General features: G+C 34.1%; 53 protein-coding genes (2 of these 53 cut by a window edge). 18 read left to right on the top strand and 35 right to left on the bottom strand.

Annotated features, from left to right (window positions below):
• Positions 1-185, bottom strand: the 5' portion of a protein-coding gene (locus tag DR980_RS06995) for a Gfo/Idh/MocA family protein (protein WP_113634514.1). The gene continues 781 nt to the left of window position 1, outside the view; 185 of the gene's 966 nt are visible here — the first part of the coding sequence; the start codon lies at positions 183-185; the stop codon falls past the left edge of the window.
• A 144-nt stretch (positions 186-329) separates the two neighbouring features.
• Between DR980_RS06995 and DR980_RS06990 the strand changes: the two genes are divergently transcribed.
• Positions 330-971: a protein-L-isoaspartate(D-aspartate) O-methyltransferase gene (locus tag DR980_RS06990; protein ID WP_113634513.1), complete on the top strand. Its 642-nt coding sequence runs from the start codon at positions 330-332 to the stop codon at positions 969-971.
• A 39-nt stretch (positions 972-1,010) separates the two neighbouring features.
• On the opposite strand, the gene DR980_RS06985 is transcribed toward DR980_RS06990, so the two are convergent.
• The 3 genes from DR980_RS06985 to DR980_RS06975 form a co-directional block, all read right to left on the bottom strand.
• Positions 1,011-2,060: a Fic family protein gene (locus DR980_RS06985; protein WP_113634512.1), complete on the bottom strand. Its 1,050-nt coding sequence runs from the start codon at positions 2,058-2,060 to the stop codon at positions 1,011-1,013.
• Positions 2,061-2,140: 80 nt separating this feature from the next.
• On the bottom strand, positions 2,141-2,593 hold the full coding sequence (smpB, locus tag DR980_RS06980) for an SsrA-binding protein SmpB (RefSeq protein ID WP_113634511.1): 453 nt from the start codon (positions 2,591-2,593) through the stop codon (positions 2,141-2,143).
• A gap of 40 nt (positions 2,594-2,633) precedes the next feature.
• A complete protein-coding gene (locus tag DR980_RS06975) occupies positions 2,634-3,119 on the bottom strand; it encodes a histidine phosphatase family protein (RefSeq protein ID WP_113634510.1) in 486 nt (161 codons plus the stop codon).
• A gap of 49 nt (positions 3,120-3,168) precedes the next feature.
• Between DR980_RS06975 and DR980_RS06970 the strand changes: the two genes are divergently transcribed.
• The gene (locus tag DR980_RS06970) at positions 3,169-3,405 is read left to right on the top strand and encodes a VF530 family protein (RefSeq protein WP_113634509.1); all 237 of its coding nucleotides are present in this window, start codon (positions 3,169-3,171) and stop codon (positions 3,403-3,405) included.
• On the opposite strand, the gene DR980_RS06965 is transcribed toward DR980_RS06970, so the two are convergent.
• The 3 genes from DR980_RS06965 to DR980_RS06955 all read right to left on the bottom strand — a co-directional run bounded on the left by DR980_RS06965 (position 3,402) and on the right by DR980_RS06955 (position 5,511).
• The gene (locus DR980_RS06965; RefSeq protein ID WP_113634508.1) at positions 3,402-3,953 is read right to left on the bottom strand and encodes a DUF3575 domain-containing protein; all 552 of its coding nucleotides are present in this window, start codon (positions 3,951-3,953) and stop codon (positions 3,402-3,404) included. The two genes, DR980_RS06970 and DR980_RS06965, sit on opposite strands and share 4 nt — an antisense overlap.
• Positions 3,954-4,092: 139 nt before the next feature.
• Positions 4,093-4,644 (bottom strand): GNAT family N-acetyltransferase, encoded by a 552-nt coding sequence (locus DR980_RS06960; RefSeq protein WP_113634507.1) that lies wholly within the window; start codon positions 4,642-4,644, stop codon positions 4,093-4,095.
• Positions 4,645-4,659: 15 nt separating this feature from the next.
• Entirely contained in the window at positions 4,660-5,511 is an 852-nt protein-coding gene (locus DR980_RS06955) for an aldose 1-epimerase family protein (RefSeq protein ID WP_113634506.1), read from the bottom strand.
• A 173-nt stretch (positions 5,512-5,684) separates the two neighbouring features.
• Between DR980_RS06955 and DR980_RS06950 the strand changes: the two genes are divergently transcribed.
• Positions 5,685-7,952 carry a M1 family metallopeptidase gene (locus tag DR980_RS06950; RefSeq protein WP_113634505.1) on the top strand — a complete coding sequence of 756 codons (2,268 nt, stop codon included), beginning with the start codon at positions 5,685-5,687 and terminating at the stop codon, positions 7,950-7,952.
• Positions 7,953-8,038: 86 nt separating this feature from the next.
• Here the strand turns inward: DR980_RS06950 and DR980_RS06945 are convergent, their stop codons facing one another.
• Positions 8,039-9,079: an agmatine deiminase family protein gene (locus DR980_RS06945; RefSeq protein WP_113634504.1), complete on the bottom strand. Its 1,041-nt coding sequence runs from the start codon at positions 9,077-9,079 to the stop codon at positions 8,039-8,041.
• 185 nt (positions 9,080-9,264) lie between these two features.
• On the opposite strand from DR980_RS06945, the gene DR980_RS06940 reads away from it, so the two are divergent.
• Positions 9,265-10,791, top strand: coding sequence for a choice-of-anchor I family protein (locus tag DR980_RS06940; protein WP_113634503.1), 1,527 nt, complete (start codon positions 9,265-9,267; stop codon positions 10,789-10,791).
• Positions 10,792-10,870: 79 nt separating this feature from the next.
• Here DR980_RS06940 and DR980_RS06935 read toward each other — a convergent pair whose 3' ends face one another.
• On the bottom strand, positions 10,871-11,758 hold the full coding sequence (locus tag DR980_RS06935) for a carbon-nitrogen hydrolase (RefSeq protein WP_113634502.1): 888 nt from the start codon (positions 11,756-11,758) through the stop codon (positions 10,871-10,873).
• Between the two features lie 384 nt (positions 11,759-12,142).
• Here DR980_RS06935 and DR980_RS06930 point away from each other — a divergent pair, with 384 nt between their 5' ends.
• The 3 genes from DR980_RS06930 to DR980_RS06920 all read left to right on the top strand — a co-directional run bounded on the left by DR980_RS06930 (position 12,143) and on the right by DR980_RS06920 (position 18,064).
• Positions 12,143-16,528 (top strand): PKD domain-containing protein, encoded by a 4,386-nt coding sequence (locus DR980_RS06930; RefSeq protein WP_113634501.1) that lies wholly within the window; start codon positions 12,143-12,145, stop codon positions 16,526-16,528.
• 16 nt (positions 16,529-16,544) lie between these two features.
• The gene (locus tag DR980_RS06925; protein ID WP_113634500.1) at positions 16,545-17,546 is read left to right on the top strand and encodes a PorP/SprF family type IX secretion system membrane protein; all 1,002 of its coding nucleotides are present in this window, start codon (positions 16,545-16,547) and stop codon (positions 17,544-17,546) included.
• A 236-nt stretch (positions 17,547-17,782) separates the two neighbouring features.
• A complete protein-coding gene (locus tag DR980_RS06920) occupies positions 17,783-18,064 on the top strand; it encodes a hypothetical protein (RefSeq protein ID WP_113634499.1) in 282 nt (93 codons plus the stop codon).
• A gap of 347 nt (positions 18,065-18,411) precedes the next feature.
• On the opposite strand, the gene DR980_RS16410 is transcribed toward DR980_RS06920, so the two are convergent.
• The 5 genes from DR980_RS16410 to DR980_RS06895 form a co-directional block, all read right to left on the bottom strand.
• The gene (locus DR980_RS16410) at positions 18,412-18,555 is read right to left on the bottom strand and encodes a hypothetical protein (RefSeq protein WP_208630795.1); all 144 of its coding nucleotides are present in this window, start codon (positions 18,553-18,555) and stop codon (positions 18,412-18,414) included.
• Between the two features lie 155 nt (positions 18,556-18,710).
• On the bottom strand, positions 18,711-19,262 hold the full coding sequence (locus DR980_RS06910) for a MepB family protein (protein WP_113634498.1): 552 nt from the start codon (positions 19,260-19,262) through the stop codon (positions 18,711-18,713).
• A gap of 167 nt (positions 19,263-19,429) precedes the next feature.
• Positions 19,430-20,212: a DUF2971 domain-containing protein gene (locus DR980_RS06905; RefSeq protein ID WP_113634497.1), complete on the bottom strand. Its 783-nt coding sequence runs from the start codon at positions 20,210-20,212 to the stop codon at positions 19,430-19,432.
• A 198-nt stretch (positions 20,213-20,410) separates the two neighbouring features.
• The gene (locus tag DR980_RS06900; protein ID WP_113634496.1) at positions 20,411-21,016 is read right to left on the bottom strand and encodes a hypothetical protein; all 606 of its coding nucleotides are present in this window, start codon (positions 21,014-21,016) and stop codon (positions 20,411-20,413) included.
• Positions 21,017-21,461: 445 nt separating this feature from the next.
• Positions 21,462-22,331, bottom strand: a complete 870-nt coding sequence (locus DR980_RS06895) for a DUF808 domain-containing protein (RefSeq protein WP_113634495.1) — start codon at positions 22,329-22,331, stop codon at positions 21,462-21,464.
• A gap of 200 nt (positions 22,332-22,531) precedes the next feature.
• Here DR980_RS06895 and DR980_RS06890 point away from each other — a divergent pair, with 200 nt between their 5' ends.
• Entirely contained in the window at positions 22,532-22,999 is a 468-nt protein-coding gene (locus tag DR980_RS06890) for an OsmC family protein (RefSeq protein WP_113634494.1), read from the top strand.
• A 132-nt stretch (positions 23,000-23,131) separates the two neighbouring features.
• Here the strand turns inward: DR980_RS06890 and clpB are convergent, their stop codons facing one another.
• Positions 23,132-25,735, bottom strand: coding sequence for an ATP-dependent chaperone ClpB (gene clpB / locus DR980_RS06885; protein WP_113634624.1), 2,604 nt, complete (start codon positions 25,733-25,735; stop codon positions 23,132-23,134).
• Positions 25,736-25,880: 145 nt separating this feature from the next.
• Here clpB and ytxJ point away from each other — a divergent pair, with 145 nt between their 5' ends.
• A complete protein-coding gene (ytxJ, locus tag DR980_RS06880) occupies positions 25,881-26,270 on the top strand; it encodes a bacillithiol system redox-active protein YtxJ (RefSeq protein WP_113634493.1) in 390 nt (129 codons plus the stop codon).
• 88 nt (positions 26,271-26,358) lie between these two features.
• Here the strand turns inward: ytxJ and argH are convergent, their stop codons facing one another.
• The 12 genes from argH to fahA all read right to left on the bottom strand — a co-directional run bounded on the left by argH (position 26,359) and on the right by fahA (position 39,958).
• Positions 26,359-27,639 carry an argininosuccinate lyase gene (gene argH / locus DR980_RS06875; RefSeq protein WP_113634492.1) on the bottom strand — a complete coding sequence of 427 codons (1,281 nt, stop codon included), beginning with the start codon at positions 27,637-27,639 and terminating at the stop codon, positions 26,359-26,361.
• Positions 27,640-27,770: 131 nt separating this feature from the next.
• Positions 27,771-28,841 (bottom strand): M20 family metallo-hydrolase, encoded by a 1,071-nt coding sequence (locus DR980_RS06870; RefSeq protein WP_113634491.1) that lies wholly within the window; start codon positions 28,839-28,841, stop codon positions 27,771-27,773.
• On the bottom strand, positions 28,838-29,623 hold the full coding sequence (gene argB / locus DR980_RS06865) for an acetylglutamate kinase (protein WP_113634490.1): 786 nt from the start codon (positions 29,621-29,623) through the stop codon (positions 28,838-28,840). The genes DR980_RS06870 and argB overlap by 4 nt, the downstream gene beginning before the upstream one ends.
• Positions 29,613-30,560: an N-acetylornithine carbamoyltransferase gene (locus DR980_RS06860; protein ID WP_113634489.1), complete on the bottom strand. Its 948-nt coding sequence runs from the start codon at positions 30,558-30,560 to the stop codon at positions 29,613-29,615. The genes argB and DR980_RS06860 overlap by 11 nt, the downstream gene beginning before the upstream one ends.
• A 73-nt stretch (positions 30,561-30,633) precedes the next feature.
• Positions 30,634-31,395 carry a glutamate 5-kinase gene (proB, locus tag DR980_RS06855; protein WP_113634488.1) on the bottom strand — a complete coding sequence of 254 codons (762 nt, stop codon included), beginning with the start codon at positions 31,393-31,395 and terminating at the stop codon, positions 30,634-30,636.
• Positions 31,396-31,538: 143 nt separating this feature from the next.
• Positions 31,539-32,735, bottom strand: coding sequence for a glutamate-5-semialdehyde dehydrogenase (locus DR980_RS06850; RefSeq protein ID WP_113634487.1), 1,197 nt, complete (start codon positions 32,733-32,735; stop codon positions 31,539-31,541).
• A gap of 87 nt (positions 32,736-32,822) precedes the next feature.
• On the bottom strand, positions 32,823-33,959 hold the full coding sequence (locus DR980_RS06845; protein ID WP_113634486.1) for an aspartate aminotransferase family protein: 1,137 nt from the start codon (positions 33,957-33,959) through the stop codon (positions 32,823-32,825).
• Positions 33,960-34,076: 117 nt separating this feature from the next.
• Positions 34,077-35,054, bottom strand: coding sequence for an N-acetyl-gamma-glutamyl-phosphate reductase (argC, locus tag DR980_RS06840; protein ID WP_113634485.1), 978 nt, complete (start codon positions 35,052-35,054; stop codon positions 34,077-34,079).
• Complete coding sequence (locus tag DR980_RS06835; protein ID WP_091170702.1) at positions 35,047-36,240, bottom strand: argininosuccinate synthase; 1,194 nt, start codon at positions 36,238-36,240, stop codon at positions 35,047-35,049. The genes argC and DR980_RS06835 overlap by 8 nt, the downstream gene beginning before the upstream one ends.
• A 4-nt stretch (positions 36,241-36,244) precedes the next feature.
• Positions 36,245-36,862 carry a GNAT family N-acetyltransferase gene (locus DR980_RS06830; RefSeq protein WP_113634484.1) on the bottom strand — a complete coding sequence of 206 codons (618 nt, stop codon included), beginning with the start codon at positions 36,860-36,862 and terminating at the stop codon, positions 36,245-36,247.
• Positions 36,863-37,336: 474 nt separating this feature from the next.
• A complete protein-coding gene (locus DR980_RS06825) occupies positions 37,337-38,521 on the bottom strand; it encodes a hypothetical protein (protein ID WP_113634483.1) in 1,185 nt (394 codons plus the stop codon).
• A 153-nt stretch (positions 38,522-38,674) separates the two neighbouring features.
• Positions 38,675-39,958, bottom strand: coding sequence for a fumarylacetoacetase (gene fahA, locus DR980_RS06820; RefSeq protein WP_113634482.1), 1,284 nt, complete (start codon positions 39,956-39,958; stop codon positions 38,675-38,677).
• A gap of 108 nt (positions 39,959-40,066) precedes the next feature.
• Between fahA and glyA the strand changes: the two genes are divergently transcribed.
• From glyA to DR980_RS06785, 7 genes are all read left to right on the top strand, one after another.
• Positions 40,067-41,341 carry a serine hydroxymethyltransferase gene (glyA, locus tag DR980_RS06815; protein ID WP_113634481.1) on the top strand — a complete coding sequence of 425 codons (1,275 nt, stop codon included), beginning with the start codon at positions 40,067-40,069 and terminating at the stop codon, positions 41,339-41,341.
• A 159-nt stretch (positions 41,342-41,500) separates the two neighbouring features.
• A complete protein-coding gene (miaE, locus tag DR980_RS06810) occupies positions 41,501-42,094 on the top strand; it encodes a tRNA-(ms[2]io[6]A)-hydroxylase (RefSeq protein WP_091170678.1) in 594 nt (197 codons plus the stop codon).
• Between the two features lie 172 nt (positions 42,095-42,266).
• A complete protein-coding gene (locus DR980_RS06805; RefSeq protein WP_113634480.1) occupies positions 42,267-42,830 on the top strand; it encodes a helix-turn-helix domain-containing protein in 564 nt (187 codons plus the stop codon).
• A gap of 24 nt (positions 42,831-42,854) precedes the next feature.
• Positions 42,855-43,307, top strand: coding sequence for a response regulator (locus DR980_RS06800; RefSeq protein ID WP_113634479.1), 453 nt, complete (start codon positions 42,855-42,857; stop codon positions 43,305-43,307).
• Between the two features lie 372 nt (positions 43,308-43,679).
• Positions 43,680-44,705, top strand: coding sequence for an efflux RND transporter periplasmic adaptor subunit (locus tag DR980_RS06795; protein WP_244199271.1), 1,026 nt, complete (start codon positions 43,680-43,682; stop codon positions 44,703-44,705).
• Positions 44,705-45,961 (top strand): ABC transporter permease, encoded by a 1,257-nt coding sequence (locus DR980_RS06790; protein ID WP_113634477.1) that lies wholly within the window; start codon positions 44,705-44,707, stop codon positions 45,959-45,961. The genes DR980_RS06795 and DR980_RS06790 overlap by 1 nt, the downstream gene beginning before the upstream one ends.
• 2 nt (positions 45,962-45,963) lie before the next feature.
• On the top strand, positions 45,964-46,644 hold the full coding sequence (locus DR980_RS06785) for an ABC transporter ATP-binding protein (RefSeq protein WP_113634476.1): 681 nt from the start codon (positions 45,964-45,966) through the stop codon (positions 46,642-46,644).
• Between the two features lie 4 nt (positions 46,645-46,648).
• Here DR980_RS06785 and DR980_RS06780 read toward each other — a convergent pair whose 3' ends face one another.
• The 4 genes from DR980_RS06780 to DR980_RS06765 all read right to left on the bottom strand — a co-directional run bounded on the left by DR980_RS06780 (position 46,649) and on the right by DR980_RS06765 (position 50,161).
• Positions 46,649-47,218 carry a pentapeptide repeat-containing protein gene (locus DR980_RS06780; protein ID WP_113634475.1) on the bottom strand — a complete coding sequence of 190 codons (570 nt, stop codon included), beginning with the start codon at positions 47,216-47,218 and terminating at the stop codon, positions 46,649-46,651.
• A gap of 100 nt (positions 47,219-47,318) precedes the next feature.
• A complete protein-coding gene (locus DR980_RS06775) occupies positions 47,319-47,753 on the bottom strand; it encodes a DUF6526 family protein (protein ID WP_113634623.1) in 435 nt (144 codons plus the stop codon).
• A gap of 111 nt (positions 47,754-47,864) precedes the next feature.
• Complete coding sequence (locus DR980_RS06770) at positions 47,865-49,622, bottom strand: adenylate/guanylate cyclase domain-containing protein (protein WP_244199270.1); 1,758 nt, start codon at positions 49,620-49,622, stop codon at positions 47,865-47,867.
• 95 nt (positions 49,623-49,717) lie between these two features.
• Positions 49,718-50,161: a hypothetical protein gene (locus tag DR980_RS06765; RefSeq protein WP_113634473.1), complete on the bottom strand. Its 444-nt coding sequence runs from the start codon at positions 50,159-50,161 to the stop codon at positions 49,718-49,720.
• Between the two features lie 376 nt (positions 50,162-50,537).
• Between DR980_RS06765 and DR980_RS06760 the strand changes: the two genes are divergently transcribed.
• Positions 50,538-51,419: a YitT family protein gene (locus DR980_RS06760; protein WP_113634472.1), complete on the top strand. Its 882-nt coding sequence runs from the start codon at positions 50,538-50,540 to the stop codon at positions 51,417-51,419.
• 143 nt (positions 51,420-51,562) lie between these two features.
• Positions 51,563-52,606, top strand: coding sequence for an NAD(P)-dependent alcohol dehydrogenase (locus tag DR980_RS06755; protein WP_113634471.1), 1,044 nt, complete (start codon positions 51,563-51,565; stop codon positions 52,604-52,606).
• Positions 52,607-53,387: 781 nt separating this feature from the next.
• Here DR980_RS06755 and DR980_RS06745 read toward each other — a convergent pair.
• The 4 genes from DR980_RS06745 to DR980_RS06730 form a co-directional block, all read right to left on the bottom strand.
• Positions 53,388-54,116 (bottom strand): superoxide dismutase, encoded by a 729-nt coding sequence (locus tag DR980_RS06745; protein ID WP_113634469.1) that lies wholly within the window; start codon positions 54,114-54,116, stop codon positions 53,388-53,390.
• Between the two features lie 17 nt (positions 54,117-54,133).
• Entirely contained in the window at positions 54,134-55,303 is a 1,170-nt protein-coding gene (locus tag DR980_RS06740) for an efflux RND transporter periplasmic adaptor subunit (RefSeq protein ID WP_244199268.1), read from the bottom strand.
• A 60-nt stretch (positions 55,304-55,363) separates the two neighbouring features.
• Positions 55,364-57,208 carry a heavy metal translocating P-type ATPase gene (locus tag DR980_RS06735; protein ID WP_113634468.1) on the bottom strand — a complete coding sequence of 615 codons (1,845 nt, stop codon included), beginning with the start codon at positions 57,206-57,208 and terminating at the stop codon, positions 55,364-55,366.
• A gap of 103 nt (positions 57,209-57,311) precedes the next feature.
• Positions 57,312-57,671, bottom strand: partial view of a CusA/CzcA family heavy metal efflux RND transporter gene (locus tag DR980_RS06730; protein WP_113634467.1) — the final stretch only. The gene runs 3,981 nt beyond the window's last position; the window shows 360 of its 4,341 coding nt (coding positions 3,982-4,341); its start codon lies off the right edge, out of view; the stop codon is at positions 57,312-57,314.

Genomic DNA, 57,671 nt, shown 5'->3' with positions numbered 1-57,671 from the left:
TCGACGGCATGAATTAGCGTTGCAATTGTACTAAAATGTTTATAGCCAAATTCTTTTGAAACCTTTTCGGCATTCTCTTGATTTGGGTCATAAAAACCAACTAATTCATATTTATCAGATTGTTGTAATAAACGCAAATGTATTTTTCCTAGATGACCAGCACCTAATACTCCAATTTTCAGCATAACGATGTAATTTTTACAAAAATAGCAATAAAATGATTAATCTATTATTGATGTGGGACAATTATTCAGTTAATTTAAAATTTAAAATCCAACATTTGAATTCAGAAATTCTTTGCTATTTTTACCAAAATAAAATAATAAATTTTGAAAGACACAGCCAAACATCAAGGACTTCGGAATCAATTAGTAAGCGTATTAGAGCAAAAAGGGATTACAGATAAAAATGTTTTGGAGGCGATAAAAAAGATTCCAAGACATTTATTTTTGGATTCCAGTTTTGAAGATTATGCTTATCAAGACAAAGCATTTCCTATTGGTGCAGGTCAAACCATTTCTCAACCGTATACTGTGGCATTTCAGTCTCAATTATTAGAAGTTAAAAGAGAACACAAAATTTTAGAAATAGGAACTGGCTCAGGATATCAAACAGCTGTTTTGTGTACGATGGGTGCCAAAGTATTCAGTGTAGAAAGACAAAATGAATTGTTCAAAAAAACATCGGGTTTATTTCCAAAGTTAGGAATTCGTCCCAAACACATTTCTTTTGGAGACGGTTATAAAGGATTACCAGGTTACGCTCCTTTTGATAGTATTATTGTAACTGCTGGAGCTCCATTTATTCCTCAGCCTTTGATGGCACAACTAAAAATAGGAGGAAGGCTGGTTATTCCGTTAGGAGAAGAGGTACAGATAATGACTTTATTAATCAGAAAAAATGAAACACAATTTGAAAAGCATGAGTTTGGAGAATTCCGTTTCGTTCCTTTATTAGAAGATAAAAATTAAATCAGAAACCCGTCTCGCTTAAATAACGAGACGGGTTTTTTATTGACCAATAATATTCAAATACCGTTCTAAGCTTTCTTTTTCTATTTGAGCAATGAATAACAAAAAATCTTCTTTATTATTTTTAGTTTGTGCTGTTTCCAAAGATTGATAATAGCGCATTCTATTTTCATAATCTCCTTTAATATTTGCAATAATGTAGCCATGTTGTAGCAAAACTAAGTTCATTACCAAACGAGAAGTTCTGCCGTTACCATCAATAAATGGATGGATAGTTACCAAACGTTCGTGCATTTCAGCAGCTAAAACTATCGGGTGAAGAGTTGATTTATTGGTTTCGTACCAAATAAAAAAATCTTCCATTTCCTTAGCGACTAAAAAAGGTTGTGGAGGCATGTGACTGCTTCCTTGAATCATCACTTGAACTTTTCTATAGCGACCAGCATCTTCAGGTTGAATTCCTCTCAAAATAAGATTGTGTATAGATAGCACTTCGCGCTCATTTATGGAAGTATTTCTCTGCATTAAATCTTTGATGTAAGCAATTGCTTCTTGATGATTAATAACTTCAAGATGTTCCCGCATGCTTTTTCCGGAAATCGTTAAGCCTTCATTGATAACCAAATCAGTTTCACGTAAAGTCATTGTATTGCCTTCGATACGGTTACTTTCAAAAGTATATTCTAACTCTAAAGCTTGTGCAATACGATAACTGTCAAACTGACGAAACCCATCTAGTTTTATCTTCAAAGTATCTATTTCATCTAAAATTTTTTGAAGTGTAGTAGATAATTTTTTCTTTGAAGGTTTACTTTGATACCTAATTTCTTGCTCCGCAACTAATAAAGCCTTTAAAGCAAACTCATCCTGACCAATTTCATAAAGAATTTTTTCTTTAAGCCAGACGACCATTATTGTTTCTAAATCTATTTCTAGTAGAGATGCTAATTTTATAACTTGCTCTCTGGTTGGTTTTCTGGTTCCACTTTCAAACTTACTGATTAAGGCTTGATCAATTGCTAAAAGTTGTGCCACTTCTCTAGTTTTGAGTCCCTTTTGTTCTCTTGCATTTTTGAGAAGTGTTTTCATTTTGAAAATGTTTTAAATTGTCTTGACAAATTTAGTCATTTTTTTAAGACTAAAAATATTTCTTCCTAATTTCTTTTAATTTAAAATGATTTTTTGATTCTGTCTAAGTCACGTTTTGTGTCTTGTTCTTTAAGAGATTCGCGTTTGTCATAGGTTTTCTTACCTTTACAAAGGCCTATTTGTAGTTTAGCCAATCCTTTTTCATTGGTAAAAAGCTTCAAAGGAACTATGGTAAGACCTTTGGCTTGAACACTTTTTAGCAAACCTTTTAATTCCTTTTTCTTCAATAGTAATTTACGTTCGCTTCTGGCTTTGTGGTTGAATTGATTTCCAAAAGTGTATTCTTCAATATAGGTATTTATCGCAAAAAGTTCATTATTACTAAATTCACAAAAGCTCTCCGTTATATTTGCCTTTCCTAAACGAATGGATTTGATTTCGGTACCAGCCAAAACAATTCCAGCATTGAATGTTTCGATTATTTCATAGTCGAATTTGGCTCTCTTATTGAATATGTTTATTGTTTTTAGCATAGTTTACAAAGGTAGCAAAAATTAAAGGTTTTGCAATGGTTTAAGGTAATTTCAGCAGTTGGGAACTGATTATGCCGTCAATTATTGTAATAATATAAAGATTCCCAAAAGTTTCATCTTCAATATCAGAAAATAAGTTCTGATTGATAATGTCATTGACAAATTTTGGTGTGGTATTACTATGTCCCACAATCAAAACTTTTTTTCCTAATGTTTCTTTCTTGAAAGATTCAATGTTTATTGTTTTGGGATTATACAATTTAATCTCAATTTTCTTTATTGTCGCGGTTGGACTTGCAGTTTGCAGAGTTCTTTTGTAATCCGTTGAGTAAATTTCATCAAAACTAATCTCCGAAAATATTTTGTTCCAAAGATCCGCTCTTATCAAACCTTTTTCGGATAAATCTGGATTTTGTGAACTATCAACTTTCTCCGCATGGCGAATGAAGTAATAGGTTGTGGTGTTGCTTTGCCCAAAACTGATATTTAAAAATAAAAGTGTAAGTAGTAAGAGAAATTTTTTCATGTTGATGAATTTAAAAAATTAGTATTTATCGATTTTATATATTTGCAAAATGGAAAATTTAAAATCGAAAGATCCGCTTCACGGAATCACACTTCAAAAAATAGTAGAAAAATTAGTAGATCATTACGGATTTGATACTTTAGGTGAACTCATTAAAGTGAAATGTTTTACAGATAATCCCAGCCTAAAATCAAGTTTGACTTTTTTAAGAAAAACCGATTGGGCAAGAAAGCAAGTGGAAGATTTATATATAAAATCACTTTCTAAATTTCATGAGAAATCTTAGTCCAATTTATATGAAATCATGATTCCTCCTCTGTAAGGCAGCCATTCCCCGCTTTTATTGTACTTTTTTGCTCCATCAACACGCTCATTTGTACTAATTAGGAATCCTTTGTAAAATCCTTGATGATTTCCTCCACCGATAAAAAAATCTAATAGAAAACGACTCTTAATCTTTTTTTGATATCCTATAGTTGCACCGGCCATGTACCCTATACCTTTTTCATAATTATCGGTATTGAAATAATTCCATTTCTGAAAATTATATACCGTACCTCCTAAATGTGCGCCCACATAAAAACCGTTGAATTTTTCTTTAATATGGTAGCGATATTCCGGTATAAAAATATAAAATTGTGCAGGCTTACCATTTATTGATTGCCAAAAAGAGGCTGTAATATCAAACTGAAAAGTAGATTTTTTTCCAATACTGGTTTCAATACCTACATTTGGAACCGTCAATAAAGTGGTTATAGCATTTGCTTTTATATACGTTTGACTTTGGGATACAATAGAGAAGAAAAGAAAAGAAACAATAAGTAATTTTTTCATAAAAAGTATTTTCTATTACTTTGACCAATTGTTTATTGGCAAAAAGCAAATACAAATGTAAAATATTTATCTGTAAGGTTTTTATGTTTTGAATTTATATTGCCCACTCGCCTAATTTTAAATATAAAATGATGTAAAATTAGTGTTTGTTTATAATGGAATAAATTACAGTATCCAAAAATCGTCCTTCAAAAAATTCATATTCTTTTAAATGGGCTTCTTTAACAAAACCATTTTTTTCTAAAACTTTAGCAGATCCATGATTTTCAGGATCTATAATTGCTTCAATAGAATGCAATTTCATTATTTTAAAACCATAATTAACAGCTTCTTTCAACGCTTCAGAAACAATTCCTTTTCCATGAAATTCAGGCAGCAACATGTACCCAATCTCAGCACGATAATGTTCGGGTTTTATTCTGTAATGACCAATTACTCCAATTAGTTTTGGATTATCTTTCAACGTAATTGCCCAATTTATTCCTTCATTAGTTTCTATTTTAGTATCAATCATTGCAATATGTTCTAAGGCATCTTCATCCGTTTTAACTAAAGGTCTTGGAATATATTTCATCGTTTCCGGATTGGATCGCAATGCGAAAATCTCTTTTATATCATTAGTATCCACTCTTCTTAAAAGCAAACGTTGGGTTTCTAAATTTGGGAATGGACTGAAATTTATTGTCAACATATTTAATTTTTTTAATTAAAGTATTTCGATACTGAATTTTGAATGGAAAGTTGCATTGGATTCTAAAATTTGAATACCTTCTTTTTCGAATAGATTTCCTGAATTTTCATTGGTATCCGAATAACCAAACCAAGGTTCAATGCAAAGAAAGGGTGCATTCATTTTGGTCCAAATTCCTAAATTTGGAAAATCTTCAAAATGTACTCTTAAAATTGGATTTTCATTTTCTAAAATAGTCAAGGTGTTAGATTGTAATGTTTTAAAAATTAAAGCGTCATTTTTAAACAAATCATAAGTCAGCGGAATTTGTTTATTCCGAACTTCTAACTTCTTAGTTTTATTTGAAATAAGATCATTCTCCAAAAGATAATATTCTAAAGATTCTTCTTTTTCAAAAGCAATTGCATAATTTTCGAAGTGATTTAGCAAAGCAAAAGCAGGATGCGCACCAATAGAAAACGGCATCGTTAATTTTCCTTTGTTAATCACCTTGTATTCTATTGATAAATTGTTGTCATTTAAAGTATAAATCAGCTGCAATTCAAATTCAAAAGGATACACTTTTAAAGTTTCTTCAGAAGATTTTATCGAGAAAGTAGCACTATTTTCTGTAGCATAAATCAATTCAAAGAGCATTTCTCTGGCAAATCCATGTCTTGATAAATGGTAGTCAATTCCATAATGATTGAAGGAATTATTTTTTAAAGTACCAACAATTGGAAACAAAATAGGAGAGTGCTTGCCCCAAAATTCTGGATTTCCTTCCCAGATGTATTCTCTATTTTGATTTGTTTTTAATGAAATTAATTCAGCGCCAAAATGTTTAATTTCTGCAGACAGATTCCCGTGTTTTATTGTAGTTGTCAAAATTATCTTTTCGGATTAATTTAATAATAGGTTTGTGGTGTAAATATATTTTATAATTTTTGATTCTGATAAAGATTAAGCTTGATTTTATTCAAATTAAATGGAATCAATTCTATCTTAATAGCTCAAAATCCTCTTTTTTTTCATTAATTTGTGATATAAATAATAAGAAAATGAAAAATATTCGATTCGGAGTCATCTTACATCTGACTTTATTATTGGGAGTTACGGCCGTTTCGGCACAACAAACCCCAACAAATGCATCTGGTAATGCAGTTTCAAAATACGATTATCATGATGCTTTTGCTCCACATTTTTACTCAAAAAATGGAACAAATACACGTTCCGCAAGCGGGCAACCAGGCGCTGAATATTGGCAAAACAGTGCCGATTATAAATTAACGGCTAAACTGGATGAAAAAAATAACGAAATCTCAGGTACAGGAATCATCACCTACACGAATAACAGTCCAGATAAATTGGCTTTTGTTTGGATGAACTTAGACCAGAATTTATTCAAAGCAGATTCCCGTGGAAATGCAATTGTACCATTGACAGGAAGTAGAAATGGGGCTCAAGGCCAAGTTTTTGATGGTGGTCATAAAATCAAATCGGTAAAAGTAATTACTACTGTAAAAGGAGTCGCTACTGAAAAAGAAGCTAAGTATGTCATAACGGATACGAGAATGCAGGTTTTTCTTCCACAAGGATTAAATGCAAAAGGTGGTTCTGTTAAAATAAAAATAGACTTTTCTTTTATAGCACCTTTTGAAGGTTCGGACAGAATGGGAGTTTTAGAAACTAAAAATGGTAAGATTTTCACCATAGCGCAGTGGTATCCGCGTATGTGTGTGTATGATGATGTAAGAGGTTGGAATACAAATCCATACCTTGGCGCGTCGGAATTTTACTTAGAATACGGGGAATTTGATGTAAGCATTACAGCTCCAGCGAATCATATTGTTGTTGCATCGGGTGAATTACTGAATCCTACAGCTGTTTATTCTACTGTGGAGCAAAGTAGATTGGCACAAGCAAAACAAAGTGATAAAACTGTTTTTATCCGTACCGCTGCCGAAGTTGAAAATTCATCAAAAATTCTTTCAACAGCTACTAAAACATGGAATTATAAAATTAAAAATGCCCGTGATTTTTCTTGGTCATCATCAGCGGCATTTATTTTAGACGCAGCAAAAATCAATTTGCCAAGCGGAAAGAAATCATTGGCTGTTTCCGTTTATCCAGCGGAAAGTGCAGGCGACGCCGCTTGGGGACGTTCGACAGAATATACAAAAGCTTCTATTGAAAATTATTCTAAAAGATGGTTAGAATATCCTTATCCAGCGGCTACAAATGTCGCCGGAAATGAAGGTGGAATGGAATATCCAGGAATTGTTTTTTGCAGCTGGGAATCTAAAGGCGAGGATTTATGGGGCGTTACAGATCATGAATTTGGACACATCTGGTTTCCTATGATTGTGGGTTCAAACGAAAGAATGTTTGCTTGGATGGATGAAGGTTTTAATACTTTTATTAATTCATTGAGTTCTGTAGATTTTAATAATGGCGAGTACAAAGAAAAGCCGGTTGATATGCATCAAAGAGCGGAAGTGTATACAAGTCCGAATCTTGAAACTATAATGAGTTCTCCGGATAACATGAAAGAATCAAATATTGGTCTTTTAGCGTATTCAAAACCAAGTTCTGGATTAGTGATTTTGCGTGAACAAGTTCTTGGACCACATCGTTTTGATTTAGCTTTGAAAACTTATATCGAGCGTTGGGCATACAAACATCCTCAACCGGACGATTTCTTTAGAACAATTGAAAATGTTGCTGGAGAAGATTTGAGTTGGTTTTGGAGAGGTTGGTTCCAATACAATTGGCGCTTAGACCAAGGAATTAATTCGATAAAATACGTGAAAAACGATCCTAAACAAGGAGTTGTAATTTCGATTGAAAACTTCGAAAAAATGGCAATGCCAGTAAGTTTAGACGTGAAAACGAAAAGCGGAAAAATAACGCGTGTAAAATTGCCGGTTGAAGTTTGGCAAAGAAACAAAGCGTGGTCTTTCAAACACAATTCTACAGAAGAAATTGAGAGCATCACACTAGATCCAGATCATGTTTTACCGGATATCAATACAGCGAATAACACTTGGACTGCAGATAAAGGTTTGATTGAAAAAGATGTAATTCTGGATGGCTATTTGGGGACTTTTTCAACAAAAATGGCACCTCTAAAAATTACTTTTTCAGAGAAAAATGGTGCGTTAAATGTTTTGATAACGAATTATCCAAGTTTTACGGTGGAACCAATTGGGAAAAACACTTTTGAATCAAAACAAGCAGGACTTAAATTTGAATTTAATGACAATCTAAACGGATTTGACATGACAGTTCCTGAAGGACAAAAAATTCCTTTTACCAGAGATAAATAGTATTTAGAAATACAATTAAAATAAAAAAGACTTGTAGCAATTAGTGTTACAAGTCTTTTTTTATATAATCAATTTTTTTTCTAAATCTATTCTGGAATTTGCTGACTTAAGCAATGCAACGTTCCAAAACCCCAAATAAAATCAGTAGCGCTTATCCCGATGATTTCTCTGTCCGGAAAACATTCTGCAAGTATATTCAATGCTTTTCGGTCATTACTGTCGTTAAAAGTAGGAACCAAAACACAATTGTTCAAAATCAGGAAATTAGCATAACTCGCTGGCAATCTCAAGCCATCAAATTCCAAGCGTTTTGGCATTGGTAAAACCACAATTACAGGTGATTTTCCATTTTCCAGTTTGGCGTTTTGCAAGCGTTTTAAGTTGTCTTGTAATGGTTTGTAGTTGTTATCCGTTGGATCTGTTTCTACAATTGTGACAATCGTATCTTCGTTTACAAATCGGCATAAATCATCAATATGACCGTGCGTATCATCGCCTTCAATTCCGTCGCCTAACCAAATCACATTTGTAATTCCAAGGTATTCCTTGAAAACCGCTTCGTAATCTGTTTTAGTGAAATTTGGATTCCGAACCTGAATATCGGGATGCATCAAACATTCTTCCGAAGTCAATAAAGTTCCTCTTCCGTTAGTATCAATCGCGCCACCTTCTACAATTACCGGCTTTCCTTTGTACATGACTTGAGTCACAGGAATATTAAGAAATTCACCCACTTTGGCAGGAACAAACTTGTCCAATTGAATGTTTTTATATTTGGCCCAGCCATTAAAATTAAAGTTCAAAGCTTCTCTTTCGGTTCCGTTTTTAACGATAATAGGTCCCGAATCACGCATCCAACTTCTATTGGTTTTATGAATGATGTATGAAACGTTAGTCAGTTCAACATGAGCTGTTTCCAACATCGTATTGACTTTTTCTTTTTGGTTTTCATCGGCAACCACTAAAAAAACAGTTTCGAAAGTGGCTACTTTTTTAATGAATTCCACAAAAGCCCATTGAACGGCTTCGTATTTTCCTGGCCAATCCTTACCGTTGTGAGGAAAACACAGTAAAATTCCTTGTTGCTTTTCCCATTCGGCAGGGAATCTTCTATTATTTGTAGTCATACAGCGTTTCTAATTTAAAGACTGCAAATATAAACATTCAGTAGGATTTTAAAATAGTTAGCCACCATTCATTTTGGGCAACTCATAAATTTATAAGAATAGTTTTGGTAATGATTATATAATATTTAGTTAATTCTAGTCGGGTTTCAGCTGGTTATTTTTGAAAAAATTTAAAAATTACAGTTATGAAAAAATATGGTATTACACTACTCGCGGCAATTATGGTATTGTCAAGTTGCGAAAATGACTCTAACAAGGAGGATTCTCCAGAGTTGGTTGTAAATGAAAATGCAGCAACTTTCAAAGAAATTGGTTCTATTACGATTGGTGGCGCCGGAGCTGCTGAAATAAGTGCCTATGATGAAGTTTCTAAAAAATTATTTACCGTAAACAACAGTAATACGAATAGGATTGATGTTATAGATTTATCTAATCCATCCAGTCCAGTTTTTCTGACAAGTATCGATTTAACTTCGTTTAATGGAACTTCAAACAGTGTTACTACTTATAATGGAAAATTAGCTGTAGCATTAGAAGCAAAACCAAATAAGCAAGATGCCGGAAAAGTGGTCGTTTTTGATACGTCTAATTACAGTGTCATCAAAGAAATTACAGTTGGTGCTTTGCCGGACATGATTACATTTTCTCCTGACGGAAATTTCATCATGACTGCTAATGAAGGAGAACCAAATGATACATATTCAATAGATCCGGACGGTTCTGTATCTATTATTGCCGTTAATGCTAATTATGCGGTTACGACTTTAAATTTCGGAAGTTTTAGCAATCAATTGAGTACATTGAAAACGAAAGGATTCAGAATTGCAAGTCCAACAAATAATTTCACTTCTGATATTGAACCGGAATACATCACGATTTCTGCTGATTCAAAAACGGCTTGGGTTACTTTACAAGAAAATAACGGAGTGGCTAAAATTGATTTGGCTACTAAAACGATCACGAATATTTTTCCGTTAGGTTATAAAGATTATAATTTTGCCGATAATGCTATCGATATCAGCGATAAAGATGGTGGCGTTTTGGCTAATACATGGAAACTAAAAGGAATGTTTCAACCGGACGCTATCACTAATTTTGAAATCAATAAAATTCCTTATTTTGTTACGGCAAATGAAGGAGATGCCAGAGAATATTCAGCTTTTGTAGATGTAAAAAGAATCAGTAGTTCTTCGGTTGTTCTGGATCCAATTGCATTTCCTAATGCTGCAGCTTTAAAGGCAGAGGCAAGTATGGGAAGATTGAATATTAATACTAAAATGGGTGATACAGACGGCGATGGTGATTTTGACGAATTAGTTTCTTTTGGAGCACGTTCTTTCTCTATTTGGAATGGAAACACAGGTGAAATAGTATTCGACAGTAAAAATGAATTAGACAAGAAAGCACAAGAATTGGGTATTTATGATGATGCCAGAAGTGATGATAAATCAGTAGAGCCAGAATCAGTTGTGGTGACTAAAATGGGCGATAAAACGATTCTTTTTGTTGGATTGGAACGAGTAGATGCCGTTATGGTATATGATGTTTCGAATCCTTCCGCTCCAAAATTTTTACAGACTTTTAAAACCGGTGATGCTCCAGAAGGATTGCTTTTTATTCCAGCTTCAAAAAGTCCTACCAAAAGAAGTTTAGTGGTAGTAAGCAGTGAAGGCGACGGTGTGGTTAAAATATTCCAACCAGATTTGAATTAGATTTAGAAGTTTACTTTAAATAAAAATCCCTGCTTAGAATTATTTCTCAGCAGGGATTTTTTTATTATCGAAAAACGATTTAGTCAATCGCTCTTTTTGTAATATCACCAAAAGCGTCTATTCTTCTGTCTCTGAAAAATGGCCAGTTCTGACGTACATTTTCTTGTAGGTCTAAATCTACTTCGGCAATCATGATTTCCTCTTTGTCGTGTGAGGCTTGCGCCAAAATTTCACCTTGTGGTCCCGCAATAAACGAAGATCCCCAAAACTGAATTCCCGCTGTATCAGGCAAGTATTGCTCTAAACCAATTCTATTTGCCGCTGCAACATAAACACCATTGGCAACCGCGTGACCTTTCATAACACTCATCCAAGCACCATGTTGGTTTTCACCGTATTGCTCTTTTTCTTGTGGATGCCATCCAATTGCCGTTGGGTAAAACAACACTTCGGCACCTTGTAACGCCGTCAAACGAGCTGCTTCCGGATACCATTGATCCCAACAAATTAAAGTTCCTATTTTTCCTTTTTTGGTTGGTATTGTTTTGAAACCCAAATCGCCAGGCGTGAAATAGAATTTTTCATAAAAATGAGGATCGTCAGGAATGTGCATTTTGCGGTACAATCCTGCCTCGGAACCGTCCGTGTCAATTATGTACGCACTATTATGGTAAATTCCTGCCATTCTTTTTTCGAAGAAAGGAACAATAATCACCACACCTAACTCTTTTGCCAAAGCGCTAAAAGCAATAAACGAAGTACTGTATAATGGTTCTGCCAAAGCAAAATTATCTACATCTTCACTTTGACAAAAATAATGACTGCTGTATAATTCCGGCAACGAAATTACTTCGGCACCAAGGTTGGCGGCATCGCGAACCCAACTTATACATTTTTTCAAGTTGTTTTCGGCAATATCATTAAGATTCAATTGAATGACCGCTATTTTATATTTCTTATTTGGCATGACTTAAATTTTAGACTGCAAAAATAGTGAATTTTATAAAGAGTAGAAAATAGGGTTACTATGTTTTTTTAGGTTTTGAAAACTATCATTTGTTACGGATTTATAATTTAAAAATGACAATTTGGTTTTAAGTTAGCTGCATTGCTATTAGTTTAAAAACAATTATAGTCGACAGTATTTTAAATGTGGATTAAAGTCAGATGATTTTGTTTGTTCTGATTTAACCTAATTTTGATAATTCTCATGCTATTTCTTGGTTTTTATGAGTTGAATTGTGTTATAAGATATGTATTATGAAAAAAAACAAAATAATAAGAATTGATATCATACCAAATTGGAAAAAAAATATATATTTTTACCTCATAAATTAACGAATTTTATTACATGAGGAATCTTTATTTTCTTTCACATATCTTTTTTTTATTGATTACTGTTTCTGTTTTTGGAAATAATAATAACTTCGATAAAAATCATACAAAAAAAATAACACATACAGTTTATAAAAGTGAATTAGTAGCACCTGTTGTTTCTTTTAGTTTTAATAATGATGGCAGCTGTTCCGGAACTCCAATAGCATTTACATCTACAGTAGCTGGAGACGCTCCTTTTAAATATGAATGGGATTTTGGTGATGGAAATAAATCCTCAGTTGTTAATCCTACCCATATTTTTACAGCACTTGGTTGTGGTATGCAGAATTTCAATGTAAAGCTAACAGTTACTGATACTAATGGAGGGATTAGTTCCATAGCAAAAGTTATTTCGGTTAAACAGAAACCAGATTTAAAATTTGTAAACTTAAATGCTCCTTCAGGTTCGAGCGCTCCTTTTGAAAAGTGTGGTGATAATAATTCAGATCTGAAATACACTATAAATGTTGGTAATAATTCTACTTCAATATCCTGCATTACATCTTATACCGTAGATTGGGGCGATGGTAGTGTAGAAACAAATGTTACTTTCCCCAGAACGCATACCTATATGAAGTTAGGGTCATTTAATATGATTGTAACAGGAATTGGAAGTAATAGTTGCAATAATTCTATTATTTATATAGTTAAGAATTCTAATAATCCAATCGGGGCTCTCATAGCTCCTGGTAATACTACTAATTTATGTTTACCTGTTGCTCCTATGGAATTTGCTATTGGATCATGGGCCCTTAACCCCTCAGATACAAAATATCAAGTTAATTATGGTGATGGGACAATTAAAAATTATACTCAAGTCCAATTAGAAAGCTCTCCTTATTATAATGCAGCAAATCCGTCAGCTTCTCAAAATTTCCCTATTCCGCATACTTTTACAAGATTTAATTGTCCTTCTGGTAACACAGTAGGTTTAACAATATCAACATCCTGTGGAAGTACTTACCTAACTGCAGGTCCCATTATTATCTTAGATGTGCCTACTATAAGCTTTAATGTTAATAGTATTGTATGCGCTAATACATCTGTTTATTTCAGTAATTCAACAGTTGCCGGATATACAAATGATTGTAGTACTTTTAATGTATATACTTGGGATTTTGGTGATGGAAGCGCACCTTCCAGAGATGTAAATCCAACTCACATATATGCATTACCGGGGAAATATAAAATTACATTATCTGCAGAAACACCATGCGGTAAAGGGACTTCTTTTAGCAGATGGGTATGTGTCGAGCCTGTATTACAGCCAAGATTTACCTATGGAAATGCTTGTGCTTCAAGCAATGTACAAATTACAAATACTACTGATACTAGTCTTAGCTGTGGAGCCGAAAGTTATTATTGGGAGATTGTAAATTATTTTGAGGGTTTTTGTGGAAAAGGAACCGGTCAATGGAATTTTACGAACGGTACAGGACCTTCATCAAAAAACCCGGTTTTTAATTTTATAACGCCAGGTACTTATTATCTTAGATTAACAACAAGAAATTCCTGTGGTATTGACCGGTCAATTACGGAGATAATTCAAGTGAAAAAACCACCTGTTACCACATTGAGTCCCATATCTGATTTTTGTAATTCGGCAACCATCAGACCAGTGGGAACAGTCTTAGAGACTTGTTCACCAAGTTCGGAAGTAACCTATCTTTGGAGCTTTCCTGGCGGTTTTCCTTCCTCATCTACATCTCTAAATCCAGGATCAATCAATTATTCTGCCAGTGGAAATTATCAAGCTATTTTCAGTGTAACCAATAGTTGTGGAACTACAACCAAAACAGCAAACTTTTCAGTTAATTTGGTGCTTTCACCTATTATAAAGCCCAAGGAATTAAAAATTTGTAGTGGCGAAACCTTTCAAGTAAGGCCAGTGAGTGACGGAACGGATAATGTCCCATCAGGTACCACATACACTTGGTCAACGCCGACGGTTTCTCCCGCAGGTGCAATAAGTGGAGCTACAGCACAATTTTCACCCCAAACAAATATCAGTCAAACACTAACTAATAATACCTCAAATCCTGCCACTGTAACGTATACGGTTTCACCTATATCTGGCAGTTGCCCGGGACCTAATTTTACAGTTACAATACTAGTTAATTCATTGATAAATGTAATTGATACTATTAAAAACGCAACTTGTTTTGGTGCCAACAATGGATCTTTAAATATAGCTGTTAGTGGTGGAATCCCATTTTCAACTGGAAAACCATATTCATTTTCATGGACTGGACCCAATGGTTTTACTAGTTCGGATGAAGATATTTCTAATTTGCAGCCCGGAGTTTACACATTACGGGTTATTGATAACGGAAATTGTCCTTTTATCAGAAGTTATACGATTAGTGAACCTGATAAATTTGCTTTTTCAGGGTTTAAAAATGATATAACATGTTTTGGAAACAATGATGGGAAGATAACTTTAACAACTAACGGAGGAACTTTGCCTTACAACTATGTTTGGACCAAAAATGGCATACCTTATACAACTTCCGGAAATCTTGATAATTTGTCTCCCGGAGTTTATAAAGTAACAATTACTGAAGCAAATAATTGTGATACACTAACTGAAACATTTACTATTATTGAGCCTCCAATATTGAAAGTGAATTTAATCAGTCAAGTGAATATTTTATGTTACGGAGACTTTACAGGAGAAATTAATGTGGAAGCAACTGGCGGAAGAGCTACTGAAATTTCCCCGGGAATATTAAATTACAATTACCGTTGGACCGGACCAAACGGATTCAACAGTACGCTTCAAAATCTGCGAAATGTGGAAGCGGGAACATACCGATTAACAGTAACTGATAATTCAGGATGTAGAAAGGATTTACAAGTTGTTTTACTTCAAAACAATGAACTATTTATTACTTATACTAAAACTGAAATAGCTTGTTATAATGATGCCAATGCGTCTATCACTATTACCAATATAGGTGGAGGAATTCCATTTTCAACTGGAAACCCATATCTGATCAAATGGAGTAATTTAGGTATAGGACGTGTTCAGAATAATTTATCGGCAGGAACTTATATAATTACCATTACAGATTCATTAGGCTGTGAAAAACAATTTAATATTACGATAGATAATGCGCCGATATTTACGATAAATCCTGATATTAAACAGATTTCTTGTTTTGGTGAAAAAGACGCTTATATCAGACTGAATCTTGTTGGAGGTAAAGCTCCGGTAACTTTAGTTTGGGATGATAATGCAACTGCCGGCATGGATCGAAATAATATCGGACCCGGAAAATATACGGTGACAATTACTGACGGTAAATTGTGTAAAATAAAGGAAACATTTATCATTACAGAACCTTTACCATTAGAGTTGCGAGCTGATGTTTCTAATCCTTTAAATTGTTTGGATGCGAATACAGGAGCGATTAATTTAGTCGTAACCGGAGGTGCGCCACCATTTACATTCTCGTGGTCAAACGGAGCTACTACTGAAGATCTTCAAAACCTACCTCCTGAAAATTATACCGTAACGGTCACTGATGCGAACGGCTGTAAAAAGTCGGAATCTTGGAAAATTATTCGATTTGAGCAACTGACGCCTACCATTGAAGTTTTAAATGATTTTGATTGCGACACTAAATACGTCCGACAAACATTTGTAGGAAAGGTAAAAGGCGGTGTTCCTCCATATCAATTAAGCTGGTCTGACGGTGTTGTGACTGGTGCTAACAATGAAATAATGAATACCAATAATAATGGTTTGATTATATTTAGTGTTACTGACAGCTTTGGTTGTAGTGCTGATATTACCTATAATGTTGATACACCAGTACTGGGAGAAGCAAACTTTGAAACAACTTCTTATGGGAATGATGTCTATGGATTATATTCTATTTACGACCCTATTTTGTTCAACAATTTAGCCACAGGAGATTATACAAAAATTGCTTGGGATTTTGGAGATGGTAATTTTTCTGATGAAGAAAGTCCAAAACACATCTTCACAAAAACAGGTACATATACGATAAAGCAAATAGTCACTTATCCTTTTGGTTGCCAATATGTTCATACTATTACTTTAATAGTAGAAAAAGGATACAGTCTAATGATGCCAAATGCATTTACACCTAATGGTGACGGTGTAAACGACACTTTTTCCCCTGTATTTCTTGGTTTCATAGAAATGACTTTAGATATCTACGATACGTGGGGTAGTTTAGTTCACAGTGAAAAAGGGCAAACCTTGAGTGGCTGGAACGGAAAAATTAAAGATTTAGATGCCGAAAATGGAAATTACCATTTCAAACTCACCGCCAAAACATTTTACAATCACACCATAATTGAAGATGGTGCCTTTACATTAATCAAATAAAGCAACGCATTAAAGAATGAAAATTAAACTATTTATTATAATTATATCCTGTTGTATTTATTCAAAAGTAAACGCGCAAGATCCTGTTTTTACACAATATTTTTTGGTACCGGAAACGTTGAATCCTGGTTTTTCAGGTTTTATGGAAACCACCTACACGGGTATTATTCACAGAGAACAATGGCCTGATTTAGATTTAAAAATTGACACTGATTATGCTTTTGTTAATACTTGGAACGAAAACATGAATAGTGGATACGGTATTAGTGTTTTAAACCAAAGAGAAAATGCCACCAACTATAATTTTACGCAAATCAATGCTAATTATGCCTATAAGGTAAGAATTAGCGATGATTGGGATTTCAGACCTGCTATAGAAGTTGGTTTTGGACTTAAATCTTTTGCGTTTCAAAATTTATTATTAGAGGATCAAATAAATATCAGAACAGGAATCGTTAATGCAAATTCTATTGATCCATTGTTAATGAATGACAAAGTAAGTTTTTTTGATGCGAGCGCAGGGATGGTTTTCAATACCGAAAGTATGTGGATTGGTTTATCTATGAAACATCTCAACAAACCTAATATTGCGTTTACCGAAGACGGAAACGTGCCTTTGAATACTTTTTTCTCGCTGAGTACCGGTTATGAATTTCTTCTTGCAAACTATATAGATGTGAAATTTTTTCCATATGCGACTAAAATGTTTGTAACTTCAAATTACATGCAGCAAGGACGCTATAACCGACTCGATGTCGGAGCTTCGATATTATTCGAGAAAATGTTTTTTGGTGCCACTGCGGTAACAAATCCTGCTAAAAATGGTTTGAATAGCCAGTTGCTGACATCCGTTAATCTTTTTACAGGATTACAATACGATCACTTACGATTGGGTATCGCTTATGATTTAAATACTTCCAAAATTGGAAAAACGGGCGGTATCTATGAACTTTCTTTAACTTATCAATTTAATTTGGATGTAAAGTGTTTCGGTTGCCCAAATTATACCGGAAGATAATTAGATGAGGTATTACTCATATCATACTGTTTAGATATCCTCGCATCTTGTTTTGCAGGAACGATTCCAAAGTTGGGAGGCGTTGTAGAGCAAGAGTCGTGAAAAAATTAATATAAAATTGGCAGTTATAAACTAAGGAGGTTTTATTTTTGTATATAGTATTATGGCTAATAAAATTGATTAACTTTTGCGTTGCTAAACTACTATATTTTATAATTAATTAAATTTTTACGATTATGACAGACGAATTCAAAAGCATTGATAAAGAAGACATCGCTCTTCTTAAATTTCCAACAACAGATGTTCTTGACGATGTTGACGAAATAAAAACCAGAACAGGTGAAATCAATAGAGCGTTATCGCTGGGGAATTTAGAGCATTCGAAAATTAAAATTTTCTTTGAGGATACCGAATCCAAAAAAGTTGTTGATACTACCGTTTGGGCTGTTACAGACAAAAACGTGCTGTTGAAACAAGGTGTGATGATCCCAATTCACAGAATATATAAGTTGTTTTAATCGCTACTGTTTTAGTGCAATTGTCCCGCTCGTAGTTATTATAATTAATTGTTGTTTAATTTTTAGTGTTTGCGAGTGGGATGCTCTTGCTGGGATAGGTTGCCTTGATAAGTAATTCAATTTTGTTTTGAGTTCAACTTTTATTTAAGTCTGTATCTAATTAAAAAAAAAAACACTCTTTTTTTTTAAAATCTGGCTAAAATCGATTCAAAACGTATTCAACTTTTAATTATTTATTATTTCAAATCTCTTACTTTCAAAAGTTCTTCCAAGTATTTACTTCTTTTGTTTTTAGGGTCGTTAATCATTTTGTAGATAAAATACAAAGGGATTAATGTAAGAAATCCTCAACTGTTTTTAACAATACTGTAAAATATTATTCCTACTAAAAATCCAATAATCAAGGCATTAGTAATCGAAAATGATTTCATTTTTTTTGTTTCATCTAATAATTCTTGGTCAGTGAATTCTGAAAAATCTTTGTTCTTCATTGTTTATTTTGTTTCATGTTGTTAATTATGCAGTCGTCAGGATAATTGAAACCAACGTTTTTGAGCTCAGCGAAGGTGAGTTTTAGAAATTACAAATATTCAGCCTAGTACTAAAGCCTCACTTTTGTCAAACCCATATTAGCAGTTCGTTGTTTTTATTCGCTAATTATTTTAGTTTGTGTTAATAATTTCTTTGCTAAATCAAGGTCAGTAGCGCTGTCACTTTTAATTATCATAAAATATTTTGTCTGCCAAGTTTGTGTTTTTTTAGCTTGTTCGTTTATTGTAAAATCCCAAGTTGGATAAACTCTAATTCCACGTTTTCCAGTTTTTCCGTTTCGTGTTATTATTCCTTTGTCAGCCAACACCGATTTAGGAAAAATAAATTGTCCGAAATTATCGTTATTTCTTGCTGTGATAATTACAAAATCAAAATTGTCTGAATTGTCTAAAGGTTCAGTAATTCCGTCTTTGTTTCGTTTCCACACCGTTACAAATTGACCTGCTTTTTTAGGTGTAATTTTAGAAATTCGTTGTTGAATTTTTCTTCCGTTAAGTTCAAAAGTGCATGCGCCGTACTCTTTACTTTCTTTGTTCTGTTTCAAGTTTGTTAAGTCAAACCCACATTTGTCATAAACTAATTCTTTCACAACTTTTAGGTCGCTATGAATTGAGTTTAAAAGTGTCAAAGTGTTTTCGGTTGTCATTTTTCCTGTCAATATTTTGTTTGTTTGTATTTTGTTTGAATATCGTTTTACATTGATAGCTAAAGTTCGGGTATTACAGCGGATTTGCCAAATCTTCCAAATACAAAACCAATTTTACATTAAGCCAATTGCCAAAATCCGTTGTAGTGGCTGTTAGCAGTAGCCTTTTATATTTCTACAATGTTTAATTTGAATTCTTTATCATCAATTTTACAATCATAAAGTTTTATTTTAAGAGATTTGATTTTTACAATTGAAATTATTTCCTCACGACTTTGATTGTCAATATTACAGCCGAAAATTATTTCCCTAATAGCATCATCTTTAAGTTTTATTGAAGTTTTAGGTGCAAAATGTTTAGATAATCTATATTCATCTTCATATTCCCAATGTTTAGATTTTGTAGTTGTTAAACTCAACATTCCAACTCCATTTTCGAATAATGGGATTTTTGGAAAACTATCAGAATAATTAACTTTTAAAATCATTACCTTATCTGATTTATAGAGAGTTTCAGTGTCAAAACCAATACAAATTCCGGAATGTGAGTTTGCATAATGTGCCCACATCAATAAATTATCTTTTTTTGTTGTAAGACAGCAAATTCCATACATTTCGTTTATTTGTCTTTTTGTTTTTTCGTGGTCTTTTCTCCAAAAATCATCAGAAGTAAATTCTCCTTTGGCAAATCTTTCTTTGGCTTCGTTGATGAATTGAGTTATAGGTACATTTGGATGATTTTTACTGTTGATTTCTACAAATTTTTTGAGAACATTTTCTTCTGTCAATTCTTTTTTATCGTGCTGAAATGGAAACGTGGAATCAAAAGGATCATTAAATTTATCAACTGATGTTAAATATAATTCATTTTCAAGTATTATTTTTTTGTAAAAATCATCTTTCAAATCTCGATATTTGTAAAGTATTCTTGGAGCTTTTGGTATTTCCATTTTTTATTTAAAGAATTAAATTTTCTCTATTTCAGGATTTTTCAAGTGGTAAGTTTACTGCTAAAGTCCCGCTACTACAGCGGGATTGGGACTAAATTAAGCCCTATTTTCGGATTTGCCAAATCATCCCAGATGCAAAACCATCTTTACATTAAGCCAATTGCCCAAATCCGTTTTAGTGGCTTTTGCCAGCAGGCTTTATTCGTGAATTCCTAAATCTTTTAGAAATTTTTCACTCCTATATTTTTTTAGTAAATTAAAATTCAATCCTTCGAAACCAAGTTTCATTTCTTTAATTAAGTCATTTTCTAATGCGTTTAGATAGTTAGACATAACATTTGGTTTTGGTATTTTTTCTGAATCGTATTTATTAGTTATGATTGTAAAATTTTTATTTTCTATGGCAACAAAATAATCATAATAGAGCGCTGAAATTGCAAGTAATTTGATTTTTATAGGCGTTCCTTTTTTGTTTGGGAGATAAGCATTTAAAAGAACTCTAAGTCTTTTAAACCCATCGGTTGAAACGTTTTCTTTTAGCATAGCAAAGAGTTTTTCAGCACGTGTTTCCCATTCACTCAATTCATAAGTGTTTTCAATGTTTAATTTTTTTAAGTCATTAAGTAGCCAGAACATATTAATATATATACCGTTTAATGTTTGGAGTACTAAAATGATTTCCTCTATTCGATTAACACGAATTTGTTTTTGGGTATTTTTCCAAGCAACAATAGTTGAAATTACTGATATGCAAATTGCAATTATTGGTAAAACAACTTTTAAAACTTCTGTCCAATCAATCATATTTCTCCGTAATTTGTTAAGCTTGCTGGTAACTAATGTATAAGCGCTATAAACCTTCGTATTTACACCCAAATATGGGTAAATTGGCGAAGGTTTGTTTCGATTTATGTTTTCTCAAATATACTAAAATTTTCTTACAAATTATCAAAAGGATTCTTTATTGAATGCCTTTACAATTATGAAGGGTATATATTTCTTAGTTTAGTTGTAGTCATTTCTGTTTTTTCTATAGAATTTAGGAAATCGAAAAGTTGTAATTTAGCCCCGATGGGAGCAAGTATCCCACGCTTTTTGGCGTGGATACTGCAGACAGCGGGACAACTCGTCTTGGTAATTTAGAAATTTTCTGCTCCTAAAAAAAGCCATAAAAAAACACCAGCCTTTCGACTGATGTTTGCCTTGTGTTTATGCTATGTCCGCCGTTAAAGTACGTTGAATTTACAGATTATTTTTTGCCAATTATTTTTTTGAACAAGTTTACAATTCCTAAAACAACAGCACCAAATGTAAGACCTAATAAAAATTCAGTTACTATGGACGGTATTTGGGGTAGTATATCGTGCAGGAACGGAATTTCATGTACAAATATTCCGCCTGCCACTAATAATAAAGCGATAGTTCCTATAAAGGATAAACTCTTGATGACTTTTGGCAGTGCTTGTACCAGAATAGTACCTACTTTTTTTGTAAAACTTCCTTCCTTAGAACTCAGTTGAATCAGTTTTAAACCTGCTTCATCCATACGTACAATTAGGGCTACAATCCCGTAAACTCCCACAGTTGCTATAAGTGCAATGATGGAAACAACCATTATTTGTGATGAAATGGGTTTGCCAATTACAGTTCCCAATGCAATAATTACGATTTCTACGGATAAAATAAAATCAGTTACTATGGCTGATTTTATTTTTTCTTTTTCAAAGGCTAATATTTGTTCTTCGGTCAACGGTTCCAACGAAATTTCGTGTTTTGCATGCTCGTGCGGAAAGAAGTATTCGTATATTTTTTCGGCACCTTCGTATGCCAAATAAAGTCCTCCAAGTACTAAGATTATGATAACAGCCAACGGTAAAAATTTACTCAACAGAAAGGCGATAGGCAAAATGATTACTTTATTGAGCAAGGAGCCTTTTGCAATTGCCCATAATACAGGCAGTTCTCTTGAGGAGATAAATCCAGAGGCTTTCTCTGCATTTACAGCTAAATCATCACCTAAAATACCAGCCGTTTTCTTTGCTGCCACTTTACTCATTACTGCAACATCATCCATAATTGCTGCGATATCATCTAATAATGCGAAAAAACCTGATGCCATTTTGATTATTTTAGTAACTGCGCTAAATTATTTTTTTTGAACGAAAATCTGTTCTGGCGCTTTGTTTGTTTATTCCTGCGAATCTAAAACTTTTTTTATTTACTCTATTTATAAAATGGAGAAAATTTTAGTTACGGTTCACCCAAAACCTTTCTGCATAAGTCCTACTGTTTTTAGTTACTTTTGAAATAAAAATAATTATGGGTTTCAAACATGTATTTAAAGCTAAATTAGATTGGCTTTTTTCTAAAAAGGAAGTGGTGACATATACTAAAAGTCATACCATAACGGTTGATGGCAAGGCTGTTCTTCATGTTTCGGCTGCCAAAGCTTTCAAAGGAGATCCCGCTTTGTACAATCCTGAAGATCTTTTATTAAGTAGTGTGGTTTCCTGTCACATGATGTCGTATTTATATGTTTGCAGCCAAAATGGGATTGATGTGGTTTCCTATACAGATGAAGCGGAGGCAACTCTGGAGGTTTTGGAGGACGGTAGCGGACGTTTTACTGTCATTAAACTCAATCCTAAAGTTGGTATTACTAACAAAGAAAAAATAGATGAAGCGATTAGCTTGCACAAAAAAGCGAATGAACTCTGTTTTATAGCCAATTCGTGTAATTTTCCAATTCTGCATTTTCCTAGTTGTGAAATTGAGGTCGTAAATTAAAATTGGAACGTATTTTTACTTTGTTTTTGGGGCTAATTTTAAAATAGTAAGTAAATCATCCAGTTTGTTCCTAAAAAAAGTTGGGCATAAAAAAACCAGCCTTTCGACTGGTTTTCATCTTATTATATTTGATTAAGAAACCAATTCTGTTTGATTTCTAAAAACCAGTTTTCCATCAAAGGCATCGATTAGAACGATGCTGTCTGTTGTTATTTTGCCGGATAGAATTTCCTTAGATAATTCATTGAGAACATCTCTTTGAATTACTCTTTTCACCGGTCTGGCGCCAAATTGCGGATCATATCCTTTTTCAGATAAATAGGCAATAGCTTCCGGAGTTGCGTCCATCGTGATGCCTTGAAGCGCGAGCATTTTAGTCACGCTTTTTAGTTGTAAGCCTACAATTTGAGCAATATTTTCAGTTGTTAATGGCGTGAACATCACAATTTCGTCAATACGATTGATGAATTCCGGACGCACCGTTTGTTTCAATAATCCGAGAACTTCCACTTTTGCGGCTTCGGTGGCGGCTTCCACGCTTCCTTTTAGGTTCTCAAATTTATCCTGAATAATTTGACTTCCCATATTCGAGGTCATGATGATAATCGTGTTTTTAAAATCAGCCAGACGCCCTTTATTATCTGTCAGACGTCCTTCATCCAAGACTTGTAATAAGATGTTGAACGTGTCCGGATGTGCTTTTTCAATCTCATCCAATAAGATTACGGAATAGGGTTTTCTTCGAACGGCTTCGGTCAATTGTCCGCCTTCATCATAACCTACATATCCAGGAGGCGCACCAACCAAGCGGCTTACGCTGTGGCGTTCTTGGTATTCACTCATGTCAATACGGGTCATCGCATTTTCATCATCAAATAAATATTCGGCTAATGCTTTTGCCAATTCCGTTTTTCCAACTCCCGTTGTTCCGAGGAATAGGAAAGTTCCAACTGGTTTCTTCATATCCTGTAAACCGGCACGGCTTCTGCGTACGGCGTCACTCACTGCCTCAATCGCTTCTTCCTGTCCTACGACTCTATGATGCAGTTCGTCTTCCAGTTTTAATAGTTTTTCTCGTTCGCCCTGAAGCATTTTCATCACTGGAATTCCAGTCCATTTGGCCACAACTTCGGCAATATCTTCGCGGGTCACTTCTTCTTTTATCAACGAAGTTCCGGACTGATTTTCTTGTAATTCTTTGAGCAAAACATCCAAGCGTTCTTGTGCTTCTTTGATTTTACCGTAACGAATTTCGGCTACTTTTCCATAATCACCATCACGTTCGGCACGTTCTGCTTCGTATTTAAAGTCTTCAATTTCGGTTTTAACGGCTTGAATATTATCGACAACATCTTTCTCTGATTTCCATTTGGCGTAGATTTCGTTACGATCTTCTTTAAGATTAGCCAAATCCATTCCCAAAATTTTGAGTTTGCTTTCGTCTTTTTCACGTTTAATGGCTTCAATTTCAATTTCCAGTTGCATGATTTTTCGATCCAAAACATCTAATTCTTCTGGTTTTGAATTGATTTCCATACGCAGTTTAGAAGCGGCTTCATCCATCAAATCGATAGCTTTGTCCGGAAGAAAGCGGTTCGTAATATACCGTTGCGATAATTCGACAGCCGCAATAATAGCATCGTCTTTGATTTGGACTTTATGATGCGTTTCATATTTTTCTTTGATTCCACGCAAAATCGAAATCGCACTTTCGGTATCCGGTTCTTCGACCATTATTTTCTGGAAACGTCTTTCGAGTGCTTTGTCTTTTTCAAAATATTTTTGATATTCGTCCAAAGTGGTTGCTCCAATGGCGCGAAGTTCTCCACGAGCCAACGCTGGTTTCAAGATATTTGCTGCATCCATTGCGCCTTCGCCACCTCCGGCACCCACAAGCGTGTGAATTTCGTCAATAAATAAAACAATATCGCCTTCGGCAGAAGTAACTTCTTTCACCACAGATTTTAATCGTTCCTCAAATTCTCCTTTGTATTTGGCACCGGCAATTAATGCTCCCATATCAAGGGAATACACGATTTTATCTTTCAGGTTTTCAGGAACGTCTCCGTCTACAATTCGGTGCGCCAATCCTTCGGCAATAGCAGTTTTTCCTACTCCAGGTTCTCCCACGAGCATTGGGTTATTTTTAGTTCTTCGGGTTAAAATTTGCAACACTCTGCGAATTTCCTCGTCGCGACCAATAACAGGATCCAGTTTTCCAGACCTTGCTAGTTCGTTGAGATTTTTGGCATATTTATTTAATGAGTTATAGGTTTCTTCGGCAGATGCCGAAGTTACTCTTTCTCCTTTTCGTAATTCTTCTATGGCGGCTTTCAATCCTTTTCCGGTTACGCCCTGATCTTTTAATATTTGGGCTGCTTTGGTTTTAGAATCAAAAATTGCCAAAATTAAATGCTCTACAGAAACGAATTCGTCATTCATTTTTTTAGCGATAATTTCGGCTTCATTAAGCGTCGTGTTTGCAGTTCTGGAAAGCATTATTTCGCCACCGGAAACTTTTGGAAAACTCTGAATGGTACTGTCTAATATTTGAAGAAAAAGAGGAACATTCAGATTGAGTTTTTTCAAAATAAAAGGTGCCACATTTTCATCCACTTCAAAAATGGCCTTGAAAATATGTTCGTTTTCAATTTGTTGTTGCCCGTGGCTTTGCGCCAATTGTTGTGAAAGCTGTATGGCCTCCTGCGATTTGATAGTGAATTTATTTATGTTCATGATGTTATATTGTTTTGTGGTTATTTGACTAACTTTGCGAATCAATATTCAATTTATATTCCAATACAATAATACAGACAAATTGACAGAAATTTCATGATTTTTATCATGTTTTAAAGTCAAAATGTCTTAAAACAAGACAATTATGAGTTTTTTTAAAAATATGTTCAACAGTTCAGAAGAAAAAGATTCAAACGAAAACAAAATCAACTGGAATGAACTAACCGATTTAGGGCAACTAAATGAAATTATCGCTGCGTCGAATGAAAAACCGGTAGCCATTTTCAAACACAGTACACGATGCAGTGTCAGTAGGATGGCGCTGAAACAGTTTGAAAATGAGTTTAATAGCTCAGATAAAGTTACGCCTTATTTTTTAGATTTAATAGCGCATCGCGATATTTCTAATGAAATTGCAACTCGTTTTGGAGTGTTTCATCAATCACCACAATTGATTTTAATTAAAGAAGGAAAAGCTATTTACAATGTTTCGCATAGTGATATTGATGCGGAAGAATTGGGCAAAAAGGTTTAATATCCAAAAGATTTAAGTTTGAAATATAAAAAAAATCCATTCGTTGAAGCGAATGGATTTTTTTTGTAACAATTATTGTGGTTTTGAATTAATAAGAATCTTGCATTTTCTTTTTTATGGCATCCAAACAAAGATTGTTGATGCTTCCTTCATGCGTATGTTTAGTTTCTTTTGGAGATTGAAAAGTACCATTTTCTAATTGTTCTGCAACGGCTTTATAAGCATCTCTAAAAGGCATTCCAGCAACTACCATTTCGTTTAAGGTATCAACCGTAAATAAATAGTTGTATTTTGGATCCGCAAGAATATTGTCTTTTACCTTAATATCTTTAATTGCAAAAATCGCGATGTCCAAACAGGCTTTCAGGTTTTGAATTGCTGGAAACAATCCTTCTTTCAATAATTGTAAATCCCTGTGGTAACCACTTGGGAGGTTGTTGGTGATTAAAGTGATTTCATAAGGTAACGCTTGAATTTTGTTGCATTTCCCACGAATCAACTCAAAAACATCTGGGTTTTTCTTATGGGGCATAATGCTCGAACCTGTTGTAAGATGCGAAGGCAAAGTGATGAAATCAAAATTTTGACTCATATACAAACAAACATCCATCGAGAATTTCGCCAAAGTTGCAGCAACGCTACTCATAGCAAAAGCGACTGTTTTTTCGGATTTTCCACGGCTCATTTGAGCGGCAACCGAATTGAATTTTAATGTTTTAAAACCTAATTCCTGAGTCGTGAATGTTCTGTTGATAGGAAATGAACTTCCGTAACCTGCGGCTGAACCTAATGGGTTTTGGTCCACAATTTTCAAAGCGGCATTCAACATTGTAATATCATCAATCAAAGTTTCTGCGTAAGCGGAAAACCACATTCCAAAAGATGAAGGCATAGCAATTTGAAGGTGCGTGTATCCTGGCAATAAAACATTTTGGTGTTTTTCAGCTGATTCCATTAGCAAATCAAAAAGGCTTTTTACTTGCTCTTTTAGTTCTTTAACGACATCTTTCAAGTATAAATTAACATCTACCAAAACTTGGTCGTTACGGGAACGGGCGGTGTGAATTTTTTTTCCGGCGTCTCCCAATTTTACTGTAAGTAAATATTCGATTTTGGAATGTACATCTTCAAAGCTGTCTTCGATTTCGAAATTACCGTTTTCAACGTCTTTTATTATATCTTCCAAAGCCAAAACCAAAGAAACGGTTTCGGAGTCTGTTAAAAGACCGATTTGTCCCAGCATTTTTGCATGTGCAATAGAACCTAATGCATCATATTTCGCTAGAACTAAATCCAATTCTCTGTCGTTTCCAACGGTGAAATGTTCGATTTGCTTATCGGTTGGTATTCCTTTTTCCCAAAGTTTCATATATGGATTATTAGATTTTTAGACTGTTAGATTTTTAGCCCCGATAGAAGCGACATCCTTTTTCTGTTCTCGTTTTTTTTAACGAGAACAGCAAAAGATATAGCGCATAGCGGGATTAGCTCCAAATTATTTTATTGTTTGAAAAAATCAGTTAGTATTTTGATATACAATTGAATTCCTTCTTCTATTTCGTTTATAAATATAAATTCGTCAGCTGAGTGTGACCGCAGGGTTTCGCCAGGTCCTAATTTCAAGGATTGACAACTCAAAACCGATTGATCCGAAAGGGTAGGCGAGCCATACGTGGTTCTTCCCAAGGCAATTCCGGCTTGTACTAATCCGTGTGCAACTGGAATCGAAGATGCGTTTAAATGCATCGACCTCGGATTGATTTCGGCAGTCAAATGCTTTCTTACGGTATCTAAAATTTCTTGATTGTTATAGCAATCATTCACTCTGATATCGACAACCAAATGACATTCCGCAGGGACTACATTGTGTTGTTTTCCGGCTGTGACTTGCGTTACGGTCATTTTTACAGGACCTAAAACCTCCGATATTTTTTCGAATTGGTAGCTGTTAAACCATTCCATAACGGGTATCGCATTGTAAATAGGATTGTCCGGATTATTATGGGCGGCGTGACTGGCTGTACCTTTTACGATGACATCAAGTACCAATAAACCTTTTTCGGCTACGGCCAATTGCATTAATGTTGGTTCACCGACAATTGCACATTCTAGTTCAGGTAAATGTTTTAAAACGCTGTTTAATCCATTTTTTCCGCTGCTTTCTTCTTCGGCTGAAGCGACCATCACAATATTGTAAGGTAGATTTTCATTCGAATAAAAATTTACAAAAGTGGCTAAAAGCGAAACCAGACAACCTCCTGCATCATTGCTTCCCAATCCAAATAATTTACCATCTTTTACGATGGCTTCAAATGGATCATTGGTATAGCCTTGGTTTGGTTTTACTGTATCGTGGTGCGAATTCAGTAAAAGCGTTGGTTTGGACTTATCAAAATGTTTATTGAAAGCCCAAACATTATTATTCTCTCTTTCGAAAGGGATATTATTTTGTGTAAACCAATTTTCGATTAAAAGTGCTGTTTTGTCTTCTTCACTTGAAAAGGAAGGCGTTTCAATCAGTGCTTTTAATAGCGCAAAGGCTTCTTGTGTAAGAATTTCTATACTCTTCATAGTGTAATTGTAGTGTACAATGCGGTCTTGTCTTGCAACATGCGGTGATGACCAATTTTTATTTTTTGAACTCCTTTAGATAAACTATTGAAACAGTTGTCTAATTTAGGAATCATGCCCGAATGTATTGCTTTTTCGGCTTTTAATTTGGAATATAATTCTTGATTGATGTTCTCAATTACGGAAGAATCATCTTCGGCATCATATAAAACGCCTGGTTTTTCGAAGCAATAATTCAAAGTGACATCAAAAAATTCCGATAATGCAATCGCTAATTCACTGGCAATAGTATCCGCATTCGTATTTAATAATTGTCCTTTTCCATCGTGTGTGATAGCACAAAATACGGGAACGATATCAGTTGAAAGTAACGTTTCTAATAATTGCGTATTCACTTTTTTGACATCGCCCACAAAACCATAATTGATTGTTGGGTGGTTTCTTTTATCGGAATGAATTAAATTCCCATCAGCGCCGGAAAAACCCATTGCATTGGTATTGTTAGCTTGTAGTTGGGCAACAATATTTTTATTGATTTGGCCCGCATAAATCATCACAACTACATCAAGCATAGCGGCATCGGTGATGCGTCTTCCATCAATCATTTGAGGAGCTAAACCTATGCTTTCGGCCATTTTGGTTGCTGATTTTCCTCCACCGTGAACGAGTATTTTATTTCCTTCAATCTTAGAAAAATCAGATAAAAACTGTGATAATTCCGTTGGATTATCAATGATGTTTCCGCCAATTTTTATTATTGATAATGGTTTCTTATTTTCCATTTTTCAATATTTTTTGTAGCACTAATTGTGCAGCATAGGTTCTATTATTGGCTTGTTCAATAACAATTGAATTTTCGCTGTCAATCACTTCATCAGTAACAATTACATTACGTCTTACCGGCAAACAGTGCATGAATTTAGCATTGTTGGTCAGTTTCATTTTATCTGCAGTTACGGTCCAATTTGGGTCGGAATTCGTGATTTGACCATAATCGTTGTAATTGCTCCAGTTTTTGGCATAGATAAAATCGGCATTTTCGAAAGCTTTATCTTGGTCGTATTCAATCTTGGAATCTTTCGTGATTTCAGTATTCAATTCGTAGCCTTCGGGATGCGTAATAACAAAGTCTGCATCTTGTAACTGCATCATTTGCACGAAAGAATTGGCAACTGCTTGAGGTAACGCTTTAGGATGTGGTGCCCAAGTTAAAACTACTTTTGGTCTGTGTTTTGTTTTGTATTCTGCCATAGTAATGGCGTCGGCTAGCGACTGTAATGGATGACCTGTAGCGCTTTCCATATTGACAACAGGTACAGTGGCGTATTTCAAGAAACCCATAAGAACCTTTTCCGCATTGTCTTTTTCTTTGTCTACCAATCCGGCAAAAGCTCTGATAGCAACAATATCGCAATATTGAGAAACTACCGCGGCTGCTTCTTTAATATGTTCTGAAGCACCAGAGTTCATGATAGCTCCATCTTCAAATTCTAGCGTCCAACCTTCACTGGTAAAATTCATTACCATGACGTTCATCCCCAAATTTAGAGCTGCTTTTTGTGTACTTAAACGCGTTCTTAAACTGGAATTAAAAAACAACATTCCTAAGGTTTTGTTTTTACCCATTTTTTTGTTTTTTAGTGGTTTTTTCTTGATTTTTAAGGCTTGTTTTACCCATTTATCGAGCGAATCTATGTTTTGTATGGAGATGTAGTTCATCGTAATTATGAATTATGAATTATGAATTATGAATTGTCCAAAAATCTAACAATCTAAAAATCCAATATTCGAATTAAATTATTTTAGTAAAAGGTATTTCGTTTTTTAAAGCTTTCAAAATAAAGTTGTCTTCCAATCCGTTGACAATCCAGGTTTCGATAGTGGCGTTTTTAGCTATTGCAGAAGCCTCAATTTTAGATTGCATTCCGCCGGTTCCGTGCGAGGATTTAGAATCGCCAATCTCTTTTTCCAATACTTTCAAATCGATTACCAAAGAAATTGTTTCAGGAACGGCATCATTGATGGATGCTTTGGTGTAAATCCCGTTTGTATTGGTAGCGATGATCAGAATGTCAACATCTAATAAAACGGCCGTTAAAGCGGCTAGTTTATCGTTATCACCAAACCGAATCTCATCTGTAGCCACCGTATCATTTTCATTGATAATTGGGATGTAATTATTTTTGACCAACACATTGATAGTGTTCACAATATTTACTTTGGATTGTTCTTTTTCGAAATCAGAATAAGAAAGCAAACACTGTGAAATCAGCAATCCTAAATCGCTGAAGTTTTCATGATAAATCCGCATTAAATGGGGCTGACCAATAGAAGCTAATGCTTGTTTTACAAAAACATCTTTGTCTTGATTTTCCAATTTTACAAATTGTTTCGCTGCGGCAATAGCTCCCGAACTCACAATGATAAACTCGTAATCGTCTTGTAAAGCGGCTATTTGCATCCCAATATCTTCAATCTTTCCTCTCGAGATGTGATTAGTTTCTTTGGTTAACGTATTGCTTCCTAACTTTAATAAAATTCTTTTTTTAGCCATTTTTTTAACCGCAAAGTGCGCAAAGTTAATTTTTAAACTAAACGTTGATAAACGCTAAGTTCGCAAAGTGTTGTGTTAATATTCTGAATTCTTACTTTTTCAATCTGCAATCAAAAATCGTTAATCTTCAATCAAAAATCTTTTTATCGGATTTGTCCATTTCCGTAAATATACCACTTATTAGTAACTAAATGTTGCAAACCAATTGGTCCACGTTGGTGTAATTTATCTGTGCTTATCGCCAATTCGCCCCCTAAACCAAATTGTCCTCCATCGGTAAATCGGGTAGAGGCGTTTTGGTAAACGGCTGCCGTATCCACGTTTTCCATGAATTCCTGAGCAATTGCATCATTTTTTGTTATTATCGAAGCAGAATGTCCGCCACAATATTTATTTATTTTGTCAATTGCTTCTTGATTTGAATTGGTTGTTCCAATAACAATTTTATAATCTAAAAACTCTTCGTACCAAATTAAATCCGATTCAATCTGAGGAACGTTTGCTATTTTTGAAATGCTTTCATCTCCCAAAACCGTCACGTTTTTTTGTTGCAATTCGGCAATTGTTTTCTTTGCAAAAGCTTCCCAATTTTTAAGATTAGTATCAATTAAAACTTTATCTAAAGCATTACAAACTGATATATTTGATGTTTTTCCATTTATAATAATATCAAGTGCCTGATCTAAATTAGCTTCAGCGTTTACATAAACAAAATTATTTCCTCGACCACTTATAATCACCGGGCAGGTTGCGTGTTTTTTTACGAAAGCGATTAATTTCTCACCACCACGAGGAACGATTAAATCTACTTTTTGTGTTGGTTTTTCCAAAAAAGCCTGCGTTTCTTCTCGATTGTAATTCAAGTATTCCACCCATTCTGTAGCAATATTGTTTTCTTGTAAAGCCTGATGCCACAATTCCACAATTTTTAAGTTGGATAGTACCGATTCTTTTCCGCCTTTCAATAGAATTTTATTCCCGGATTTAAAAGCGATTCCACCAGCTTCAACAGTAACATCAGGTCTAGATTCATAAATAATCATTATTGTTCCAAATGCCGCTGTTTTATTGATGATTTTCATTCCGTTTTCATGGTCGAAATTAAAACGCTCCACACCAATAGGATCTTCTTGACTGGCTAATTGTTGCATGGATAAAATCATGCCGTCAATTTTGGCATCATCAACCAATAAACGTTTTTCCATGGCCAAGTCATCTCCAGAATAATTATTTAAATCCTGTTGATTAACCGTTTTAAGGTTAGCTCTTTCTTCTTCAAGAAGTTCGGCCATGCGACTTAAAACTGCGTTTCGCTTTTCTATTGGTAATAAGTGGTTCATTAGTTTTTGGTTTTACTGTTTTAGAAAAAAAGCTAAACATATAAGTCACAAGTTTAAGTGCTTATATGACTTATATGTTTAAAAAAATCATTTCAATTCTGACAATGTTTCTTTTAAAGTGATAATAAAGGTGTCAATCGCTTCCTTCTTGATTGTCAATGGAGGAAGAATTCTTAATAAGTTTTTATTATTAGCATTTCCTGTAAAAATATGTTTGTCGATAATCATTTTTTTACGAAGTGTACTTACGTCAAAATCAAATTCTACACCGAGCATTAATCCTCTTCCTTTTACTTGGATAACTTCCGGAACTTGTTTAATTGCTTCTAAAAAATAAGCGTAAACGTCATTTACGTTATCCATTAATTTTTGGCTTTCAATCACATCCAAAACTGCAATTCCAGCGGCACATGCCAAATGGTTTCCACCAAAAGTAGTTCCCAATAATCCATAACTCGCTGTGAATTTTGGAGAAATCAAGATTCCGCCAATAGGAAATCCATTACCCATTCCTTTTGCCAGACAAATAATATCTGCTTTGATGTTATGGTGTTGGTGTGCAAAAAACTTTCCGCTTCTTCCGTATCCTGACTGCACTTCGTCCAAAATCAAAACGGCATCATAAGCCTCACATAGTTTTTCTAATGCCTGAAAAAATTCAGTTGTTCCTTGGTCTAAACCACCAACTCCTTGAATTCCTTCAATTATAACAGAAGAAACATCTCCTTTTTTTAGTTCGTTTTCTACCAACTCGATGTTATTCAATGGTAAAAAAGTAACGATTTGTTGTGCATTGATTGGCGCAACAATTTTTTTGTTATCTGTTACTGCAACTGCCGCTGAAGTTCTTCCGTGAAAGGAATTATCAAAAGCAATTACACGCGATTTATTGTTGTGAAAAGAAGCCAGTTTCAAAGCATTTTCATTGGCTTCAGCTCCAGAACTGCACAAGAATAAAGTATAGTCTTCCAATCCGGAAAGTTTCCCTAATTTTTCTGCTAATTCTACTTGCAATGGATTCTGAATCGCATTGGAATAAAAACCAATATTATCCAATTGATTTTTTAGTTTGGCTACATAATCCGGTTGGGTGTGTCCAATGGAAATTACTCCATGACCACCATATAAATCTAAATATTCTACTCCTTTTTCATCTGTAATAGTACAATCCAGTGCTTTTACAGGAGTGATGTTGTATAATGGGTAAACGTCAAATAAGTTCATAATAAATATTTTTCCCCACCCCGGCCCTCCCCGAAGGGGAGGGTGACGAGATAGAATTTGATTATTTTATTTTTTGCATTTCGTCTCCCTTCCCTTCGGGGAGGGTTGGGGAGGGGATTAGAATCCGCTTGGTTTCAAATGCAATCCTGTGGTTTCATCCAATCCAAACATTAAATTCATGTTTTGTATGGCTTGACCTGAGGCTCCTTTTGTTAAATTATCAATTACTGAAGTAATCAATAGCCGGTTTCCTTTTTTCATTAAACTAATGATGCATTTATTCGTTTGAACCACTTGTTTCATGTTGATTCCGGTGGTCGTAACGGTTACGAAAGGTTGGTCTTTGTAAAAAGCTTCATATTTAGCTACTACATCTTCCAAGTTTTCTTCGATTGTTGTGTATAACGTTGCGAAAATCCCTCTCGAAAAATCCCCTCTGTTAGGTACAAAAATCAATTCGCTTGTATAATCCGTCTGCAATTGGTTTACACTTTGGTTTATTTCTCCCAAATGTTGGTGTTCAAAAGCTTTGTAATGCGACATATTGTTTGATCTCCAGCTAAAATGCGTAGTCTCCGAAGGTGAAACTCCAGCTCCTGTACTTCCTGTTGTGGCATTGATATGAACGTCAGTCGTAAGCATTTCGTTTTTGGCCAATGGTAATAAAGCCAATTGAATCGCAGTTGCAAAACAACCTGGATTAGCGATAAATTGAGCGTTTTTGATTACTGCTTTATTTAATTCTGGTAAACCGTAAACGAAAGATTTATTATCGAACTCTTTGTCTTTTGTCAATCTGAAATCATTTCCTAAATCGATAATTTTGGTATGGCTTGCAAATTGATTTTGTTCTAAAAACGATTTTGATTTCCCATGACCCAAACACAAGAAAACCACATTTACATTTGGATTTACAGTATCGGTAAAATTCATTTCGATATCACCCATTAAATCATGATGTGCAACATGAAGAGATTTCCCAGCGTTTGTTGTGCTGTAAACAAAATCAAGTGTAGCATTGGGATGAAACATCAATATTCTGATGAGTTCCCCCGCTGTGTAACCCGAACCTCCAATTATTCCAATATTAATCATGTGTCAGTTTGTTTACAGATGAAAAAATGTTTTGGGCATTCCCCAGAATTTTGATAAATCCTTTTGCATCGTCAGATGTCCAAGCGTTGTTCATTTCTCCATATTGTCCAAAAGTGGTATTCATTAAATCATTTTCAGATTCGATTCCGTCCAAAGTAAAGTGATATGGTTTTAACGAAACGATAACGGTTCCATTTACAGTCGTTTGAGTATCTTCCAGGAAAGCCTCGATGTTTCTCATTACAGGATCTAAAAATTGTCCTTCATGAAACAACATTCCGTACCAGTTTCCTAGTTGTTCTTTCCAGTATTGTTGCCATTTACCCAGCGTATGTTTTTCTAATAAATGGTGCGCTTTGATAATTATTAATGGCGCAGCTGCTTCAAAACCTACTCGTCCTTTAATTCCGATAATCGTATCGCCTACATGAGTATCTCTTCCAATTGCATACGCGCTGGCTAATTTTTCTAAGGCAACGATGTTCTTTGTTGGTGCGTCCAAAGTCCCATTGATGCCTACTAATTGTCCTTTTTCAAATTGTAGTGTGACTTTCTCTTCACCCGTTTTTTGCAATTGAGAAGGATACGCTTCACTTGGTAAAGTTTGATTTGATGTCAATGTTTCTTTACCGCCTACGCTTGTTCCCCACAATCCTTTATTAATGGAATATTGTGCTTTTTCCCAAGAATAATGAACTCCGTTTTTAGATAAATAATCAACTTCTTCCTGTCTTGATAATTTCAAATCACGAATAGGAGTTATGATTTCAATTTCGGGAGCGATGGTTTGGAAAATTAAATCAAAACGAATTTGGTCATTTCCTGCGCCAGTACTTCCGTGTGCAATTGCTTCTGCACCAACAGATTTTGCATATTTAATAGCTTCAATAGCTTGAAAAACACGCTCCGCACTAACGGATAATGGATAGGTATTGTTTTTTAATACATTTCCATAAATCAAATATTTAATGGCTTTGTCATAATATTTATCTACAATGGTAAGATTTGCATGTTGCGCACTTCCTAATTCGTAAGCTCTTTCTTCAATAGCGGCTAGTTCAGCTTCATCAAATCCTCCTGTATTTATAAGAACGGTGTGAACTTCATATCCTTTTTCGTTTTTTAAATATTTTAGGCAATATGAAGTGTCTAATCCTCCGCTGTATGCTAATACTACTTTTTTCATGATATTATTTTTTTAAGAACAAGGCTTGTTTTATTGATTTTAATCGGTTTAATATTTTGACATTAAATGGGTGTTTAGGCGGATCTTTAAGCTTTTCTTTTGGGTCATAAAGCATTCCGGTGCACAAACACATTTTGTTGTCTTTACTTTTTAGGATTTCATAATTGGTACACGTTTGACATCCTTTCCAAAAACTTGGATCGCTGGTCAATTCTGAAAAAGGAACCGGTTTGTAACCCAAATCAGAATTGATTTTCATTACCGCTAAACCAGTCGTGATTCCAAAAACCTTAGCGTCTGGATATTTTTCTAAAGAATAATCAAAAACAAATGATTTGATCTTTTTGGCTAAACCTAAATTTCTGTAATCAGGATGTACAATCAACCCAGAATGTGCCACAAATTTCCCGTGTTGCCAACTTTCGATATAGCAAAAACCTGCAAATTTTCCATTGTCTAATGCAATTACAGCATCTTTGCTTTCCATTTTTTTCTGGATGTACTCAGGAGTTCTCTTAGCAATTCCCGTACCTCTTAAAAGGGCGGATAATTCTATAGTATCGCATATTTCTTGCGAATACTTATAATGTTCTTCCTGAGTTGTTATAATAGAAATATTCATTTCAAAAGCTGAATTTTTGAGTTATAAAATGATTTGTAATTTTGTAATTGAAATACCTCTTTGCCAAATTTAGTTATAATATCAAACCAGTTGATTGTTGTGCAATAGATTGAACCACAATGCAATAGTGATGAATAGATAGTTTTTTTTGGATGTGAAAATCCAATAGGAAATAAGATTGATTTCAAAACGAAAAAATGAAAAATGAATAATAAAACGAAACAGCTTTTGGGTACTATATAGATAGTGTCCGTACTTCGGGAGAAGTAGAAGGTCTGTTTGTCCGTGACAAAGAAGTTATATGTAAACTTGTTTTATTCATTGGTGCAAAAGTACACATATTTTTAAAACACAACACTAATTTTTTGTTTTGTAACAAAATTTTAATGTATTGTGTGTTTTTATTACAAATAAAAAACTCCTTGATAGTTTGATTATCAAGGAGTTTTGTATAATATAATTAGATTTAAGGTATTAGTTTCTAAATTTATTTCGACTAATGATATCTTTAATTTTAGCTTTTAAGTCTTCTCCGGTATCGTAAACCATTTGTTCACTGTTAGGAAAAGCTACTGGTTTTCTGTCAAAATAAGAGTAATAATTATCGTCAGAAGCACGTCGATCTCCTTTGTAAGTGGCATAAATATTTTCGAAAATGAACTCGCTGGTCAAAGGAAAAGATTGTAATAATTGATTACTTCTAAGATTAATATAGTCAATTTTTGCCGTAATTTGGCACGACTTAAATTGTCTGAATTCATAAATCCTAGCTGTTACAGTTCTAAGATTGTCGACCATAACTACTTTTCCTTTTTCGTCCAGCACTTCTTTTCCGTTTGCATCAATTAGTTTTTTGACACCGTCTTTAATGATGCGTTCTTTTACAAATTCTCTTTCTTTAATTTGCTCTGGCGAAATATAAATTTGTCTAAAATTGATTACCATTCCATAATCATAGCTGATTCCTTTTTGTTTGTTACTGTGATAAATAGTCCATTTGTCATTTAACCCTAAGGTGCTGAAATCCAATAAGTCATTTTCAAGTCGAACCGGAATGATCATATTCGTTTCATTTTTAGTGTAAACCGAAACATAATCAGAACCTTTGAATTTAGCTTCATCCATCAAACGTAAAACATCTTTATAACCAAGATTTATTTGGTTTAAATAATCCAAATCATCATATGCCTTTCTTAAATTCATCTTGTCTGATGTAGCCATTAGTTTTTTTGCATTCGCATATAAATAAGCGGACAATGCATTTTTGCTGTCAATGATTTGATCGTTGTAATTATCAAATGGGAAAATTGCATTTCTTCCTTCTTTAATTAATTTCAAAGGAAGTAAAGGTTTGATTTTTTCCTGACGGGAATTCAATTGCAAATACGTATTGTACATTTTTTCCAATTGCGCAGGATTGGCGTCTTTTGCCAACAAATTTATCGCATTCAAATCGCGTTCTTTAACTTTGGCGAAAGCCTCTTCGAGCAAATAAATATAATCTTGCTTGCCTTTTTTATCTTTATTGGTTTGCAAATTGGATACGGTATTATCAATTGCCTGATCGTAATTTCCGGAACTTAATAAATTTTGAGTTTGCTTTACGCCACAGGAGGAAATTAGGACGAAAAAGGATAATAAAAGAGTAATTTTTTTCATAAGCTTTCGATTGAGATGTGATTTTTTTGATGGCAATGCTGTTTTTCCAATCAGATTTATTGATTCTAATTTTTAAAATCCAAAAATAATGCCATAAAAAAACCTAACAAAAATAGTACAATTGTTAGGTTTTATGAAGCTGTGTTTATTTTTTTATTTTCTGACGAAAGGCGGCAGTAACTTACTGGAAACTTCCCCAAAACCAATGCGAACATGTCCGTTTTGACAATGTCCTTTCATGATTACAGTATCATTATCGTTGATAAATTTACGTTCGGTTCCGTCTTTCAATTTTATTGGATTTTTTCCGCCCCAAGTTAATTCTAACATCGAACCAAAACTGTCTGGAGTTGGTCCGGAAATGGTTCCAGATCCCATCATATCACCGGAATTTACACGGCAACCATTAGAGGTGTGATGTGCTAATTGCTGGCTCATGGTCCAGTACATGTATTTGAAATTAGAATGAGAAATAACCGTTGGTTCGCCGTTTTCAGGCTGAATGGCTACTTCTAAATTTATGTCAAAAGAATGTTTTCCTTTTTGTTGCAAATAGGGAAGAGGCGTTGGTTCTTGTTTAGGACCTTTGGTTCTAAAAGGTTCCAAAGCATCCATAGTCACGATCCAAGGCGAAATTGACGAAACAAAATTCTTAGCTAAGAATGGTCCTAATGGCACGTATTCCCATTTTTGAATGTCGCGTGCGCTCCAGTCATTCAATAAAACCATTCCGAATATATAATCTTCGGCTTCTGTTACAAGAATGTTTTCACCCATTATGTTGACATCCGTGGTGATAAAAGCAGTTTCAAGTTCAAAATCAACAGAACGAGAAGAGCCAAAAACGGGAGTAGTTTCTCCATTTGGTAACGTTTGTCCCATTGGTCTGTGAACCGGAATTCCAGATGGAACAATGGTAGAACTTCTGCCGTGATAGCCCACAGGAATGTGAAGCCAGTTAGGTAATAATGCATTTTCAGGATCACGGAACATTTTTCCTACATTAGTTGCATGCTCTTTACTGGAATAGAAGTCGGTGTAATCACCAATAAGCACTGGCAATTGCATTTCGACATCTTCCATCTTGAAAATTATGATGTCTCTATCTTTGGCATTATCTTGTAATTTAGAATTTTTGACATCAAAAAGCTCTGCAATTCGGTTACGAACCAAACGCCATGTTTTTTGACCATCAGATATAAAATCATTCAAAGTGTCCTGCATGAACATATCATCCGTCAGTTCAATGCCTTCGAAATAATTTAATTGTTGTAAAGCTCCCAAATCGATGGCGAAATCTCCAATTCTGGTCCCTACGGTTACTATATTTTCTTTGGTAAGAAATACACCAAAAGGAATATTTTGAATCGGAAAATCACTGTTGACAGGTACTTCTAGCCATGATTTTCTATTGGTATCGTTCGCTGTTATTGGCATATTTTGTTAATTATTTTGTTAAAAAATTACTCATCAAATATATTATAATCTAACTATTAACCAAACGTTTTTTTGTATTTTTGCATCAAATTAACGAAAATCAAAAAAATGCAACGCGACGAACAAATTTTTGACCTTATTCTGGAAGAACAAGAAAGACAAATTCACGGATTAGAACTTATTGCTTCGGAAAACTTCGTAAGTGACGAAGTAATGGAAGCAGCTGGTTCTGTTTTAACTAACAAATATGCTGAAGGATATCCTGGCAAAAGATACTACGGAGGTTGCGAAGTAGTTGATGTCGTGGAGCAAATTGCTATTGACAGAGCCAAAGAATTATTTGGTGCTGCTTATGCAAATGTACAGCCACATTCGGGCTCACAAGCAAATACAGCGGTTTACCACGCTTGTATTAAACCAGGTGATAAAATTTTAGGCTTTGATTTGTCTCATGGAGGACACTTAACGCACGGTTCACCGGTTAATTTTTCGGGACGTTTATACACTCCTTCTTTTTACGGAGTAGATAAAGAAACTGGAAGATTAGATTATGATAAAATTCAAGAAATAGCTACCAAAGAACAACCAAAATTAATTATCGCAGGAGCTTCAGCTTATTCTCGTGATATGGATTTTGAGCGTTTCAGAGTAATTGCTGATAGTGTTGGCGCTATTTTATTAGCTGATATTTCACACCCTGCAGGTCTTATTGCTAAAGGGTTGATGAATGATCCGTTGCCACATTGCCATATTGTAACTACTACAACTCACAAAACATTACGTGGACCTCGTGGAGGATTAATCTTAATGGGTAAAGATTTCGAAAATCCATTTGGTTTAACCACACCAAAAGGTGAAATCAGAATGATGTCTTCTTTATTAGACTTAGCTGTTTTTCCTGGAAATCAAGGAGGACCGTTAATGCACATTATTGCTGCAAAAGCAGTAGCTTTTGGTGAAGCTTTGAAAGATGAATTTTTCACTTACGCTTTGCAATTGCAAAAAAACGCAAATGCTATGGCGGAAGCTTTTGTAAAAAGAGGGTATGAAATCATTTCTGGCGGAACTGATAATCACATGATGTTAATTGATTTAAGAAATAAAAATATTTCTGGGAAAGATGCTGAAAACGCCTTAGTAAAAGCAGAAATTACCGTAAATAAAAACATGGTTCCATTTGATGATAAATCACCATTTGTAACTTCAGGAATCCGTGTAGGAACTGCAGCGATTACCACTCGTGGTCTTGTTGAAGAAGATATGGAAACTATTGTTGCCCTAATTGATAGAGTTTTAGTAGACCATACGAACGAAGATGTTATCGAGGCAGTAGCAAATGAAGTAAACGAAATGATGAGCGAAAGAGCTATTTTCGTATATTAATTTTTTTAGTTTCAAGTTTAAGGTTTAAGGTTTGAAGTTCTGGAATCAACGGTTATTTAATACTATTGGGTATTTAAATAATGTATTGGTTTCTGAATTTTAATTTTAAACCTTTTTCTTTAAACCTTAAACTTTTTCAAACTTTAAACAAATTTTGTAATGTCCGTACTAAGATTAAAATTACCAACCGACCCAAGATGGGTGAATATTGTAGAAAAAAACATCGAGGAAATCTTGACCGATCATGCTTGGTGCGAACAAAAAGCAGCTACAAATGCGATTACCATTATTACCAATAATTCAGAGCATCAGGATTTAGTGAAGGATTTATTGGCTTTGGCCAAAGAAGAAATCGACCATTTTGAGCAAGTTCACAATATTATTATCAAGCGTGGACTCAAATTAGGTCGTGAACGCAAGGATGATTATGTCAATGAATTGTACTTGTACATGAAAAAAAGTAGTGATGGTAGCAGGGTTTCCAGTTTAGTGGAACGGTTATTGTTTTCTGCAATGATCGAAGCTAGAAGTTGCGAACGATTTAAGGTACTTTCGGAGAATATCAACGATGAGGAACTATCGGTTTTCTATAGAGATTTGATGGAGAGTGAAGCAGGACATTATACCACTTTCATAACCTATGCTAGGAAATATGGTGTAGGAATTGATGTAGAAAAACGATGGAGAGAATGGTTAGAATTTGAAGAATCTGTTATTGCTAATTATGGTAAAAATGAAACGATTCACGGATAAAGTGTTTCGATATTTTTAGTTTAAGTAAATACAATGTTTTTTTAAGATAGTTGAAAATTTTTGATTACTGAAGATTTTGACATTCTAAACTAAAAGGCAGTCTTAATAATCGGTTCGTAATCTTTAGTAGCTTTTACAAGATTAAATCAATTATTAATAATACATTCACAGCATGAAGCTTAATTACAATTACGATGGAAATATTGCTTGCCGTAGAATATTAGAAGACCATTTAGAAAAATTAAACATTGAATATCAAATTTTAGATTTAGGCCAAATTGAAATTTTAGAAGATGTTCCAATACCCGTTTTTGAAGAACTTCAAACAGCATTAAATCGATATTCAATCCATATTATAAATAATCCAAAAGGGCAACTGATACAGCAAATTAAAGATGCCATTGTTGAAATTATTTATCAAAAAGATAAGTTTCCAAGTACCACAATTTCGCAGTATTTATCTGAAAAGTTGAATTTTAGGTATGGATACCTTACTAATATATTTTCGGAGCACACGTATACATCGATAGAGAATTTTATTATCATTCAAAAAATTGAAAGAGCCAAAAAATTAATTTTGGATGAAGAATTAAGCTTGACGGATATTTCCTATGAGTTAAATTATAGCAGCGTTGCTTATTTATCGACTCAGTTCAAAAAAGTTACCGGTTTGACGCCATCTATGTTTAAAAGAATAGTGGATAAAAGACGAAAATTATCAGATAAGATTGCATAAAACTACTTACACCCCAAACCAGAAATGATTTCTACTTTAGATAAAATACATATTTTAATTGCAGATGACGACGATGATGACGTGGTACTTTTCAATGAGGCTTTAGCAGAACTTAAAATGGACAATAAATTAACTTCGTTTAAAGACGGAAATGATTTGATGGATTACCTTAAAAATCCGGAGATTAAGCTTCCCCACATTTTGTTCTTGGATTTAAATATGCCCTGCAAAACGGGTCATGAATGTCTTAAGGAAATACGTGCAAATCCTCGGTTTAATGATGTTTCCATTGCAATCTATTCGACTTCTTCGTCAGAAAAAGATATTGAAAATACTTTTGTGGAAGGAGCCAATATTTACATAAAAAAGCCAAATGATTTTTCTAAAGTTAAAAAGATAATCAAAGATGTGGTAAACATGAACTGGCAATACCAATCATCAGGATTAAACAAAGAAACTTTTTTCTACAGTTTGTAAATCTTAAGAAATGAAAATTTTATGATTGTTGAAAATTTTCAAGTATTCAAAATTGCAATCTCAATATTTGCTGTTATTTATAGAACTTCATTTTTATGTACTAAGATGCGTGAACTAAACTTTTACTCTAATTTTAAGTTCTAAGGAAACCCAAATTGAACTGGAAAAACTATTATCCGTAATTCGTATTTACCTTTCAAAATTATCCAGTTTTAGACGTCATGAATCTACTTTAAACATGGATATTGTCGTATATTTATAGAAAGAAATTACAACAATGTGTAAAGATAAATATAAGACGAAATGAGTTTGAAATTACGAATACAATTTTGTTTACTAATGCTCAGTTTGCTTTCTTGTTCCAAAAATGAAATGGAAGAAATTAAACCAACTGTAGGAGAAGTTACGGAAGCGGTGTATGCTTCCGGAGTTATAAAAGCGGATGGACAATACACGGTTTATGCTACCGTAAATGGTACTTTGCAAAAAGTAAATGTTATCGCTGGTCAATCCATAAGTAAAGGGCAATCATTATTTGAATTGGAAAGTGATAAAGCGGAACTAAATACAGAGAATGCTCGATTGGCGTATCAATTGAGTCTGGAAAGCAGTCGTTATATTCAAGATAAAATTGCTGAAATGGAAATGAAAGTCCAATCAAGCAGAGACAAATTGACGCTAGACGAATCCATTTATAATCGAAATAAAAACATCAGGAATCAGGGCGGAATTTCGGAAGTTGATTTTGAAAGAGTCGAATTAGCGTATAAAAGTTCCAAAATTAATTACGAATCGGCTAAAAAACAATTGGCACAACTCAAAGCCCAATTAAAGAATGATCAAAGCAGAAATTCTGTCAACCTAAAAATCAACCAGAAGTCCCAGAGTGATTTTAGTGTCAAAAGTGCCTTCTCAGGAAAATTATTTGATGTCCTGGTAAAAGAAGGAACGTTAATTACGCCACAAACTCCTTTGGCAATAATTGGTCAGGAAAATTCATTTTTATTGGAATTGGAAGTTGACGAAAATGACATGGTTCGAGTAAGAACCGGACAACGAGTCTTGGTTACCATGGATAGTTACAAAGGACAGGTTTTTGATGCCGTTATTGATAAAATTTACCCGATAATGAACGAACGTTCCCGTACATTTAAAATCGAAGCACATTTCGTAAAACCACCCGAAAAACTCTACCCAAATCTTACTGCCGAAGCCAATATTATCATTCAGATAAAAAAGAACACGATCACGATTCCAAAAACATATTTAATAGAAGGCAAATATGTCTTAGTAAATAATGATGAAAAGCGGGAAGTGAAAACCGGTTTGAGCGATTATCAAAAAGTGGAAATACTATCTGGTTTAACCGCCGGAGAAACGATTTATAAACCTCAATAATGAACTTTAAACTCATATTAAACATTGCATTGCATTTGCTTCGGGCGCGATTGAAGCAAACGATTGTCGCTGCTATTGGCGTAACGTTTAGTATTGCCATGTTCATTGCTTTGGTTAGTTTTATGAATGGTTTAAATGATTTGCTCGATGGTTTAATGCTCAATAGAACGCCTCATGTATTGCTGTACAATGAAATTAAACCTTCAGAAAACCAACCTGTTCTCTTGTCCGAGGAATTTAAAAAAAACACCAATTTTGTTCGTTCGATTAAACCCAAAGATCGAGGGAAATCCATTTACAACAGTAAAACAATTTTGGCTGTTTTAAAACAAGATCCACGTGTTATTGACGTTGCGCCAAAGGTCACTACATCCGTTTTTTTTAATTCCGGGACGATTGAAATATCAGGGATAATTAATGGAATTGATGTTTTGTCCGAAGATAAATTATTTAAAATCAGTGATTATATTATTGAAGGAAAAGTAGCTGATTTGCTTCAGAATAACAGTATTATTATCGGAAAAGGTTTGTCAGATAAAATGTTGCTTACCAAAGGAGATATCATCAAGATTACGACTTCTAAAGGAAATTTGGCTTCGCTTAAAATTGTGGGTATTTCCGAAATTGGAATTGCTGAAATCGATAATGTGATGAGTTATACCTCTTTGGCGACAGCCCAAAAAATTCTGGGAGAACCTACAAATTACATCACGGATATTCAGCTGAATTTGTACGATATGACTTCAGCGCCTGCTGTTGCAAAAGAGTTCCAGAGTACTTTTAATCTGGATACGATTGATTATCAAACCGCAAATTCTCAGTTTGAAACCGGAAGTTCAGTGCGAAGTATCATTTCCTATTCCGTTGGAGTGGTGTTGCTGATAGTTGCTGGTTTTGGTATTTATAATATTCTGAACATGATGATTTATGAAAAAATGGACAGTATTGCGATTTTGAAAGCCACAGGATTTTCCGGTAATGATGTAAAATGGATTTTTGTTTCGCTTTCTATAATTATTGGATTGGCTGGAGGATTGTTTGGATTACTGTTTGGCTATGTTTTTTCTTCTATTATTGATGTGATTCCGTTTGAAACGGCTTCGTTACCTACAGTGAAAACATATCCTATCAATTACAATCCGTTATTTTACATTATAGGAATTACTTTTGCATTGTTTACAACGACCATTGCCGGACTTTTTCCTGCTTTAAAAGCTAGTAAAGTAGATCCGGTAGAAATCATCAGAGGAAAATAAAAATGGAAAATAATACTGTTTTAGAGACAATTGGATTGAGTAAATATTTTTACGATCCTGTAAAATCCCAGGTTTTAAAGGAAATTAGCATGAGTGTTAATCATGGTGAATTTGTTTCTATAGTTGGTAAATCAGGATGTGGGAAATCGACATTGTTATATTTACTTTCTACGATGGATACGGATTATGAAGGTCAGGTAATTATTCATAACGAACTTGTTACTGGAAAAACCGACAAAAAATTAGCACTAATCAGAAATGAAAAAATAGGTTTTGTCTTCCAGTTTCATTACTTATTGGCAGAATATAATGTGCTGAAAAATGTCATGCTTCCGGGAATGAAGTTAGCTAAATATTCGGATAAAGAATTAGAGCATCGCGCCATGGAACATTTGAAAACTTTGGATATGCAAGATCAAGCGCTGAAAATGCCCAATCAATTGAGCGGCGGACAAAAACAGCGGGTCGCGATTGCACGTGCTTTGATAAACGATCCACTGATTATAATGGGGGATGAGCCTACAGGGAATTTAGACAAGAAAAATAGCGACTTGGTTTTTGATATTTTTAATAAGTTGACTCAGGAGAAAAATCAAACTTTATTGGTGGTTACGCACGACACTGATTTTGCCCAAAAAACCAATAGGATTATTACCATGGAAGATGGGAAAATAATTTCTTAAAGCACTATTTTACTATAATTTCATGTTTGTAAAGTAATCCTTTTATACCTTCTAAAGCAAAAACGGCTTTTTTTAATTTTGTTGTTTTGGGATCTATAGTGTAGTTGTAGCTAGTTTTGAAATCAGCTTTGTTGGCAATTGCTTTTGCAAACTCAGAACGGTATAGATCACAGTTTTCAAAAACGACTTCGGTCAAATCTGTGCTCATAAAATCTACGGCAATAATGCTGCAATTGGTAAATGATGTTCCTTTTATTTTTAAAGTGTAAAATTTGGAGAAATCCAAAACACAATCGTTGAAAGCAATTTCGAAAATTAATTTATCGCACATGGCAAAATTCACGTCTTTGATTTCACAGTGATTGAAAGTTACGGTTCTAAAGGCTACATAATTAATTTTAGCATTGCTAAAAGTACAATCATTGAAAGTACAATCAATGAATGTAACCGCAACAAAAGCACATTGAGAAAAATTACAATTAGTAAACGTACAGCACTCAAATTCCTTGAAATTGACCTCTTCTTCCTTGTAAGTTATGTCTTTGTATTCAATATCTAGAAAATATTCTGCCATTTATGGGTTTTAAATTCAGTTTTTTATTGCTTTCTCTTCAACACAAAGAAACAAAAATCGGAATCGTTATATTGGATAAATTATAATATTATTTTTAGATTTAAACTCTTTCGTAGTCACCTTTCCAGTGCTGAATCGCTTTTTTGATTTCCTTTCCCGAAAGGTTTTCATTCAGTGCTCTTTGTGTAAGCAACGGAAACTCATCGTCTGGGGCAAACCGCAACGCAAATAGTTGGTCGTCATTTAATTGATGTTCAAATTTTTCCAGTCTTTTTCCTGTAATGGAAAAATAGCGATACCTCAGTTCTAGACGTACGATTCGGTTTTGTAAAGTCAATGCATAATGCTGGCGTAGCATGAAAGCCAGACAAAAAAGCACCACAAAAACAGCGCTGATAAATATCCAAATTAAAGAATCTTCAGTGGTACAACTAAAATAAATGCTGAAAGCCAGCAATGTCATGATTATTGGATAATAAACAAAATGATGCGGTGGATAATAGCGAATGTGATTTTTATAGGATTGTGATTTCATCATATTTTTTTTAAAGATAGTAAAAACCGTTAGCTTATGGAATTTTACTTCTTTAGAGGAGAAAAATACTTTAGAGATTAACTAAAAGTGTTTCATTTCCAAGGTTTAATTTTACTGTGTAATAGGATCGTTGACGAAATACATTTTCATCATTCCTTTATTTTTGACTTCAATTTCGCCTCTATATTCACAATCAAAGTCATTTTTGATTATCTGATACGTATGTTCCGATATATTAATTCTTCCTGGCTCCGAATTCGATTCCATACGAGAAGCAATATTTACGGTATCGCCCCAAATGTCATACGAAAATTTCTTGATCCCAACCACTCCGGCTACTAAAGGGCCAGTGTTAATACCGATTCTGATTTTAAAATGAGTTTGGTTTTGTGTAATTAATTCTTCGGATATATTCACAAACCGGGCAATTTCCAGTGCTGCAAGTGTCATTTTATAGGCATGATCTCCTGTTGGAAATGGCAAACCACCTGCGCACATATAAGCATCACCTACGGTTTTTATCTTTTCAAGATTGTATTTTTCCATAATAGTATCAAATTTCGAGAAATAGTAATCGATGCTTTCCACTAGTTTTTCAGGAGGCAGTTTTTCTGCATAGTGTGTAAATCCTTCAAAGTCAGTAAATAAAACCGTCACTGATTCAAATTTTTTAGCTTGTACTTTTCCGTTTTTCTTTAATTCAAGAGCAGTTTCTTCCGGCAAAATATTAAGCAACAGATTATTAGAACGATTTTTTTCTTCTTCAATAATGCTGTTCGTTTTTTTTACAAATTTATAGCGTCGGTAAAAACCAATTGTGATTACCAAAACTAAGAATAAAGAAATTGCTGTTATGTATATGATGTTTTGTTGTCTTTTATCTTTCAATTTCTGGATTTCCGAATCTTTTTCGAGTAAATCGACTTCAGTTTGCTTTTGCGAAACTTCATAATTCGTTCGTATATCTGCCATTTGTTGCATCGATTTAAGATTCGTTAAACTGTCCCTGTATGCAATATGATTCTTGTAATACGCAAATGATGCAGCCATGTTTCCGGTTTTCTGATGCAATTGTGACAGTTTCAGATTAGCATTGCTGATTTGTTCTTTAAGTCCATATTTTTGAGCCAAATCCAGACTTCGTTTGGCATAGCTGAGAGAAGTTTTCCAATCATTTAGTGCTAAATAAATGTCGGACATGTAGGTCAGGTATTCCGAAATGGCATAATAATCTTTTAACTCTTCCAGAATTTTTATGGCTTTACTAATATAGGTTTTTGCAAGATTATTGTTGCCGAGTTTTGCATGTATCATTCCAATATTACCCAGACTATAAGCAGTGCCAATTAAATAATCGGCATTATCGAAAATGATACTTGATTCTTTGAAATATTTTAAAGCTAAATTGTATTTTTTGTTTTTGGAATATTCGTCTCCAGCGTTTAATAATGCACTGGCTAACGATATAGAATCATCGGTTTTCCTTAATAAATGGATTGATTTGTTATAATAAATTTCGGCATTATCAGCATTTCCCATAATCGAATATACATCAGCTATAGCCATGTAGGCTACGCCTTCACCAATAATAAATTTAGCTTTGATCGCTGCTTCAACACTTTTGAAAAATGCGTTTAAGGCTTTGTCTAGATCGCCTCTGAGCCTATTTTTATTCCCTTTTTGGTAATATCCGCGATGGAGGTACAAATAGTTTTTTTCTAACTGAGAGAGCGCAATAAGTTCATCGGCATATTTTAGTGACAATTCGAGATTATTAACTTCATTAAAAGATAAATTTCTCAGTAATTCTAATTTCTCAGAATTTGCCAGGCTATTTTTATGATAGATCTTCACAAGACTATCAGCCACCTTTTGATTTTGTGCAAAAAAACTTAAGAACTGGAAAAATATAAAAAATACAGAAAATAAGATTTTGACAAAATATTTAAAATCTCTTAAAAGTATCATGGGTTTGCAGCTAATTTTGGATCGATGTGAAATGATTTAGAAGAATTTCCATCGGCATAAACACTAAAATTGATAGTGTATTTGTCAAGTTTATGAACCAAATTGGAATCATTTTTAACCTTAGCAGTTGCGTTTCCGGATCTTCCTCCAGTACCGTTAATGGTCGTGACATCAAAGAAATTCAAATCTCGGGATTCCGGTTCGTTAAAAATGCTGTCAATGGCAACGGAATAGCCGTTGTCGTTTGTCACACCATTCCATCTGACATCTTGGTTGAGGTATACGTTAGATAAAAAGTCTTTTAAAGTTCCGTTAGAAGATCTTCCTGAATTGTCATCAGATAAGGAACAAGCGTTATCAATATCCTCCTGTGATGGATTGCTCATTGCGTAAAGACTGCTGGCTTGAACAGTCAATGCGATTACTACTTTTTTGCCCATGATTATTATATTTAAAATTTATTAAATAGTAACTTAAATTGACAATAATAGAATGAGGCAGCGGAAAATAATATATTGATATTTAGTAGTTAAGGGGCTTATTTTAATATCAAATTTAATATTTTTTTCAAGATCAACATCAGTTTACTATGCATGCATCACTAATGTAATTATCCGTTTTTATATAATTATGAAATGGAAATCCGACAGGAATAAAATAGTGACCGAAACTATTTTAGAAAGATCAAAATAGAAAATTAAGAATACATGTACAAAAAGATAAATCAAATAAATATCTAAGTTCTTACTAGTCAGTAAATTGAAATTTATTTGTTACTTTAGTAGAACCAAAGAATAGTAATTAAAATAAATCGTTATGATTACTGATCAGAATTCAATCAATTGGAAAAAAATATTTTGTTTTAAAAATATTATTTTAAATTTAGTAGGAGTAGCCTTGATAACCCTTGCCTTAAAAGGTTTTATGATACCTAATAAATTTTTAGATGGTGGAATTATCGGTATTTCAATATTGGTTCATGAAATTACGAAATGGCCTTTTGGAGTTTTGGTATTAATGTTTAATATTCCTTTTTTAGTCATTGGAAACCGAATGTTAGGTAAAACATTTGCATTGCAAAGTTTGTTGACGTTCTTGTTAATTGCCTTCAGTATGACTTTTTTAGATGTGGATCCCGTGACTTCAGATCCGCTTTTGATTGCATTGTTTGGTGGCTGTCTTATCGGAGTAGGTATGGGTTTGTGTATCCGAAGCGGTTCTACAGCTGATGGAGTAGAAATCCTGGCTTTATTAACTACTAAAAAAATTGGGCTTAATGTCTCAGAAGTCATTTTTGCCTTGAATACGTTATTATTTCTTGCAGCTGCATGGTCTTTTGGAATTTCTACTGCTTTGTACTCTATTGTCACTTATTTTTCAGCTGTAAAATCTTTGGATTACATATCCCATGGTTTAGAACAATATACTTCGTTGCATATAATTTCTTCTAAAAGCGACTTGATTAAATCATTAATTGTCCAAAAATTTGGAAAAGGAATCACCATCATTAAAGGAGAAAGAGGATATTTACCGGATAAATTTGACGTGAAATTAGATTGTGATATCATTGTCACCGTGGTAACCCGACTAGAATTACTCCGAATTAAAGAAGAAATCCGAAAACTGGATCCTAAAGCATTTATGTTTATTCAGTATATCAAAGAGGCTAGTGGCGGAATACTGCGAAGTATGAATTAATATTGATTTGGAACCACATATAATTAATGGTAAATGCATTCACTATTTGAACTCGGAGAAAAATATTAAGAAGTGGGAATTTTGCAATAGGTTTAAAATGCAAGCTGGAATAAATTTCATAATTTTATAAAAAATTATAAAATATGATACCAACGAAGGGATACGCAGTACAGGATGCTAAGTCGGATTTAGCACCATGGAATTTCGAAAGAAGAGAATTAGGACCGCATGATGTGCAATTTGATATTCAGTTTTGTGGCGTTTGCCATAGTGATCTTCATCAAATAAAAGATGATTGGGGAGGAGCTATATACCCGATGGTTCCCGGACATGAAATTGTAGGGAAGGTAGTTAAAGTAGGAAGTCACGTAAAGAAATTTAAGGTAGGTGATTTAGCAGGAACAGGTTGTTTGGTTGATTCCTGCAGGACTTGTGAAAATTGTAAAGAGGGTTTAGAGCAGTTTTGTTTAAAAGGAAGAACAGATACCTATAATGCATTGGGACAAGATGGGGTAACACCTACTTACGGCGGGTATTCGAATACTATCGTAGTACATGAAGATTTTGTTTTACATATTTCAGATAAATTACCTTTAGCTGCTGTAGCACCTTTATTATGTGCCGGAATCACTACATATTCTCCATTGAGACATTGGAAAGTTGGAAAAGGACATAAATTAGCTGTTTTAGGACTTGGCGGGTTAGGTCACATGGCAGTAAAATTCGGCGTTGCTTTTGGTGCTGAGGTTACCGTCTTGAGTACATCTGCAAACAAAGAAGCAGATGCCAGAAAATTAGGGGCTCATAATTTTATAGTTACTAAAGATGAAAAGCAACTGGCAAGTGTTGCGGGTTCTTTTGACTTTATTTTGGACACTGTTTCTGCACCACATGATTTGAATCTATATTTATCTTTATTAAGAGTCAATGGGGTTCATATTTGTGTTGGAGTACCACCAACGCCATATGAAATTCACGCTTTTAGTCTTATTGGAGGGCGAAGAAGTCTTGCAGGTTCATTAATAGGAGGTTTGCCTGAAACTCAGGAAATGTTGGATTACTGTGCTGAACACGGAATTGTATCAGAAATCGAAATGATTGATATCAAAAATGTGCATGAAGCATATGACCGAATGACAAAAGGCGACGTCCGCTACCGTTTTGTTATCGATATGGCGACATTATAATCAAATATAAGAGAAAGTAAAGCCCTAAACATCATTTTGTTTAGGGCTTCTTTTTTGACTGAAATAGAAAGATAATTTTAATAATAGCTTTTTTAGTTTTTTAAAAATAATGGATTAGAATAATAGTTATTGATTGTACTATTTTAAAAATGTGTTTTTTTATTTTACCAATTTTTTTTAAAAAATCCGAGTATAAAAAAAACTCCTCAATTGCTTGAAGAGTTTTAGTGGGGAGAGCAGTCCCGAAGCTTCGGGAGAACCTGCTAAATTGTCTGCAAAAAAAAAACTCCTCAATTGCTTGAAGAGTTTTAGTGGGGAGAGCAGGATTCGAACCAATAAGCTGGAACCCGTGCCTATACTGCATTTTCAACTACTTATAAACTAATGTGCCACGATTTTGCCACAAAACTCAACATGACAATTTTAAGCCATTTTTTAAGTAAATTATTGAATTAACTTGTTTAAATTGAATGATGTAATTCATGTTTTGAAAATCAAAATTAAGTAATTTTATGATAGTCCAAAAAGTTTATTTAATATTTTTGCAGTTTAACGCTAATTTAATATTTTTTACTAATAGTGTCCTAAACGTTTTCTTGAACCAATTGTAATAATTTAAATACAGAAAAATGCATTGCTTTTTGATGAAAATGAGTATCGAACCCCAAGAATAAATGTGATTGAAAATAATATTTATTTTGATTAACAACGATTTAATGAATAAAAGAACCGAACAAATGAGTCATTTTCTCATTTGTCCTGATATCCTAATTTCAAAATTTTATAATGTCAATTTTAACGCATCATTCAATCGTAATGCTACATTATCCCAATTAATAATATTAAACAAAGCATCCACGAAATCGGTTCGTTTATTTTTGTATTTTAAATAATAGGCGTGTTCCCAAACATCAATAACCAATAAAGGAATGGCACCCCATTGTGTTAGTTTTTCATGGTTTTCGCATTGTAAAATCACCAAACTATTGCTGTATGGCTGATATGCCAAAATTCCCCAACCATTGCCATCTACATTTTTTGCGGTAGCAGCAATTAAGATTTTAAGTTTATCGAAACTCCCAAAATTTTTCTCTATTCGCTTTAGCAACTCGCCTTGTGGTGCTGTTTTTTTATTAGTTAGGTTTGTCCAAAATATGGAATGCAAGATATGTGATGAAAAATGATAGGATAATTTCTTCGTCCAGAGATCTACAGTTTCCAAATTATTATCGTCCAACGCTTTTTTTATCATTTGCAAATCCTTGTTCGCTCCTTTTACTGCTCCACCGTGATGAAAAGTATAATGTAGATGTAAGGTTTCAGCATCCATATAGGGTTCTAAAAAACTTTCGCTATAGGGTAAGGTCTGTTGAATATAATTACCATTGACATCTACTAATTTATCAATTGAATTGTCAGCTAAATTTTTGGGAAACGCATTTGTAGTGGGAAGCACTAATGCAGCTGCGCCAAACAATGTACTTGATTTTAAAAACTCTTTTCTGTCCATACTGTAAATTTACGTTTTTATTCTTCTACATTTTTCATTTTCATCAAAAGTGAATAAGCACCTTTAATCACAATAGTCGCCTCATTCAAATCGTCTGAAAGAATTTCTGTAAACCCATTTTCAGCTGTTCCAATTCTAATTTCTTTCATTTCAAATTGTTTGTTTTGTTTGGCAACAAAAATATAATTCTTGTTTTCATAATTCACTATAGCATCAGATGGCAATACATTTGATTGCTGACTTTTTAATTCTATTTCGGCATTCATATACATTCCTGGTAAAAGTGCTTTGTCGTAATTTGTAAAATGGCAATGCATTTCAGTGCTTCTGTTTTCGGAAAAATCCTTACCGATTAAAATAATTTTGCCAAGATATTTTTTTTCAGGATTGGTATTTGTATAGGATATAACTGATTGGCCAATAGTCAATTTATTGATGTCTTTTTCAAAAACGGTCAATGCCAAATGAATATCCAAAGGATTAACAATCTCGAATAAAATATCGCTTGGGTTTACATACTTGCCAATATTTACATTGACTTTAGAAATATAACCGCTTATTGGCGAATAAATATTGATGCTTTTTGAAATGTTCTTTGTAGAAACATTACTTGGATTTATCCCTGCGAATTTTAATTTCTCGCCATACGATTGTACCATTACCGATAGTGAGTTGTATTCTGATTGTGCTTGTTGATATACTTTATCGCTGCTAGCTTTGCTTCGGTTGAGTTCTTTTTGTCTTTCGAATTCGGCTTTTGCATACCCTATTTTTGCTTTCGCCAAAAGGTAATCTTCTTGTAGTTGAATGTATTGCTGGTCTTCTACAACGCACAATACTTGTCCTTTGGTTACATACATTCCCTCTAAAAGTTTGGTGTATTTTAAATAACCACCCATCGGCACACTTATGGAAACTAAATTTTGAGGCGGTACATCTATTTTTCCATTTAATTTTAAGGTAGATGAAATTTCTTTTTGCTCTATTTTCCCCGTTTCAATACCTGCATTTTTTATTTGTGCATCGGTAAGTGTTGTCGTGTTTTCGATAGTTGGAGTGGCTTCTGTTTGGCTTTCAGTTTTCTTGTCTCCACATGAAGAAAGGAATACTATTGCCATTATTGTAACTATTGTGTTTTTACTCATGATTGTATTTTTATTTTGGTGTTTGTGAATCTGCGATTTCATTTTATTTTGAATAGTAAGATAGTGTTTGTTATTTAAAATTTCATTGCCCTTGCTAATCGGTTAGGCATCAATCTTAACGCGAAGGAGTTTTACGGAATTAATAAAAACTAAAGTGTCAGGAAGCAAATGAATAGCAGCTGCTTCAATTGGTCCAATTATTTTAAGCAAGACAAGGGTAATTCCAATCACATGAACAACGCCAACTCCCACAAAAATATTTTCACGAATGGTTCGATAGGCTCTTTTACTAATAGCACGAGCCTTTGCGATTTTTTCCAACTTATCCTGCATCAGAACGATGTCGGCTGCTTCCATTGCTGCTTCGGTTCCCATAGCACCCATTGCTATGCCTATATTTGCCTGAACTAAAGCAGGCGCATCATTAATCCCATCACCGACCATTGCTACTTTTGAACCTTCTTTTTGCAATTCTTTTATAATATTGATTTTGTCTTCGGGCAATAAATTTGCTCTGTAATCGGTAATTCCTATCTGATTGGCAACGTGCTTGGCAGTTTCAGGATTATCACCGGTAAGCATAATTATGTTTTCAATTCCACTTTTTCTTAAACCTTCAATCATTTCTTTTGCACCTTCGCGTATCGCATCGGATATATAAAAGATACACGCCAATTTATTGTCAACTGAAAGATAAATAGCAGTATCGGTACTATTTTCTGAGGATTTCGACACCGGTACTTTACTTTCTTCCATAAAGAGCTTGTTCCCTAATAAAACCGATTTGCCATCTATTTTTGCGGAAACACCCCGTCCTTTTACCACCTCGAAATTTTCAGGCTCGCCATAGGTAAGTTTTAATTGATCCGCATAGCTTAAGATTGCTTTTGCTAATGGATGGCTGGAACGACGGTCAACATTAGCAGCAAATTGAACCAATTGGTTTTCATTATAAGCAGGATCTATTATTTCAACGGTATTCACAATAGGACTTCCAACGGTTAATGTCCCTGTTTTATCAAAAACAATGGTAGTTACTTTAGCAAGCTCTTCTAAAAACAAACCTCCTTTTATCAAAATACCTTCTCTCGCTGCACGAGCAATTGCCGCAATGGTCACAAGCGGTGTTGCCAAACCTAATTCGGCAGGGGAAGTAAAAATCAGCAATGCAATCACCAGTTTGACATCACGGGTAAAAAAGTAAACAGTACCAACAAAAATAAATACCACCGGAATAAGCCATGAAGCCACTTTATCTGTGAATTTTTCAATAGGTGCTTGCTGGCTTTCTGCCTCTTCCACCAAGGCTATAATACGCGAAAAAACGGTGTCTAATCCTGCTTTAGTCATTTCTATATCTAGCGCACCTAATTCCAGTATGGTTCCGGCAAATGCTTCACTTCCCGCTGTTTTTTCTTGAGGTACGCTTTCGCCGGTTATTGGTGCCTGATTCACAGAACCTGATCCGCCAATCACTTTGCCATCAACAGGGATTTTTTCTCCAGCTTTTACCAGAACAATATCACCGATTTTTAAATCGGTTATTTGCACTACGGATTCCTGATTGTCTTTTTTTACTATTGCCGTTTTAGGCACGGAACCAATCAACTCTTTTATAGATGCTCTCGCTTTTTCAGTGCTCGCACTTGCAATATATTCTGCAATGAGGATGATCATAAGCACGACAGCACCAGCCAAATATTCTTTGCCAAGAACTGAAATTATGACCGCTATGGTTATAAACAATTCGGTACCTGTTTTTCTTTCTTTTATGATATCCAGTACCGCAGTTTTTACTAACGAATAAAGACCGAAAGCCATTGCGGCTATCAAAATGGGTAATAGAATAACATCGAAATAAAATAATAAACAGGCTATTCCCACTGTTATGATCCGTACAATTTCCCAAAGGAACTGTCGCGAAAAAAAGGTTTGTGTATAATTCATATGTTGATATTTATTGTTTTTTATCGGTCATATGTAATTCGCATATCATCATTGGCGCTTGCGACCCCAATTACGGTCATGCTCATTTCATAATTAAACTATTTTAATTAGTTAATGCATTGATTTCTATTATACTTATATTCAATTTTCTAACCGCTTCAATATAATCACTTTGAATTCCTGTGCTTTGATTAATAAGCATTACCCATTCCAGATAATTGATGTCACCATTGATAAATTTATCATTAGCAGCTTTGGTTACCAAATCAACATTTTTCAAGGCTTGACTTTCAAAATAGGCAATAGTTTCTTTCTGTTTTTTATATTCTTGGACTAATTCCTGATTCTTACTTTCCAGTTTTAGTTTTTCATTATTTAAATTATTTTCGGCAATTTGGGTGTTTATCTCTAATGCTTTTTTCTTATTATTTATTGCCGCATTGAATAACGGAATTGCCACTCC

It is taken from the genome of Flavobacterium psychrolimnae, assembly GCF_003312425.1.
Classification (GTDB): domain Bacteria; phylum Bacteroidota; class Bacteroidia; order Flavobacteriales; family Flavobacteriaceae; genus Flavobacterium; species Flavobacterium psychrolimnae.
Note: the sequence above shows the minus strand (reverse complement) of the source record. Positions and strands in the feature narration are given on the sequence as shown.

What these genes read in the sequence shown, in the direction of transcription:
- argH (WP_113634492.1), bottom strand. Translation starts at nt 27,639, where the DNA reads ATGAAACTTTGGGAAAAAGGAATACCAACCGATAAGCAAATCGAACAT.
- DR980_RS06745 (WP_113634469.1), bottom strand. Translation starts at nt 54,116, where the DNA reads ATGGACAGAAAAGAGTTTTTAAAATCAAGTACATTGTTTGGCGCAGCT.
- DR980_RS06760 (WP_113634472.1), top strand. Translation starts at nt 50,538, where the DNA reads ATGATTACTGATCAGAATTCAATCAATTGGAAAAAAATATTTTGTTTT.
- DR980_RS06805 (WP_113634480.1), top strand. Translation starts at nt 42,267, where the DNA reads ATGAAGCTTAATTACAATTACGATGGAAATATTGCTTGCCGTAGAATA.
- DR980_RS06775 (WP_113634623.1), bottom strand. Translation starts at nt 47,753, where the DNA reads ATGAAATCACAATCCTATAAAAATCACATTCGCTATTATCCACCGCAT.
- DR980_RS06830 (WP_113634484.1), bottom strand. Translation starts at nt 36,862, where the DNA reads ATGAATATTTCTATTATAACAACTCAGGAAGAACATTATAAGTATTCG.
- DR980_RS06925 (WP_113634500.1), top strand. Translation starts at nt 16,545, where the DNA reads ATGAAAATTAAACTATTTATTATAATTATATCCTGTTGTATTTATTCA.
- DR980_RS06945 (WP_113634504.1), bottom strand. Translation starts at nt 9,079, where the DNA reads ATGACTACAAATAATAGAAGATTCCCTGCCGAATGGGAAAAGCAACAA.
- DR980_RS06850 (WP_113634487.1), bottom strand. Translation starts at nt 32,735, where the DNA reads ATGAACCACTTATTACCAATAGAAAAGCGAAACGCAGTTTTAAGTCGC.
- ytxJ (WP_113634493.1), top strand. Translation starts at nt 25,881, where the DNA reads ATGAGTTTTTTTAAAAATATGTTCAACAGTTCAGAAGAAAAAGATTCA.
- DR980_RS06735 (WP_113634468.1), bottom strand. Translation starts at nt 57,208, where the DNA reads ATGAATTATACACAAACCTTTTTTTCGCGACAGTTCCTTTGGGAAATT.
- DR980_RS06910 (WP_113634498.1), bottom strand. Translation starts at nt 19,262, where the DNA reads ATGACAACCGAAAACACTTTGACACTTTTAAACTCAATTCATAGCGAC.
- DR980_RS06790 (WP_113634477.1), top strand. Translation starts at nt 44,705, where the DNA reads ATGAACTTTAAACTCATATTAAACATTGCATTGCATTTGCTTCGGGCG.
- DR980_RS06950 (WP_113634505.1), top strand. Translation starts at nt 5,685, where the DNA reads ATGAAAAATATTCGATTCGGAGTCATCTTACATCTGACTTTATTATTG.
- DR980_RS06795 (WP_244199271.1), top strand. Translation starts at nt 43,680, where the DNA reads ATGGAAGAAATTAAACCAACTGTAGGAGAAGTTACGGAAGCGGTGTAT.
- DR980_RS06985 (WP_113634512.1), bottom strand. Translation starts at nt 2,060, where the DNA reads ATGAAAACACTTCTCAAAAATGCAAGAGAACAAAAGGGACTCAAAACT.
- argB (WP_113634490.1), bottom strand. Translation starts at nt 29,623, where the DNA reads ATGGAAAATAAGAAACCATTATCAATAATAAAAATTGGCGGAAACATC.
- DR980_RS06785 (WP_113634476.1), top strand. Translation starts at nt 45,964, where the DNA reads ATGGAAAATAATACTGTTTTAGAGACAATTGGATTGAGTAAATATTTT.
- DR980_RS06905 (WP_113634497.1), bottom strand. Translation starts at nt 20,212, where the DNA reads ATGGAAATACCAAAAGCTCCAAGAATACTTTACAAATATCGAGATTTG.
- DR980_RS06835 (WP_091170702.1), bottom strand. Translation starts at nt 36,240, where the DNA reads ATGAAAAAAGTAGTATTAGCATACAGCGGAGGATTAGACACTTCATAT.
- DR980_RS16410 (WP_208630795.1), bottom strand. Translation starts at nt 18,555, where the DNA reads ATGAAGAACAAAGATTTTTCAGAATTCACTGACCAAGAATTATTAGAT.
- DR980_RS06780 (WP_113634475.1), bottom strand. Translation starts at nt 47,218, where the DNA reads ATGGCAGAATATTTTCTAGATATTGAATACAAAGACATAACTTACAAG.
- DR980_RS06870 (WP_113634491.1), bottom strand. Translation starts at nt 28,841, where the DNA reads ATGAAGAGTATAGAAATTCTTACACAAGAAGCCTTTGCGCTATTAAAA.
- DR980_RS06765 (WP_113634473.1), bottom strand. Translation starts at nt 50,161, where the DNA reads ATGGGCAAAAAAGTAGTAATCGCATTGACTGTTCAAGCCAGCAGTCTT.
- DR980_RS06740 (WP_244199268.1), bottom strand. Translation starts at nt 55,303, where the DNA reads ATGAAATCGCAGATTCACAAACACCAAAATAAAAATACAATCATGAGT.
- DR980_RS06825 (WP_113634483.1), bottom strand. Translation starts at nt 38,521, where the DNA reads ATGAAAAAAATTACTCTTTTATTATCCTTTTTCGTCCTAATTTCCTCC.
- DR980_RS06970 (WP_113634509.1), top strand. Translation starts at nt 3,169, where the DNA reads ATGGAAAATTTAAAATCGAAAGATCCGCTTCACGGAATCACACTTCAA.
- glyA (WP_113634481.1), top strand. Translation starts at nt 40,067, where the DNA reads ATGCAACGCGACGAACAAATTTTTGACCTTATTCTGGAAGAACAAGAA.
- DR980_RS06800 (WP_113634479.1), top strand. Translation starts at nt 42,855, where the DNA reads ATGATTTCTACTTTAGATAAAATACATATTTTAATTGCAGATGACGAC.
- DR980_RS06935 (WP_113634502.1), bottom strand. Translation starts at nt 11,758, where the DNA reads ATGCCAAATAAGAAATATAAAATAGCGGTCATTCAATTGAATCTTAAT.
- smpB (WP_113634511.1), bottom strand. Translation starts at nt 2,593, where the DNA reads ATGCTAAAAACAATAAACATATTCAATAAGAGAGCCAAATTCGACTAT.
- fahA (WP_113634482.1), bottom strand. Translation starts at nt 39,958, where the DNA reads ATGCCAATAACAGCGAACGATACCAATAGAAAATCATGGCTAGAAGTA.
- DR980_RS06920 (WP_113634499.1), top strand. Translation starts at nt 17,783, where the DNA reads ATGACAGACGAATTCAAAAGCATTGATAAAGAAGACATCGCTCTTCTT.
- DR980_RS06895 (WP_113634495.1), bottom strand. Translation starts at nt 22,331, where the DNA reads ATGGCATCAGGTTTTTTCGCATTATTAGATGATATCGCAGCAATTATG.
- DR980_RS06845 (WP_113634486.1), bottom strand. Translation starts at nt 33,959, where the DNA reads ATGAACTTATTTGACGTTTACCCATTATACAACATCACTCCTGTAAAA.
- miaE (WP_091170678.1), top strand. Translation starts at nt 41,501, where the DNA reads ATGTCCGTACTAAGATTAAAATTACCAACCGACCCAAGATGGGTGAAT.
- proB (WP_113634488.1), bottom strand. Translation starts at nt 31,395, where the DNA reads ATGGCTAAAAAAAGAATTTTATTAAAGTTAGGAAGCAATACGTTAACC.
- DR980_RS06860 (WP_113634489.1), bottom strand. Translation starts at nt 30,560, where the DNA reads ATGAACTACATCTCCATACAAAACATAGATTCGCTCGATAAATGGGTA.
- DR980_RS06975 (WP_113634510.1), bottom strand. Translation starts at nt 3,119, where the DNA reads ATGAAAAAATTTCTCTTACTACTTACACTTTTATTTTTAAATATCAGT.
- DR980_RS06965 (WP_113634508.1), bottom strand. Translation starts at nt 3,953, where the DNA reads ATGAAAAAATTACTTATTGTTTCTTTTCTTTTCTTCTCTATTGTATCC.
- DR980_RS06900 (WP_113634496.1), bottom strand. Translation starts at nt 21,016, where the DNA reads ATGATTGATTGGACAGAAGTTTTAAAAGTTGTTTTACCAATAATTGCA.
- DR980_RS06940 (WP_113634503.1), top strand. Translation starts at nt 9,265, where the DNA reads ATGAAAAAATATGGTATTACACTACTCGCGGCAATTATGGTATTGTCA.
- DR980_RS06960 (WP_113634507.1), bottom strand. Translation starts at nt 4,644, where the DNA reads ATGTTGACAATAAATTTCAGTCCATTCCCAAATTTAGAAACCCAACGT.
- DR980_RS06930 (WP_113634501.1), top strand. Translation starts at nt 12,143, where the DNA reads ATGAGGAATCTTTATTTTCTTTCACATATCTTTTTTTTATTGATTACT.
- DR980_RS06890 (WP_113634494.1), top strand. Translation starts at nt 22,532, where the DNA reads ATGGGTTTCAAACATGTATTTAAAGCTAAATTAGATTGGCTTTTTTCT.
- clpB (WP_113634624.1), bottom strand. Translation starts at nt 25,735, where the DNA reads ATGAACATAAATAAATTCACTATCAAATCGCAGGAGGCCATACAGCTT.
- argC (WP_113634485.1), bottom strand. Translation starts at nt 35,054, where the DNA reads ATGATTAATATTGGAATAATTGGAGGTTCGGGTTACACAGCGGGGGAA.
- DR980_RS06755 (WP_113634471.1), top strand. Translation starts at nt 51,563, where the DNA reads ATGATACCAACGAAGGGATACGCAGTACAGGATGCTAAGTCGGATTTA.